The 53,886-nt window shown below is 43.6% G+C and carries 44 protein-coding genes; 21 read left to right on the top strand and 23 right to left on the bottom strand.

From position 1 onward, the window contains the following. Positions 1-283: 283 nt before the first annotated feature. The 4 genes from ACI4L0_RS06620 to ACI4L0_RS06605 all read left to right on the top strand — a co-directional run bounded on the left by ACI4L0_RS06620 (position 284) and on the right by ACI4L0_RS06605 (position 2,990). Positions 284-856 carry a hypothetical protein gene (locus tag ACI4L0_RS06620; protein WP_439799383.1) on the top strand — a complete coding sequence of 191 codons (573 nt, stop codon included), beginning with the start codon at positions 284-286 and terminating at the stop codon, positions 854-856. Further along, the gene (locus tag ACI4L0_RS06615; protein WP_439799382.1) at positions 843-1,586 is read left to right on the top strand and encodes a hypothetical protein; all 744 of its coding nucleotides are present in this window, start codon (positions 843-845) and stop codon (positions 1,584-1,586) included. Before ACI4L0_RS06620 ends, ACI4L0_RS06615 begins: the two co-directional genes overlap by 14 nt. Positions 1,587-1,818: 232 nt before the next feature. Then, entirely contained in the window at positions 1,819-2,469 is a 651-nt protein-coding gene (locus ACI4L0_RS06610) for a hypothetical protein (protein ID WP_439799381.1), read from the top strand. Beyond that, a complete protein-coding gene (locus ACI4L0_RS06605; protein ID WP_439799380.1) occupies positions 2,466-2,990 on the top strand; it encodes a hypothetical protein in 525 nt (174 codons plus the stop codon). The genes ACI4L0_RS06610 and ACI4L0_RS06605 overlap by 4 nt, the downstream gene beginning before the upstream one ends. A gap of 337 nt (positions 2,991-3,327) precedes the next feature. Here the strand turns inward: ACI4L0_RS06605 and gatB are convergent, their stop codons facing one another. From gatB to gatC, 3 genes are read right to left on the bottom strand one after another with little or no spacing between them, the layout of a single operon-like run. Next, a complete protein-coding gene (gene gatB / locus ACI4L0_RS06600) occupies positions 3,328-4,869 on the bottom strand; it encodes an Asp-tRNA(Asn)/Glu-tRNA(Gln) amidotransferase subunit GatB (protein WP_439799379.1) in 1,542 nt (513 codons plus the stop codon). Between the two features lies 1 nt (position 4,870). Next, positions 4,871-6,376 (bottom strand): Asp-tRNA(Asn)/Glu-tRNA(Gln) amidotransferase subunit GatA, encoded by a 1,506-nt coding sequence (gene gatA, locus ACI4L0_RS06595; RefSeq protein WP_439799378.1) that lies wholly within the window; start codon positions 6,374-6,376, stop codon positions 4,871-4,873. A 1-nt stretch (position 6,377) separates the two neighbouring features. Then, positions 6,378-6,692 carry an Asp-tRNA(Asn)/Glu-tRNA(Gln) amidotransferase subunit GatC gene (gene gatC / locus ACI4L0_RS06590; protein WP_439799377.1) on the bottom strand — a complete coding sequence of 105 codons (315 nt, stop codon included), beginning with the start codon at positions 6,690-6,692 and terminating at the stop codon, positions 6,378-6,380. Positions 6,693-6,858: 166 nt separating this feature from the next. Here gatC and ACI4L0_RS06585 point away from each other — a divergent pair, with 166 nt between their 5' ends. The 3 genes from ACI4L0_RS06585 (at position 6,859) to ACI4L0_RS06575 (ending at position 9,818) form a co-directional block, all read left to right on the top strand. Further along, complete coding sequence (locus ACI4L0_RS06585) at positions 6,859-7,623, top strand: J domain-containing protein (protein WP_439799376.1); 765 nt, start codon at positions 6,859-6,861, stop codon at positions 7,621-7,623. Between the two features lie 28 nt (positions 7,624-7,651). After that, a complete protein-coding gene (gene map, locus ACI4L0_RS06580) occupies positions 7,652-8,431 on the top strand; it encodes a type I methionyl aminopeptidase (RefSeq protein WP_439799375.1) in 780 nt (259 codons plus the stop codon). A gap of 184 nt (positions 8,432-8,615) precedes the next feature. Continuing rightward, the gene (locus tag ACI4L0_RS06575; RefSeq protein WP_439799374.1) at positions 8,616-9,818 is read left to right on the top strand and encodes an NADP-dependent isocitrate dehydrogenase; all 1,203 of its coding nucleotides are present in this window, start codon (positions 8,616-8,618) and stop codon (positions 9,816-9,818) included. Here ACI4L0_RS06575 and murI read toward each other — a convergent pair. The 4 genes from murI to ACI4L0_RS06555 form a co-directional block, all read right to left on the bottom strand. Further along, positions 9,815-10,654, bottom strand: coding sequence for a glutamate racemase (gene murI, locus ACI4L0_RS06570; protein ID WP_439799373.1), 840 nt, complete (start codon positions 10,652-10,654; stop codon positions 9,815-9,817). The genes ACI4L0_RS06575 and murI overlap by 4 nt on opposite strands. Before the next feature lie 95 nt (positions 10,655-10,749). Continuing rightward, the gene (locus ACI4L0_RS06565; RefSeq protein ID WP_439799372.1) at positions 10,750-12,195 is read right to left on the bottom strand and encodes a D-alanyl-D-alanine carboxypeptidase family protein; all 1,446 of its coding nucleotides are present in this window, start codon (positions 12,193-12,195) and stop codon (positions 10,750-10,752) included. Positions 12,196-12,198: 3 nt separating this feature from the next. Continuing rightward, complete coding sequence (gene aroC, locus ACI4L0_RS06560) at positions 12,199-13,260, bottom strand: chorismate synthase (RefSeq protein ID WP_439799371.1); 1,062 nt, start codon at positions 13,258-13,260, stop codon at positions 12,199-12,201. Positions 13,261-13,296: 36 nt separating this feature from the next. Beyond that, the gene (locus ACI4L0_RS06555; protein WP_439799370.1) at positions 13,297-15,480 is read right to left on the bottom strand and encodes a response regulator transcription factor; all 2,184 of its coding nucleotides are present in this window, start codon (positions 15,478-15,480) and stop codon (positions 13,297-13,299) included. Positions 15,481-15,828: 348 nt separating this feature from the next. Here ACI4L0_RS06555 and dapA point away from each other — a divergent pair, with 348 nt between their 5' ends. From dapA to arfB, 3 genes are all read left to right on the top strand, one after another. Beyond that, positions 15,829-16,734: a 4-hydroxy-tetrahydrodipicolinate synthase gene (gene dapA / locus ACI4L0_RS06550; protein ID WP_439799369.1), complete on the top strand. Its 906-nt coding sequence runs from the start codon at positions 15,829-15,831 to the stop codon at positions 16,732-16,734. A 60-nt stretch (positions 16,735-16,794) separates the two neighbouring features. Then, entirely contained in the window at positions 16,795-17,895 is a 1,101-nt protein-coding gene (asd, locus tag ACI4L0_RS06545; RefSeq protein WP_439799368.1) for an aspartate-semialdehyde dehydrogenase, read from the top strand. Between the two features lie 131 nt (positions 17,896-18,026). Continuing rightward, the gene (gene arfB / locus ACI4L0_RS06540) at positions 18,027-18,443 is read left to right on the top strand and encodes an alternative ribosome rescue aminoacyl-tRNA hydrolase ArfB (RefSeq protein WP_439799367.1); all 417 of its coding nucleotides are present in this window, start codon (positions 18,027-18,029) and stop codon (positions 18,441-18,443) included. A gap of 25 nt (positions 18,444-18,468) precedes the next feature. Here the strand turns inward: arfB and ACI4L0_RS06535 are convergent, their stop codons facing one another. The 8 genes from ACI4L0_RS06535 to ACI4L0_RS06500 form a co-directional block, all read right to left on the bottom strand. Then, positions 18,469-19,245 (bottom strand): type I phosphomannose isomerase catalytic subunit, encoded by a 777-nt coding sequence (locus ACI4L0_RS06535; RefSeq protein WP_439799366.1) that lies wholly within the window; start codon positions 19,243-19,245, stop codon positions 18,469-18,471. A gap of 7 nt (positions 19,246-19,252) precedes the next feature. Next, positions 19,253-20,242: a glycoside hydrolase family 130 protein gene (locus tag ACI4L0_RS06530; protein WP_439799365.1), complete on the bottom strand. Its 990-nt coding sequence runs from the start codon at positions 20,240-20,242 to the stop codon at positions 19,253-19,255. A 68-nt stretch (positions 20,243-20,310) separates the two neighbouring features. Further along, positions 20,311-21,486: a glycoside hydrolase family 130 protein gene (locus ACI4L0_RS06525; RefSeq protein ID WP_439799364.1), complete on the bottom strand. Its 1,176-nt coding sequence runs from the start codon at positions 21,484-21,486 to the stop codon at positions 20,311-20,313. Continuing rightward, positions 21,483-22,664 carry an AGE family epimerase/isomerase gene (locus ACI4L0_RS06520; RefSeq protein WP_439799363.1) on the bottom strand — a complete coding sequence of 394 codons (1,182 nt, stop codon included), beginning with the start codon at positions 22,662-22,664 and terminating at the stop codon, positions 21,483-21,485. Before ACI4L0_RS06520 ends, ACI4L0_RS06525 begins: the two co-directional genes overlap by 4 nt. A gap of 113 nt (positions 22,665-22,777) precedes the next feature. Further along, positions 22,778-24,913, bottom strand: coding sequence for a cellulase family glycosylhydrolase (locus ACI4L0_RS06515; RefSeq protein WP_439799362.1), 2,136 nt, complete (start codon positions 24,911-24,913; stop codon positions 22,778-22,780). A 4-nt stretch (positions 24,914-24,917) separates the two neighbouring features. Further along, entirely contained in the window at positions 24,918-26,075 is a 1,158-nt protein-coding gene (locus ACI4L0_RS06510) for a carbohydrate ABC transporter permease (RefSeq protein ID WP_439799361.1), read from the bottom strand. Positions 26,076-26,168: 93 nt separating this feature from the next. Beyond that, positions 26,169-27,053, bottom strand: coding sequence for a carbohydrate ABC transporter permease (locus ACI4L0_RS06505; RefSeq protein WP_439799360.1), 885 nt, complete (start codon positions 27,051-27,053; stop codon positions 26,169-26,171). Between the two features lie 168 nt (positions 27,054-27,221). Continuing rightward, the gene (locus ACI4L0_RS06500; RefSeq protein ID WP_439799359.1) at positions 27,222-28,517 is read right to left on the bottom strand and encodes an ABC transporter substrate-binding protein; all 1,296 of its coding nucleotides are present in this window, start codon (positions 28,515-28,517) and stop codon (positions 27,222-27,224) included. 256 nt (positions 28,518-28,773) lie between these two features. Here ACI4L0_RS06500 and ACI4L0_RS06495 point away from each other — a divergent pair, with 256 nt between their 5' ends. The 3 genes from ACI4L0_RS06495 to ACI4L0_RS06485 all read left to right on the top strand — a co-directional run bounded on the left by ACI4L0_RS06495 (position 28,774) and on the right by ACI4L0_RS06485 (position 31,802). Further along, entirely contained in the window at positions 28,774-28,977 is a 204-nt protein-coding gene (locus ACI4L0_RS06495; protein WP_439799358.1) for a hypothetical protein, read from the top strand. After that, positions 28,904-30,598 carry a hypothetical protein gene (locus ACI4L0_RS06490; protein WP_439799357.1) on the top strand — a complete coding sequence of 565 codons (1,695 nt, stop codon included), beginning with the start codon at positions 28,904-28,906 and terminating at the stop codon, positions 30,596-30,598. Before ACI4L0_RS06495 ends, ACI4L0_RS06490 begins: the two co-directional genes overlap by 74 nt. Before the next feature lie 232 nt (positions 30,599-30,830). After that, positions 30,831-31,802: a LacI family DNA-binding transcriptional regulator gene (locus tag ACI4L0_RS06485; protein ID WP_439799356.1), complete on the top strand. Its 972-nt coding sequence runs from the start codon at positions 30,831-30,833 to the stop codon at positions 31,800-31,802. A 171-nt stretch (positions 31,803-31,973) separates the two neighbouring features. Here ACI4L0_RS06485 and ACI4L0_RS06480 read toward each other — a convergent pair whose 3' ends face one another. Beyond that, on the bottom strand, positions 31,974-32,384 hold the full coding sequence (locus tag ACI4L0_RS06480) for a hypothetical protein (protein WP_439799355.1): 411 nt from the start codon (positions 32,382-32,384) through the stop codon (positions 31,974-31,976). A gap of 469 nt (positions 32,385-32,853) precedes the next feature. Here ACI4L0_RS06480 and thrA point away from each other — a divergent pair, with 469 nt between their 5' ends. From thrA to ilvN, 3 genes are all read left to right on the top strand, one after another. After that, positions 32,854-35,346 carry a bifunctional aspartate kinase/homoserine dehydrogenase I gene (gene thrA, locus ACI4L0_RS06475; protein ID WP_439799354.1) on the top strand — a complete coding sequence of 831 codons (2,493 nt, stop codon included), beginning with the start codon at positions 32,854-32,856 and terminating at the stop codon, positions 35,344-35,346. 192 nt (positions 35,347-35,538) lie between these two features. Further along, positions 35,539-37,479 carry a 3-deoxy-7-phosphoheptulonate synthase gene (aroF, locus tag ACI4L0_RS06470; protein WP_439799353.1) on the top strand — a complete coding sequence of 647 codons (1,941 nt, stop codon included), beginning with the start codon at positions 35,539-35,541 and terminating at the stop codon, positions 37,477-37,479. Positions 37,480-37,543: 64 nt separating this feature from the next. Beyond that, on the top strand, positions 37,544-38,035 hold the full coding sequence (gene ilvN / locus ACI4L0_RS06465) for an acetolactate synthase small subunit (RefSeq protein WP_439799352.1): 492 nt from the start codon (positions 37,544-37,546) through the stop codon (positions 38,033-38,035). A 12-nt stretch (positions 38,036-38,047) separates the two neighbouring features. On the opposite strand, the gene ACI4L0_RS06460 is transcribed toward ilvN, so the two are convergent. Beyond that, positions 38,048-38,503, bottom strand: a complete 456-nt coding sequence (locus ACI4L0_RS06460) for a hypothetical protein (protein WP_439799351.1) — start codon at positions 38,501-38,503, stop codon at positions 38,048-38,050. Between the two features lie 45 nt (positions 38,504-38,548). Between ACI4L0_RS06460 and ACI4L0_RS06455 the strand changes: the two genes are divergently transcribed. Then, on the top strand, positions 38,549-40,303 hold the full coding sequence (locus ACI4L0_RS06455; RefSeq protein WP_439799350.1) for a hypothetical protein: 1,755 nt from the start codon (positions 38,549-38,551) through the stop codon (positions 40,301-40,303). 107 nt (positions 40,304-40,410) lie between these two features. Here ACI4L0_RS06455 and ACI4L0_RS06450 read toward each other — a convergent pair whose 3' ends face one another. The 4 genes from ACI4L0_RS06450 to ACI4L0_RS06435 form a co-directional block, all read right to left on the bottom strand. Then, positions 40,411-40,977: an MBL fold metallo-hydrolase gene (locus ACI4L0_RS06450; RefSeq protein ID WP_439799349.1), complete on the bottom strand. Its 567-nt coding sequence runs from the start codon at positions 40,975-40,977 to the stop codon at positions 40,411-40,413. After that, complete coding sequence (locus ACI4L0_RS06445) at positions 40,974-41,639, bottom strand: pentapeptide repeat-containing protein (protein WP_439799348.1); 666 nt, start codon at positions 41,637-41,639, stop codon at positions 40,974-40,976. Before ACI4L0_RS06445 ends, ACI4L0_RS06450 begins: the two co-directional genes overlap by 4 nt. A gap of 64 nt (positions 41,640-41,703) precedes the next feature. Then, positions 41,704-43,926, bottom strand: a complete 2,223-nt coding sequence (locus ACI4L0_RS06440) for a polysaccharide deacetylase family protein (protein ID WP_439799347.1) — start codon at positions 43,924-43,926, stop codon at positions 41,704-41,706. Positions 43,927-43,944: 18 nt separating this feature from the next. Then, entirely contained in the window at positions 43,945-45,153 is a 1,209-nt protein-coding gene (locus tag ACI4L0_RS06435; protein ID WP_439799346.1) for a peptidoglycan DD-metalloendopeptidase family protein, read from the bottom strand. 47 nt (positions 45,154-45,200) lie between these two features. On the opposite strand from ACI4L0_RS06435, the gene lepB reads away from it, so the two are divergent. The 4 genes from lepB to ACI4L0_RS06415 all read left to right on the top strand — a co-directional run bounded on the left by lepB (position 45,201) and on the right by ACI4L0_RS06415 (position 51,143). Beyond that, complete coding sequence (lepB, locus tag ACI4L0_RS06430; protein WP_439799345.1) at positions 45,201-45,722, top strand: signal peptidase I; 522 nt, start codon at positions 45,201-45,203, stop codon at positions 45,720-45,722. Beyond that, positions 45,719-47,593 (top strand): penicillin-binding protein, encoded by a 1,875-nt coding sequence (locus ACI4L0_RS06425; RefSeq protein WP_439799344.1) that lies wholly within the window; start codon positions 45,719-45,721, stop codon positions 47,591-47,593. Before lepB ends, ACI4L0_RS06425 begins: the two co-directional genes overlap by 4 nt. Beyond that, positions 47,574-49,400: a motility associated factor glycosyltransferase family protein gene (locus tag ACI4L0_RS06420; RefSeq protein WP_439799343.1), complete on the top strand. Its 1,827-nt coding sequence runs from the start codon at positions 47,574-47,576 to the stop codon at positions 49,398-49,400. Before ACI4L0_RS06425 ends, ACI4L0_RS06420 begins: the two co-directional genes overlap by 20 nt. Positions 49,401-49,754: 354 nt before the next feature. Next, on the top strand, positions 49,755-51,143 hold the full coding sequence (locus tag ACI4L0_RS06415; RefSeq protein WP_439799342.1) for an HD-GYP domain-containing protein: 1,389 nt from the start codon (positions 49,755-49,757) through the stop codon (positions 51,141-51,143). A 46-nt stretch (positions 51,144-51,189) separates the two neighbouring features. Here ACI4L0_RS06415 and ACI4L0_RS06410 read toward each other — a convergent pair whose 3' ends face one another. Together ACI4L0_RS06410 and ACI4L0_RS06405 are read right to left on the bottom strand one after the other, a co-directional pair. After that, a complete protein-coding gene (locus ACI4L0_RS06410; RefSeq protein WP_439799341.1) occupies positions 51,190-51,972 on the bottom strand; it encodes an aldo/keto reductase in 783 nt (260 codons plus the stop codon). A gap of 132 nt (positions 51,973-52,104) precedes the next feature. Continuing rightward, a complete protein-coding gene (locus ACI4L0_RS06405) occupies positions 52,105-53,559 on the bottom strand; it encodes a glycine--tRNA ligase (protein WP_439799340.1) in 1,455 nt (484 codons plus the stop codon). Positions 53,560-53,886: the final 327 nt, after the last annotated feature.

Here is a 53,886-nt window from a genome sequence, read left to right as displayed (position 1 = left end):
CGTGAATTTTTTAAAACACGGCGTGTTTTTGGTGAATTCTCGGCGTGAATTTTACGTTTTTTCCCAGAATTTTGCCGCTTTCTGATTAAGCGGATATCCTGTTTCAAACAAAAAATAATTCCTGCAAATAGCGGCGGAAAATTCCTGTCAATTAGGATTTGTGGGAAAAAGGGACAGGAAAAGGGGCTGAATTTCTTTGAGAAAGCGCGGAATTTCGGAAGAATTTGTGCTATAATCAGTCAAAAGGAGGCAAAAAGAGGCGTTTCGTTAGACAAATGGCAATTTGTACCACTACGCAGGGAACAATCCTGTCAAGTATACAGACCCGGATGGGAATAGTCCTGCTAATCCATATTCAAAATATGATAGTTATGGCAGGGAATTGGCGAAAGGTCCAGATATAAATCTAAATCCACAAAATAAAGAAACTCAATATGCACAGGCGGAATCTCACATACGATATAGAGCAGACTTTGTTGTAGCTGGACATGGTAATAGAATGGCAATGTATAAATATAATGGTTATGCAAAGGATTCCAAAGACAGAGGAATTCCAACACCAATTTCTGCGAAAGCATTAGCCTCTATGATAAAATCTCATAAAAACTATAAAGATGGTATGACTGTTATCTTGTGGTCATGTGATGTAGGAAAAGCTCCAGACAATAAAGGATATAAAAATGATTGTTTTGCCCAACAACTTGCAGATGAACTAGGAGAAGGAGCTATTGTACTAGCTCCTAGTGGAGAAATAACTGTTGGAAAAGGAACAAATCCAAATAAAATAAAAAATAAAGATGGAACTAAAGGAAAAATGAATAAATTTATAGGAAGAAGCACAAATGAGGAAAGGTAAAGATATTTTTTTTATTTTATTATTTGTTTTTTCAACTTTCAATTTGTTTTCTAAAGGAAAAAGGGATGACAATGCAATGAATCAGGTTGAACAGTACTTTATTCCCAAAAAGACATTAAAAAATTTAGAAAAACAGGCTATGGAGGGGTCTGTCGAAGCTGCATTAAAAGTTTGGGAATATTATTCATTTTCTGCATTGGATTATGAAGCCATTAGTATTTGGGAAATAATTTTATGCGAAAATGAACTCTCAAACAATTCCAATGGAACATATAACTATGCAATTATGCTTCTTAGTCAGAAATCTTTTGAAAAAGAAAGAGGCTGGTATTGGATAAGAAGATGTAAGAACGCAGATTTCCTTATTGATGATTATTTAGATAATTTGTATAAAGAACTTGAATTAAAAAATGACATTGAATTACGAGAGAAATCAATAAATGGTTTTTCAAAAATGAATTATTCAGAAATAAGACAATCGGCTCATTATGGGAATAAGGACGCCGCCTACTATCTGTATACTGAAAAAATGAATGACTTCACTGAACAAAATCAAATACCAAAAAATACTTTATTGCTTAATCCAGAATATGATAGCGCTGTATATTGGCTTAGAATTGGCGCTCAGAATGGAAATGAAGAATGCATAAGAAAATATATCGATTTATTGAAAAAGAGTTCCAATAAATACGATAATATTCGCGCTTCTTTTTGGGAGAAAAAATTATGATATTCACTATACAAATCTTACTCTGTATAGTGGAATTTCAACCTCTTCGTAAGTCCCACAAATAGCAATTTGTGGGAAGAGGCGCAGAAATCAGCAAAATTCCGGGAGAATTCGTGCAAAAAAAGCCGGATTCTTACGAAATTTAAAAAAGTAAAGTGATGAATTTATGGTTTTCGTGCTAAAATAGGCTACAAGGAGGCAAAAAGAGGCATTTCGTTAGACAAATGGCAATTTGTATCATTATGCAGGGAATAACCCGGTACGCTATATAGACCCTGATGGGAATGAAACATATGATTCAGATATAACAGAAGAACAATACAACAAATCTCATTTCCTACAACAAGAAATGAGTTGGAAAGAAGTGCAAGCTTTCTTCAATGAAAATCCAAAAGGAGTTCTTCACAGACCTGAAGACCAATTTGGTTTTATGAAGCTAAAAAGCAAAAAAGACATCGTTGATATAAATGATGGCTCAATGCTTATGCTTGATATTCTTCTTATTGGACGAGGACTTATTTCTGTTGGGAAAGTTATATCAGGGAACATAGGAAATAGTCTTGCAAAAAATTATTTATCAAAAAATCTAAGACATCATATTTTATCGAGACATACTCTTTCTGGTTTGAGAAATCAAGCTTCAAGATGTCCCAAGGAGTATCTTGTAAATTTAACAAAAAAAACTATTTTTAATCCTAAATGGTCAGACAGAAAAGTATTAAATGCATCCATGAAAGCATTAAATGAAGCAATAAAAAATGGTGTTACTAATGGAGCATATAGTACAACTGCATATGGAGAAACTGTAGAAGTAATTATGTCAAATGGAGTTCCTCAGACAATTTATGGAAAAATCCCTTTAACATTGGAGATGTTGAAATGATAAATGAGAATTTTGATATAAAATATATGATTGGTCGTAAAGAAAAAAAGGAATTACGAAAGATTAAAAACATTGAGCAATTTGAAAAAAGAGAAGTTACGCCAGACGGATGGATTTCGATTCAGTTGGGGAATTATGAATATGGTTTTCTGACACTTGACGATTCCTTGCCAGGTTTTGAACTTCTTGACGTGTGGTTCGACGCATTCAAAAACGTATACATTGAATTGCAAAACAACACGACGGCTGAATTTGAATATTGGGAAGGAAGTGAATTTTTTGTTTTTGAAAAGAAAGATGCTGCCGTTCATATTGCATTTTATGAAAGAAAATATCCCATAATCAACGGACGGTTTGCAATGAATGAAAAACCGACAATAGAACTTTGTGCAGACACAACTGTTTCTGCAGATATTTTCTTTCATGTTTTGAAAACGCGAATCAATGAATTTTGGTCGGAGGTGGGCAACTTAAACGCCATTTTAAAAACCTATGTTGAGAAATGTAAAATCATTCAATGAGGTAAAAGTGTATTAAAAAATCATAATGGTGATTTGCTTACTCACCCCACATCTAGTGTCTTCCGCCTTCCCGCAAATTCTGTTTGTAAGTCATACAAATAGCAATTGATTGGATTTTATTATAGAAAATCTAGAATTACTGTCGTTAAAATTGGCTATTTTTATGCTTATCAATAAAAGTTATATTTTGTTTATTTAGCAAGCGGAAAAACAGCTGGAACGCAAGCGGCACGGTTGCTTACAACGAAAAAAGGGAGCCTTGGAAAACTTTTAGTTTTTGAAGGCTCCCCCTTAAATTTTATTTTAAATTTTTAGAATCAAATGCTTTCAGGCTACCCTATATTTCAGAAAGCTTCTTTTGAACAAGCGAACTTGCCTCTGCGGGGTTTGCCTTTCCCTTTGACTCTTTCATGACCTGTCCCATAAGCCAGCCCACAACATTTGTCTTTCCTGACTTGAAGTCTGCCACGGCCTTTGGATTGGCGGCAATAACCTTGTCAACAATCAATCCGATTTCCCCGGCATCGCTGACAACTTCCATGCCTTCTTCCTTTATTATTTCATCGGCAAGCTTTCCTGTTTCAAGCATGCGCGCAAAGACAACCTTTCCCTGTGCGCTGGAAATCTTGTGCGAATCAATCGCATTGACAAGCCCGGAAATGTGCGCCGGTGTTATTGAAACATCCGATATTTCCTTTTTGTCCTCGTTCAGCTTTGCAAGAAGCTCTGTAAGAATTATATTGGCGGTGCGCTTTGGATTTTTAGTTCCTGCCGCTGCCTCCTCGAACCACACGGCAAGCTCCCTGCTGGAAGTCAGAGTTTCAACATCAAAGTCAGAAAGCCCGTAGTCGCTCTTGAGCCGTGTCCGCTTTGCTTCAGGAAGCTCCCCGACCTTTGAATGTGCAATCTGCACAAGGTCTTCGCTTACAGTAAACGGCTTTATATCAGGCTCGACAACAAAGCGGTAGTCAACAAATGAATTCTTTGTGCGCTGAATCACAGTCTGACCCTTCGCCTCGTCCCAGCCCATCGTAACCTTGAAGCCGGGATTAAATTCCTGTCTGTCCTCCTGGAATTCCCTGAGCTGCCTCTGTGCTTCGTATGCACAGGCATCGCGGATCGAGCGGAACGAATTCAAATTTTTTATTTCAGAGATAGGCGTATGATAAAGTTTTCCGTCTTCCCAGACATTCAGGTTTATATTCGCATCACAGCGCATATTGCCTTCTTCAAGATTTCCGTTTGTAACTTTCACATAGCGGAGAATTTCCTGAACGGTTTCCATAAAAAGCGCTGCCTCTTCCGGACTTGTCATGTCGGGCTTTGTGACAATTTCAATCAGCGGAGTTCCCGAGCGGTTGTAGTCAATGTATGAATGTGCTCCCTGAAGGTGAAGGGATTTTCCTACGTCCTCTTCAAGGTGAATGCGCTCAACACGGACACGGCGGTATTTTCCGTTTTCCAGAATGCAGTCCTGACCGATGAAATTTTTTGTGCGGCATTTTTCCGAACCGAACTGCTGCTCCTTTGGATACTTGTGCATCGGAAGATCAACATAGCCGTCGTGGCAAAGCGGAATATCATACTGTGTAATCTGATAGCCCTTCGCAAGGTCTGGATAAAAATAATGCTTCCGGTCAAATTTTGTAAAGCGCGAAATTTCGCAGTTGAGGGCAAGTCCGGCAACAGCGCCAAGCTCCACATATCCTTTTGAAACACGCGGCATTGCTCCTGGAAGTCCAAGGCACACAGGGCAGACACGGGTGTTTGGCATTCCTCCGTAGCGGTTCTCGCAGGCACAGAATGCCTTTGTTTTTGTCAGAAGCTGTGTATGAATTTCACAGCCGATTACAATTTCGTATTTATCTATTGAAGGCATTTTACTTTTCCTCCGCAACAGGAATTCCGCATCCTGCATGATCATTTTCCCAGGCCTGCGCAATTTCAAGAATTTTCATCTCGCTGAACATCGGCCCCGCAAACTGAATTCCAACAGGCATATTTCCATTTTCAGCTGAAGTGCGGCCGGCGGGAACAGACAGCGACGGAATCCGGGCAAGATTCACAAATGTAGTGAACAGGTCGCTGAGGTACATCGCAAGCGGATCATCAACTTTCTGGCCGAGTTTGAAAGCCGGTGTCGGGCATGTCGGGCAAAGAATCAAATCAAAGTTTTCAAACAAGAATGCTATTTCACGCTGAATACGGGCGCGCACGGACATTCCCTTCTTGTATGTGTCGCCTGAAAACTGCTCGGACAAAACATAGTTTCCGATTATAATTCTACGCTTGACTTCCGGCCCGAATCCATTGCTGCGGGTATCAACATAAAGCTCATCGTAGCCCTTTCCGTTGTCAATCCTGCTGCCGTACCTGATTCCATCAAAGCGGCTTAAATTTGAAGCGGCCTCGGAAAGCGCAATCACATAATAGCTTGCAATGGATGCATCCAGAACGGGCAAATCAACCACTGTTATTTTTGCGCCTTTTTTTTCAAACCATGCGCGTGTAGATTCAAAAACGGACGCCACATCGCTGTCCATTCCCTTGGACTCAAGGAACTGCTTGGGCACCGCAATCTTCAGGCTGGAAAAATCAGCGTAAGGCTCGAGCGAAGGCTTTGCTCCGGGAAGCTCGGCGGAAGTATCATCGTAAAAATCAACGCCGCTCATAACGCTCAGGGGAATCGCAATATCCTGCGGTGTATGCCCGAGAATTCCGACCTGATCCAGAGAAGAGCCGTATGCAACAACTCCCCAGCGGCTCAAAACTCCGTAAGTCGGCTTAAGACCGTAGATTCCGCAGTAACTTGCAGGAAGACGGACAGAGCCTCCGGTTTCAGTTCCAAGCGAAAACAAAGCCTGGTTTGCAGCAACCGCAGCAGCCGGACCGCCTGAAGAGCCGCCTGAAACATAAGCCCTGTCAATCGGATTTCTTGTAGGGCCGTAAACAGAATATTCAGTTGAAGAGCCCATGGCAAATTCATCCTGGTTGCATCTTCCGATTGGAATTGCGCCGGCCTTTTTAAGCCGATCCACCACAGTCGCATTGTAGGGCGCAACATAGCCTTCAAGAATTTTGCTTGAACACGTAAGCTTTTTTCCGCGGACAGAAATATTGTCCTTTACCGCAAAAGGAATTCCAAGCAGCGGCTTTTCCTCAAAAAGCTTTTCGAGCGAGCCTGTTTTTCTCGCCTCGGAAATTTCACAGTCAGCTTCCTCCGCGGACTTTAGAACATCATCATAAATTTCAAGAAACGCATTCAGGGGAAGCTCGGAATTTCTGTCGGCTTCAAAAGTTTCCTTTGATTCCTTTATCAGGGCGGCGCTTGAAACTTCACCGCTCTTGAGGGCTTCCACGGTTTCCTTTATTGTCTTGTATTTCATTTTACGCACCTTCTCCCAAAACTTTTGGAACCTGGAAATATCCGTCCATAAAATTCGGCTCGTTTATTTTTTTGACATCATGCATCTCAAGTCCGGCGACAATCTCGTCCTCGCGCAGACATTCGGCTTTTGTTGAAGGATAGGCATCGTAAGGATTTTCGCTGTCATCATATTTGGAAAGAATATCAAAATACCCGACTATTTCATCCACCTGTTTTTTCAAAGTGGCCATGTCTGTGCTTTCCGGGGAAAGACGTGAAAGATACAAAAGTTTTTCAAGCGTTGATTCATCAACAGTTCGTTTATTTTCACTCATGCCGCAGATTATACACAATTTAAAGTGTTTTAGCAATTTAGCTTTTTTTCAGGCGCAGACGAAAAACTTCAGTTTTTCAAAGTTTCCTAAATAAAAATTGTTCCCTAAACACAAAAAAAAATGTAAACTTTCCACCGTGTGAATATTTTCCACCGCGGCAGGAAAAATGAAGGACTACTACAAGATTCTGGGCGTGCCAAAAACGGCTACTATCGCTGAAATCCGGCGCGCTTACAGAAAAAAGGCAAAGATTCTCCACCCGGATGTCACCGGAAAAGATTCAGTGGCATTTCAGGAGCTTGCCGCCGCATACGAAATTCTGTCCGACATCAAATCGCGCGGGCTTTTTGACGAGGCGGCTGTATTCAGGCAGAATCCTTTTCACCGCGAAAAAAAGACATCGGTCTTTGACTACCGCAAATGGCTTCAGGAGCGTTCCGATGACGAAAGCCGAGCCAAGCTGATTTTTTTTGACTTGATGCACAGCAACGAGGACGAGGCTGTAAATGAATTCAAGCGGATGAACACAGAGCATCCGGGATTCAGGCTGGCACACTGGTTTACGCGCGAAGATTTTATGGATTACGGCTTTATTCTTGCGGAGGAGCTTGTTCTGCGCCAGGAATATTATGATGCGGTGATTCTTCTGGATCAGATTATCCAGATGGAATTTTCATACGCCCACTTCAAGCTGTTTTTCCCGGAAGTGAAAAGCCTTGCCCGCCATGTTCTCAGGAACAACATCGAAGGCACCGTGAACGACGAGCTTGCGATTGATGCATGGGAGCGCGCGCTTGAGCTTCAATTTGGAAAAAACGACGATGCTTTCTTTCTTCTGAAGATGGGAGGCGCGTACGAGCGGATTGGTGATTTTCAGACTGCCGAAATATGCAGAAAAGAGGCTGCGAGAATTTCAGCGGAAACAGAGTAAGATTATCTTTCCTTATGGGAGAAAAAAAATGATACGTTTAAAAAATGAAGAGCAGATCAACGGAATAAGAAAAAGCTGCCACCTGCTCGCCGACTTGTTCAATGAAATCATTCCAAGGGTAAAGCCCGGTGTCAGCACAAAGGAAATCGACAACTGGTGCGTGGAGTTCGCAAGAAAATTCGGAGCAACGCCGGCATGGTACGAAGAGCAGTTTCCGGGGTGCGCATGCATAAGCATAAACAACCAGGTTATCCATGGAGTTCCCTCAAAAAAAAGAATCGTAAAGGACGGCGATATTGTTTCACTTGACATAGGTCTTGTGCTGAACGGATACATTTCCGACAGCACGCACACTGTCCTTGTGGGAAACGTAAAACCCGCCCACCAGAAGCTGTGCCGCGTAACAAGGGAATGTCTTTCAGCCGGAATCGATGCATGCCGTGTGGGAAACAGAATCAGCGACATTGCAAACGCGGTCTATGACATTGCATACAACCAGAACAAATACGGCGTTGTATACGAGTACTGCGGCCACGGTGTAGGCCTTGAGGTGCACGAAGATCCGAACGTGTGCAACTGCCCTTCAACCGGTCCGAATCCGCGCATTCAGGCTGGAATGGTGCTTGCGATTGAGCCGATGATAAACGAAGGCACGGCTGATGTGGAAATAGAGAACGGAAGCGAGTGGACTGTTGTTACCGCTGACGGCTCATGGAGCTGCCATGAAGAGCACACAGTGGCGGTGTTCAGGGATCACACAGAAATTCTTACAGACCTGGATTACAACGGGAATTCATGTTTGAAATAAAAACTGTCCGCGCGGCAGTTTTTAAGTTTGCGTTGCAGACTTTTATATCAACCGCATATTCCGGTGAAAACTTGCGTTGCGAGTCCATTTCACTGTGGATGTGCTAAAAAAGCCAAGTCGGAAGGTGTTCTGGCAACAAAGTTTCCAGCCAGCTTCGTCATTGACTTTTTAGAGGAGTATCTTTATGGAAAAGATTAAAATGAAAAATCCAATCGCAGAACTTGACGGTGATGAGATGACCCGTGTCCTGTGGAAAGTCATTAAGGAAAAGCTCCTTGAACCGTATGTTGAGCTTAATGTTGAATACTTCGATCTTGGTTTGAAAAACCGCGACGACACAGACGACAAGGTAACCTATGAGGCCGCCGCCGCAATCAAGCGCCTTGGAGTCGGTGTAAAATGCGCAACAATAACAAGCAACGCAGCTAGAATGGAAGAGTACAAGCTCAAGCAGCTTACTCCTTCTCCAAACGGAATTCTCAGGGGCGAGCTTGACGGAACAGTTTTCCGCGCTCCGATTTTTGTAAGCAATATACAGTGCGCTGTTTCGTCATGGAAAAAGCCGATTGTGCTTGGAAGACACGCATACGGAGATGTCTACAAAAACTGCGAAATAAAAACTCCCGGCGCCGGAAAGGCTGAGCTTGTTTTCACAGGCGATGACGGAAAGGAAATAAGAAAAACAATCCAGGTGATGAAAGGCCCGGGAATAATCCAGGGAATTCACAACACAGATGATTCAATCAGAAATTTCGCGCGGTGCTGCTTTATGTATGCCCTTGATAAAAAAATCAGTGTCTGGTTCGGCGCAAAGGACACTATAAGCAAAACCTACGACGGAAATTTCAAGGCGATTTTCAACGAAGTGTTCGAGGCGGAATTTAAGGATAAGTTCCAGGAAGCCGGCATAGAATATTTTTACACACTCATCGATGATGCCGTGGCTCGCATAATGAAAAGCGAAGGCGGAATTCTATGGGCATGCAAAAACTATGATGGAGATGTAATGAGCGACATGATTGCCTCAGCCTGCGGAAGCCTTGCGATGATGACTTCTGTACTGGTTTCTCCGAACGGCGAATTCGAATACGAAGCAAGCCATGGAACAGTCCAGAAGCACTACTACAAGTACCTGAAGGGCGAAAAAACTTCCACAAATCCTGTTGCGCTGATTTTTGCCTGGACAGGTGCACTTGCAAAGCGCGCGGAACTGGACAAAACTCCGGAGCTTCTGGAATTTGCGCGCAAGCTTGAAAAGGCGACTCTTGATGTAATTGAAGAAGGCACAATGACAGGCGACCTTGCCCGTCTTGCAAACCCTCCTGCTAAAAAAATTGTAAACAGCTGGGAATACATCGACGAAATCGCAGCAAAGCTGAACGCCTAAAATTCCAAAAGGCCTCCAAAGGGAATATTGAAATTGCGGCAAAGCGTTTCATATTCCTTCTGGCAGGCCTTGCTCCCTATGCTCGTTACAAAAAAACTCATGTCCGGTGGAAGCGGCAGCAGCGGCTCAGAATTTCCTGTGCCGGACGAAGCGGAAAGCACATTCAGCGCATGGTTTGAAACACCATCGCGGCTGTCAACTACAAAAACTTTTTTTTCAGAGGAAGCAGAAAAGCATCTCTGTATATCCTCCGACATGTGAGTAAAGTGAGTGCAGCCAAGAATTATTGTATCACAGCCGCACGAGCAGAAAAACTCAACAGCGGGCTTTACAGCAGATTCGCGCTCCTCCCTGGAAGCATAAAACAGATCCTGCTCAATAAAACGGATAAGCTCGGGATCTCCGCGGTTGAACACAGTGCACCCCGAGGCAAACTCTGAAATCAGCCGCCGGCAGTATGGATGATTGACAGTTGCGTTTGTCGCCAGAAGCCCTATCCTTTTATTTTCCGTGACCTTTGCGGCAAGCTTTACAGCAGGAACAGTTCCAACAAGCGGAAGCCCCGGAAAATTTTTTCTGAGCTGATCCAGCGCAGTTACACTCATTGTATTGCAGGCAATAACCACAAGCCTTGGATTCCACAGATCCAGTATTTTCTGAATTGCCTTGGAAGCACAGAACGTCACCTCTTCGGAAGTTTTTTCTCCGTAGGGAAAATGAAAAGTGTCGCCAAGATAAACACAGCGTGAATCCGGGGATTTTTTCTTCAGCGAAAGCATGTAAGGAATTCCGCCTGTGCCGCTGTCCAAAAATGCAAAGTCAATTCTGTCTTTCATAGAAAACCATTATTTTAAAATTATCTCGAAAAGCTTCCGTTCTTCGAAGTTTTCATTATAAATAATCAGCATGGCTAAACGCAAGCATCCGATGATTACAGAAGGGCTGCGATTTTGAATGCAATGGAATCCCAAATTCTTATCAGAAAATTTACGCGCCCGCTGTTTCTGTCCGCAACAAGGGGAACTGAATTCAGCACAACACCATTCACTGAATAAGTCAACACTCCAAACTGGGTGCCCGCATCAATTTCACCAAAAATCGCCCTTGGCATCATCCTGGCTTCAACCTGAACCTGAGCCGCCGCTTCCTGCGGTGAATTTCCTGCGATAAAAGGCACAGAAAAATTTTCACTTGCAGCAGGAACAAGCCGGATGCTTTTCACCGACGAGCCTGAAGTCCCCACGCAAAATGAATGTTCCTGCTCTGCGATATACGGCGAAAACTTTGAAAATGCAAATTCCATGAGGCAGGTTCCGTCCTTCACCCTGTAAAAATTTCCCTGGGCAGTTCCGTTTCCGGGACCTCGCATTGTAACTGAAATATAGCGCACTCCGTTCCGCTCGGCTGTAAGCGCAATGTTGTAGCCGCTTTCATTTATAAAGCCAGTCTTGAGTCCATCGCAGCCTTCAAGATTTCCCAGAAGCTTGTTTGTGTTGTACTGAACCACCGCAAGACCATCTCCATTTTTTTGAGCGGAAGCGGCAGGAAGATTTTTTCCAAGAGGATAGCGCAGAATTTTCTTCGAATGAAATTCCCTGAGCGAATCAGGAAAACGACTTATGTAGTTTCTGCAGAAAGCTGAAAATTCCCTTGCCGTTGTAACATTCTTTTCACTGTAGCCGCTGGAATCCACAAATTCAGTTTTTTCAAGCCCCATTTTTTTTACAGCATGATTCATCCGCGCCACAAAAGAATCCATGCTTCCGCAGATATAGTTTGCAACGGCAACAGAAGCATCGTTTCCGCTGGCAACCGCAAGCCCCGTCAAAAGCTCCCTCAAAGTCACACGCTGCCCCTCGTCAAGAAACATCACAGAGGCATCCTGCGGAAGATTTCTTGCCCAGCTTTCAGGCGGAAGCGGAACCACATCATCGAGCGATGCCTCTCTGTTTTCAACCGCCTCAAACACAACATACATTTCAACAAGCTTGGTCATGGAAGCCGGAGGAATTTCAGCATCCGCGTTTTTTTCAAAGAGAATATTTCCTGTCGCAAAATCTATTACAATCGCGCTCTGGGCATTCACAGGCAAATCCGCAGGGGAAAACTGAAACGGAAGCCGGGACACAGTTTCATTGCGAGCCGGAAATTTTTTATCCAGCACATCGGCAAGAAAAATTTTCTGCTCCTCAGTCAAAGGCTCAGGCTCGCGCGGATGCAAAATAGCATAGACAGAAACCGCCTGGCCTGAAATAAAAATTACCAAAAGCGCAAGAATAGAAAAAACTGCAAGGCGGATTTTTTTTCCGGAAAATTTTCCGCATGTTTTTTTATCCGGCCCGCGGTCTTTAAAAAAATCGGCTGTGTATGTTTCCATTGGTCAAACTCTGCTGCATCTGTTTTTTAAAGTCATATCCGCCAGAACTATTGCGGTCATAGCTTCTACAACGGGAACAATCCTAGGACAAAGGCAGACATCGTGGCGGCCTTCAATTAAAATGTCGCAGGCGTTTCCATTCATGTCCACAGTCTTCTGGGAAAGATAGATGCTTGGAACAGGCTTTATCGCCGCCCTGAAAATTATATCATCGCCCCGTGAAATTCCGCCGAGAATTCCGCCTGCATTATTTGTGCTGAACTCAAAGCCGCTTTCCATGAAATCATTGTTTTCCAAGCCGGTTGAATCCGCACACTCAAAGCCGCTTCCGAATTCAATTCCCTTTACAGCTCCTATCGACATAACGGCATGGGACAAAACCGCATCAAGCTTGTCAAACACAGGCTCGCCCAGGCCGGCAGGAACTCCCCTTGCAACGCACTCAACAATGCCGCCGCAGGAATTTTTGCTCATCTTGAATTCTTCGACTTTTTTCTGCATAAGAATAGCAGCATCCTTGTCGGCCGCGCGCATCAGGTTTTTTTCTATTTCAGAAAAATCAACTTTGCTTCCCTTTATTCCGGCGGCCTCTTTTGTGTACGCAAAAATTTCAATTCCCTGTGTGCGCAGAAACATCTTGGCAAATGCCCCGGCTGCAACCCTTGCACAGGTTTCGCGCCCGCTGGCTCTTCCTCCGCCCCGGTAATCCCTTATACCGTATTTTTTGTAATAGGAAAAATCCGCGTGCCCCGGGCGAAACAAATTCTTTATATTGTCGTAGTCAGAAGAATGTTGGTTTGAATTGCGCACTAAAACAGCTATCGGAGTGCCTGTGGTTTTTCCCTCGAACACGCCGCTCAGAATTTCCGCACAGTCAGATTCCTTGCGCTCTGTTACGGCAGCTCCCTTTGCACCGGGACGTCTGCGAGCCATTTCATGCTGAAGAAATTCCTCGTCCACATCAATTCCGGCAGGACATCCGTCTATTATACAGCCCAGCCCTGCGCCGTGGCTTTCTCCGAATGTTGAAACTCTAAAAAGTTCGCCAAATGTACTTCCTGACATATCATATTCCTTATAAAAGAAAACTTCAAAACGATTTTAACGCAATTTATTTATCAACTCAACACGGCTATGGACATCAAGTTTTTTAAAAATTTTCTTGTTGTGGCTTGCAACAGTTCCAGGGCTTATGCAAAGTTCATCCGCAATTTCCTTGTCGCTTTTCCCGGAAATTATAAGCTCTGAAATCTGTCTTTCTCTCGACGAAAGTTTTTTTGCAGGATCGTCAGTTTTTTCCGCGCTGGCATCCACCAAAGCTGTATCTTCCGCCTTGCCCCGCTCTGTCCTTGTCTGGGCGTTCTTTTTGTATGAAGAAAATCTTGTCTTGTTTATAATGACGCTTCTGTCCGCGGAATTTTCAACACGGCAAAAATCAAGCGCAACAGAAAATTTAAATTTTCCGTCGCCCCCTGAAACAGAAAGAGAGCCGCGGTAAATTTCAGCCATTTGCATGATAAACGTAAAATTGCGCCTGTCATTTTTTGATTCAATGCAGCGCAGAACTTCCTGCTCATTTTTGGCATCTATTTCCGCCGAAACACTTAAAACAAAATTCTCATCGGCATCTTTCAGGCAGACCGCAACACCGCTTCCCGGCACAGAAACTTCTATTACGGAATTTAAAAATGATATAAAAAACAATTCTGCAATGCGCATGTCGGCCAGAATCAGCGTGCCGGGATTTACAAGCACCGAATGTGACAGCGCGACCTCTCTGGACGAAAAACAAATTTTTGAAGCCTGAATGCAGCTCAAAAAAAATTCCGTGAGCAGAATCGGATGCTCTTCCAGACAGCTTCGGTCATTGTACGTTGTAAAGCCCGCGATTATGTCGCTTATTTTGGCGGAATTTATTTTTACAATTTCTATATACGAAACAGCCCTTGGAGCAAAAATCTGCCTTGAAAGAATATCCACCATGCTCAAAATCTGCATGGAATCAAACATAATGCCCTTGAAAAGCCCATTCATCAAATTGTTCTGGACAGCAAGCTGTGAATTCTGCGCGCGGATTTTTTCCAGCTCGGACTTTGACTCCTGAATTTCCAGGCATATTTTCTGCGCTATAAAAAAAAGCACCGGCATTGTGGAAATCAGAAAAAAACAGAATGACAGCATGAGCGAATCCTCTGCCAGAAAATCAAAAAACGCATTGGAGGATTTTATCCTGAAAGCCCGGGAAATCTGCATCATCGAAAAAAACAAAGTCTGCGGAATCCAAAGCAGCATAATTATCCTTGTGTTCTTTTCCACCGCCCCAAGGCAAAAAGCCACGGAAAGAACAAAGAAAATCTTTGATACAATAGAAAGAATCGTATACGAATAAAGCATCATGGATTCTTCCTGAACAGTAAAAAGAAGCGCATAGGAAACAACAACAAGCTGAATTGCAATCGGAGAAATTTTTCTATATGCAGAGCCGGAACATTTTTTCAACGCACAGCACGCCGAAAAAAATAAAAACAGAAAAACCGAAGTTTCAAAGCAATACTCAAGCCTATTGAAAATAAAAAACGGCACTGAAAATTCCCTCAGGAAAAACAGACCTCCGCCCCTCGCCTGAATCTGGAACAAAAAGTAGAACAAAGACGAAACAGACAAAAAAAACACCATGAGCCGCCGCATCGAAAGCGCATATATAAAAAGTATTACAAATATACAAAAGCTCACGCCCAGAACAGTGTACAGCTTTATAAAGTAAATCCGGCACAAATGAAAAAAAACAAGATCCCTGAAAAGCTTTACTGTTATAAAATTTCCGCTGCGGTTCATTATCCTGATACGAATATTGCAGTCGGAAGAACACAGCGAATCCCCGAAAACAGGAAAAGAATGAAAAACATCCATTTTGCTTTCAGTGCCATTGGTGCAGCTGTATCCTATCTTTCCTAAAAAATGATACTGCCCGTCCCGCTTTTCATAGAATTCAGCTGAATCTATGCGGTCTTTTCCAAACGACACAATACAGTGATGAATTTCAGAAACCTCAGGGCGTATATCAAGCCACAATGCGCCCTTGTAAGAGCCTGAATTTCCAGTGCCATACACATTCTCAAAAAGGCTGTCATCAATATCGGCAAGAGTTTTTTCACCCGTGGAATCAACGTAATACTTTATATTAACAGGGATTTCATTCTTTGATATTTTTTCTTTTGCAGCGGCCGGATAAAAAAACAGCAGCAGAACAGCAGACAAGAAGAGTGAACGGCTCTTAATTTTCATAACTGAATTATAACCTAAGTTATTCAAAAATCAAATAAAAATTACCATTATTTAGGTATAAAACTACCATTTTTATGGTATATTAGCGAATTTTTCAGGTGTTTATGATTCAAATCAATAAAGCTGAAGAGATTATATATATCGGAAACCCCGGAAAACGTCTGTTTTTAGAGGTTTCCTATTGTTTTTTCATAATTTAGAAAAAACACAGACCGTTCTGCCAATATTACAGGGCGGTCTTTTTTTTTGCCCGGAAAACACTCTGCCGTGCCGGGCAGAAACTTTCACTGCGTTGCTTTTTTTCTATAAAAGTGCAATAATCAACTGAAAAAATTATTTGGAGGTCCTATGATTAAGTTACGCGGTACTTTTACAGCAATGATAACACCCATGAACACTGACAGTTCAATAGATTACGAGGGCTTCAGGAAACATATAAAAAACCAGCTTGAAGGCGGAATAAACGGTCTTGTTCCTCTGTGCACAACAAGCGAGACACCTACTCTCGACGAGGCTGAGGAAGAAAAGATGATTGAAATCATCATGTCCGAAAAAAAAGCCTGGGAGCAGGAAAAAGGCGTAGCAGTGCCTGTTATTATGGGAGCTGGAAGCAATAATACACAGGATGCTGTCAGATATACAGAAAGAGCAAAAGCCGCCGGAGCCGATGCCGCGCTTGTTGTTACACCATATTACAACAAACCGTCAAAGGAAGGCATTTTCCGGCACTTTGAGGCAGTTTCAAAAGTCGGCATTCCGATTGTTGTTTACAATATACAGGGAAGAACTGGAGTGAATATTCCCACAGATGTTCTTGCACGCATAGCGGATCTTCCGAACATTGTAGCCGTAAAGGAAGCGAGCGGAAATATTTCGCAGATGATGGATGTTATTGCAAAAATAAAATCAAAGCATCCTGATTTTTCAGTTCTTTCAGGCGACGATGGTCTTACCCTGCCTCTTATGGCTGCCGGCGGTGACGGTGTTATTTCTGTTGTTTCAAATCTTGCACCTTCGCTTATGACAGAAATGGTCACAGAGTGCCTGAACGGCGACTTTGAAAAGGCAAGGAAAATCCACTACAGGCTGCTTCCTTTCTTTAAGGCGGCTTTTGCGGATGGAAATCCAACTTCAATAAAGTACGCGATGAATTTCAAGAAACTTCCAGCAGGCTCTGTAAGGCTTCCGCTGGTTGAAGTTTCAGATGAAGCGAAGAAAATAATAGAAGCTGCACTGAAGGAATGTGGCCTTTAGGAAACCTCGGAAGCTTCAATTTCAAGAGGTTCCCCTACGAATAAAAACAGAGGTATTTTTATGGAAAGAATTAAAGTTGGCGTGCTTGGTGCAACGGGAATGGTCGGTCAAAGATATATAAAGCTGCTTGAAAACCATCCATGGTTTGAAGTTTCATACGTTGCAGCCTCTCCGCGCTCGGCAGGAAAAAAATACAAGGATGCCGTAGCAAACAGATGGCTTATCGGCGCAGAAATTCCAGAAGGAGTTGCTGACCTTACAGTCCAGGATGCAAACGATGCAAAATGCGCGCTCGGAAAATGCAGCTTTGTATTCAGCGCACTGGAAATGGACAAGGATGCTATAAAGTCGCTTGAAGCGGAATATGCTTCGGAAGGTATTCCTGTTGTTTCAAACGCAAGCGCAAACCGCTGGACAGAAGATGTTCCGATGCTTGTTCCGGAAATCAACTACAGCCACCTTGATGTAATAGAGGAACAGAAAAAGCACCACGGCTGGGAAAAAGGCTTTATCGCTGTAAAGCCAAACTGCTCGCTGCAAACATACATGATGCCTCTCCATGCGCTGATTCAGGCCGGCTATCCTGTAAAGAGAATGATTGTTACAACTCTTCAGGCAACAAGCGGCGCAGGCTACCCTGGAGTTTCTTCGTTTGACATGATTGACAACATTGTTCCGTACATCGGCGGCGAGGAAGAAAAAACAGAAAAGGAATGTCTCAAAATCCTTGGAACGGTAAAAGACGGCAAGATAGAAAACGCAAAGCTTCCGGTTGTTTCTTCAACATGCACCCGTGTTCCTGTTGTAGACGGACACACAGCCTGCGTTTCACTTGAATTCGATCTGCCTGAAGACAAAAAGCCTTCTCTTGAGGAAATTGAAAAGGTCTGGACTTCATACAAGTCTGTGCCTCAGGAGCTGAATCTTCCAAATGCGCCGGAGCATCCTATTGTTGTGCGCCATGAAGAAAACCGTCCGCAGCCACGCCGTGACCGCGAAACTGAAAAGGGAATGGCCTGTGTAATCGGACGACTGAGAAAATGCAACGTGTTTGACGTAAAATTTATAGCTTTAAGCCACAATACCAAGCGCGGAGCTGCTCTCGGAGGAATTCTGAATGCAGAGCTTTTAAAGGCAAAGGGATTTTTTGATTCGCTCTAAAAAAGCGCAGAGAATAAAACTGCAAGCTATATGCTGAAGAAAACGGCAGACGGTCATAGTAAAACATGGCTGTCTGCTGTTCTTTTTACAGCGCACAACGCCCGGAAGGACAAAGCAGGGCACAGGTAAAAATGGACAGAGAAGCACTTCATAATTCAATTCTCAGCAATGCCTCTATTTCTTTTTCACGCTCAGGCGGAAAAGGCGGACAAAACGTAAACAAGGTAAACACAAAAGTCCGCCTTTCAATTCCTGTTTCAAAAATTTCAGGGCTTTCAGAAAAAGAATATGAGCTTCTGGCAAAAAACTGCAAGCCGTTTATAAATAAAAATTTCGAGCTTTTCACAGACTGCGAGGAAACAAGATTTCAGGGGCAGAACAGAAAAAATGCATTTGAAAGACTTGAAGCAAAAATAATTGCGGCGGTAAAAATCACAAAAAAACGCATAAAGACAAAGCCAACAGCAGCCTCAAAGGAAAAACGCCTGAAATCTAAAAAAATCAGATCCTTGCTCAAGCATCAGAGACTGGCTGTTGACTTGCCTTAGAAAGATTCAGTTTTTGCTCTTCCCCTTATCTGGAAAGAATTTTCATAAACCTGCCTTTTCCGCTGACTGAAATTTCTTCCCCGGGAAAAACGGCAACTATGTCTTCAGGCTCTACTGCCAGGCTGCTTCCAGAAGATGAAATCTGAACACCGTTTCCTTCAAGCAGAAAAAGCAAGGTTGTTTCAGAAGCCCTGAAAGAATTTCCATCAAAAAATTCAAGTGAAAAATATTCACATTCAAATTTTCCGGGAAATGCACCCGGCTCAGAAAGTGCGCAATTTTTCAGCGATGCAAGGCTTTTCTGAACATGAAGCTCCCGCGGACGTCCCCAGTCATACATTCTGTAAGTGATATTGCACGACTGCTGAACTTCCAGCACACGGATTCCTTTTCCGATAGCGTGAACAGTACCGCTCGGAATAAAAATAAAATCGCCTTTGCGCACATTTATAAACGACAGGTCATTTTGGAAAGTGCCTTCGTTTATTGAATTTTCAATATGCGCTTTTGAAATATCCTTTTTTACTCCATAGGCAAGTCTGGAATCCGGCTCGGCGTCAAGGACATACCAGCACTCTGTTTTTCCGCAGGCATCACCGCCTTCAAGCTGACGGGCAGTTTCATCATCGGGGTGAACCTGAACAGAAAGCGTTTCGTTCGCCTGAATTACTTTTACAATAAGCGGATAATTTTTTCCGAGGGCCTCCAAAAATTCCTTCTGGCAGCCGTCGGAATGAGTTGAGGCTATCCACCGTTCATAGCCCCAGATTTTATCGCACTGAATAGGCTTGAGTTTTATCATCAGAGCCTCACTTTATTATATCGTATTTTTTGATATACGAAACAACCTCGTCCACGGTTGTAAAGCAGAGGGCTGTGTTTGTGTCCGCCGCGCCGTAGTAAATGGCGACTCTGTTTGTAGCCGCATCCACAAGAGCCGCGCAGGGGAATACAACGTTTGCAACAAAGCCACGCTCTTCATATTCTGTTTCCGGCGTAAGGATGAAATTTCCGCAGCGGTGAAGAACTTTGGAAGGATCATTCAGGTCAAGAATTGCCGCGCCCATTGAATACACAAAGCCCGAGCATGTTCCTGTAACGCCGTGATAGAACAAAAGCCAGCCTTCCTCAGTTTCTATCGGAGCACAGCCAGCGCCGATTTTTACAGACTGCCACCATTCACTTGATTTTCCCATAATCCACTTGTGGTTTCCCCAGTGCAAAAGGTCATCGCTCTCAGAAAGGAAAATGTCGCCGAACGGAGTATGTCCGCTGTCAGACGGCCGTGTCATTATAAGATATTTGCCGCCGATTTTTTTCGGAAAAAGCACTCCGTTTCTGTTGAATGGCAAAAAACCGTTTCCTTTGGAAGTAAAGGTTTTAAAATCTGTGGTTGTCGCAATTCCTATTGAAGCTCCGTGGAAATCTGTGCACCAGATAATATGGTAAACATTGCCGATTTTCACAAGCCGCGGATCATAGGCATAATTCGGGCTTACATCATTTCCGTTTTCATCGCTGATTTTTATTTTTCCAGAACTGAATTTCCAGTTGAGCGCATCATCGCTGAATCCATAGTACAAATAAGGAATTCCGTTGCAGGTTTCCGCGCGGAACACACCGACAAAACCGCCGTCTTTCCAAGTGGCAACTGCGCTGTTGAAAATGCGAGTTACATTCGGAAGAGGATTTCTTCCAATAACAGGATTTTTTGAATAGCGCCACACAGGAACATCGCAGCCTTCGGGTCTGTCTTCCCAAGGCATATTCGGAATTGATTCACCTATAACTTTAATCATTTTTTTCTCCCATAAAAATTTCAATTTTTCTAAAGAAGCTCTAAGCGTACAAACTTTCAGAAGCTTCCTTATGATTTATTCATATACTGAAGATTTTTTTTGATAAAACTGTATCTCTGCTTTACACAGTCCGCTGAACGGCCGGGGTCTGACGGTGTGTTGAAAACATAATCAGACAGCTTTTCCAGCGTTGTAACTGCAACATGAAGCCTTGTGTCGCTTGAAGCATAGTAAACGTAAACATTGCCGGAAGGTGTAACAGCGGCTCCGTTTGTGAACACAACATTCGACACATCGCCTACACGCTCGCTGCCCAGCGGTCCTAGGAAAAGCCCGGAAGGCTCTGCGATTACCTTTGCAGGATTTTCCAAATCAGTTGCAAAGCAGTAAAGCACATACCTAAGTCCGGCGGCGGTATTTCTGACTCCATGCGCTATGTGAATCCAGCCGCGGTCTGTTTTTATAGGAACTGCTCCGGCGCCGTTTTTCACTTCTGTAATAGTGTGATATTTTCTCTGGCTTGAAATTATCTCTTCGTCAATCACGGCATTTTCTATGCTGTCCGACAGTCCGAATCCGATTCCGCCGCCGCTTCCAGTGTCAATAAAATCGTCCATCGGCCGGGTATAAAACGCATATTTTCCATTTACAAATTCAGGCAGAAGAACAACATTTCTCTGCTGCGGTGAATGGAGCGTTTTTAAATTTGAAAGCCTTTCCCAGACCTTCAAATCCTTTGTGCGGACAATTCCTGCACAGGCAACAGCCGCGCTCAAATCCTTGGAAGATTTATCTTTGCTTTCCGAACAGAAAATTCCGTATATCCAGCCGTCTTCATGCTGGGTAAGGCGCATATCGTAGACATTTGTTTCGTCCGGGTAAGAATCCGGAAGCTGCACAGGATAATCCCAAAAGCGGAATCCGTCAACACCGGAAGTGCTTTCAGCAACCGCAAAAAATGATTTTCTGTCAGCGCCTTCCACACGCGCAACAAGATAAAATTTTCCATTTATATAAAGCGCGCCGGAATTCATCACAGCGTTTATTCCGAGCCGCTCCATAAAGAACGGGTTGGTAGCCGGATTCATGTCATATTTCCAAAAGAGCGGAACATGATTTCTTGTGAGAACCGGATTTTTGTAGCGGTCAAAAATGCCGTTGTAAAAATCGCTCTTTTCGTTTTTCAGCGCAATAAGAGATTCATACTTTTCAGATTGAATTTTCAGATTCTGTTCAAAATTCATTTTATCACCTTAATCCTTGATATTATTTCAAAGCACATACGTCCATTGTGGTACGGACATTTCCACGGCTCAACTATGGGCTGCCTTGTAGAAGGCTTACGCTCAGAGTCAACGCACCAGAACCACTCGGAGCCGTCGCGCTTGTCAACTATGTAATTTTTGATATAAGTCCATACAGCCTGCGCCGCATCAAGAAATTTTTTGTCGCCTGTTTTCTGATATGCGTTCATAAATCCGACCACGGATTCCGCCTGAACCCACCAGACACGTGTTTCATTGTTTTTTCCACATTCACACTCATTCAGGACAGAATTATCCCTGTATGCGGTTTCAAGAATTCTGTATGGAATAGTTTTTGTTATCGGAGAAATTTTTTCGGAAAGAACTTCATTTCCAAGAATTTCAAGTGTCCTGTCTACAAGCCATGAAGTTTCTATGTCGTGTCCATAGGAATACAAGTCAATCAGCGAGTTGAAATTTTTATCAAAGAAAACTTCCTGCCGCTGCTTGGATGGATTCCATATTTTTTCTAAAAACTGATTCAGAATAAAAACAAGCTTCTGCCTGACATCAGCATTTTTGGTTACGCGGAAAAGCTCTGTGTAGCCTTCAAGCACATGAAGCAGAGTGTTCATTGTACGCTCGGCGGTAACTCCATTTTCACTGAGCTTGTCATTTTCATTCGGAGAGAAATCCGCAGTAAAGGATTCAAGGTAGCCTTCCTCATCACGGCAGCGTTTTTCTATTGTTTCATAAAGAGAAAACGCCACATCCAAAGCAGTGCGGTCATGGGTAATATCATAATAGCTGGACAGCGCATAAATCGCAAATGCCTGATTGTAAGTATGCTTTGTCGAATCAAGGACATTTCCCTGCGCATCAACAGACCAGAACACACCGCCGTTTTTCTTGTCAAAGAATTTTTCACAGAGAAATTTATAGGCGTGCCTTGCATACTCAACCAGACTCTTGTCATTCAAAAGCTTATAGGCATTTGAAAAGAACCACAGAATCCGGCTGTTGAGAATACATCCCTTTTCTGAATCCCGGTGAAGATTCAAGTCAAAATCAACAAGCCCATAAAAACCGCCCCGGCTATCATCCTTCATTTTTTTCCAGAAAGGAATGATATGATAAATAAGTTCACTCTCAACCTCAGCAAACATTTCTTCAAGCACTTTCCTGCTCCTATAAGAATTTTCACAAAACATTATGGCGAACAGCAAACAGCCACATTCAGGCTGTTCACCGCTCCCTAAAAATTCAGACAAACCTTGAGCTTGCGGTTCTGCTAATCCTTTTTGTAAAGAACAATATCATCAATGTACACAGGGCCGCTGTATTTTACATAGCCCAATGTCGGGCACACTGTTACAAACGTGTATGCCGGGTTCTGAAAGAATTCAAGCGAAACCGAAACCTTGTAATACTGCTTTCCGTCATCAAGCGTTACAACAGGAAGATTTTCCAGAAGACAGTTGTTTTCCTTAAGACCGGTTTTTACCCAGCCTGGATCAAATGCAACATAGGGCTGAACGCCGGGAAGTTTTTCCTCTTCGTTTTTCTTTGAAGCGTGGGCAACAGCCTTGTCTTTTTCATAGTAAAATGTAAAATCCATTTTTGAGGCATCGGCAACTTCCTTCATGTCTCCGAATTTGACCTTCAGCTCTTCCCACGAATTTTCTCCTGAGCAAGAGCTGTCAACTTCGACCATGCCGCCGTTCAGCTTTGTGTGCCGGATGCTTTTTATTTCAGCCATATACGCGCCCATGGAAGATGCATTTTCAATTCCGTCTGCAAAGTCATAATGCTTTATTACGCTGTATGTAACCTTGTTTGAAATTGTGATTTGATTTGATTCTGTTTCAAGCGAAGAGCCGTCGCTCAGGGAAAACACAACCTTTACTGAAAGCACAGTTCCGTCAGGGAAAACCTTTGCGTTTGCAAGCGTGTCGAATTTTATTCTATAAGAATCCGATGCCGCATTGTAATTCAGCGTGCGCGGAGAAGCAGCAGGAGCATCATTGATGTACAGCTCAGCGCGCTTGACTTTCAACGATGAATCCGAGCCGCCCATGAATTTTGCGGAAATCTCAAAAACACCCTTGGCATCCTGTGCGCATGCAGGATTCAAAAGATAAACACGCGGCTCTGAAAGATAACGAGGACTTCCGCTGCCTGAAAAAAGAGAAGCGTAGTCTGCAAGAAGAGCCGAAACAGGCGAACCGTCATTTCTGATTCTGAATCCGTCATAGTCATCGTAAATCCCATCGCCTCCTTCCGCCAGCTCATAGGTATTGGAAGAAGTAAGAATCCAGAACATGGAACCTGCAAGCCCTTCGTTGTATGCGGTTGAATTCCATACATCATAGGCTGCCATCCTGTTCAGCTTTCCGGCAGAAGAAGTTCCGTACTCCTCAAGCACTACAGGCTTTTTTGCGGCGCGGCCAGACTCAGCATGTTTTTTTATATATTCATCTCCCCAGTTCATCTGCGCGCTTTCCGCAATTCCCCATGTTTCTGGATACAAATGGAATGTTCCGTAATCAACTGTCTTTATGCGCAGAAGAGAATCAAAGTCAGTTCCCTCATGCCCGTTGTAGCAAAATTCCCCTTCGCCGGCATAGGGAACAAAACCCTGTCGCTTCATAAAGCCTTCGTCGCCTACTGCGCAAAGCTGATTAGGAGCAAGCTTCTTTACAAATGCGCTCATTTCCGTAACCCAGGCTTTGACGGTTCTTCCGCTTTTATCCTTTGGATTGCGAGGCTCATTCATAAGCTCCCATGTCATTATAGTTGGATCTTCGTTGTAAGGAATTCCCGTGTATGAATTTTTTCTTGTAACAAGGAATTCAATAAATTCTTTATAAGTTTTTTTGCAGCCGGAATCTGTATAAAAATCCTCTGGATTTTTAAGACCGAACCATTCCTGCCAAGTTGATGCATTCATAATTCCGCCGAATGCATCCCAGTAATTATTCATGGCAATTACAAGCCGGATATTTCTTTTTGCAGCCTCTGCGACTGTAAAATCAAGCCGCTCAAAAACATCGCGCGGATAGCCGAACTGCTCGGGTGTCTTTTTATTTTCAGCCTTGTATTTTTCCGGCACTCCAAAAACTCCGGGCGTATCCATTCCATGCGAATTATGGTCAGTGTTAGGGCCGAACTGAAATCCCCAGCAGCGCAGAACGGTCACGCCCATTTTCTGGGCATCATCAAGAACATCGGTCACCATTTTGTCCGTGGAATAATGCATATAATAATTATTCGTGCCGGCAAATCGGAATTCGTTTCCGTTCAGCATAAATTTCCCGCCCTGCACTGTCACAAATTCGCCGCTGGAAGAAGCCGAACATGAAGCAAGGAACATAAACAAAGCACAGGCAAAAGCCGCTGGTATTTTTTTTACAGTATTCACACGCATTTTGCTACTCCTTTACAGAACCGGTAACCATTCCACCGTAGATGTAACGCTGCAATGAAATGAAAGCTATGAGTGTCGGAATAACTGCAATGACTACACCGGCACAGATTACAGGCCAGTTAGTTCCAAAAGGCCCCTTGAATTTATAAAGCGATGTTGAAATAACCTGGAGCGATTTTTTGGGCATATACAAAAGCGGATTGTAAAAATCATTGTAGAGATTCACGCACTTCAAAATAAGAATAGTCACTGTCGCAGGCTGAAGCAGCGGAAAGATTATCCTTACAAAAACCTGAAAATATCCCGCGCCGTCGATAATCGCAGACTCGTCAAGCGACTTTGAAATATTGTTCAGGAACTGAAGATAAATCATAATAGCAATAATGTCCGTGCCCATGGAAAGAATAATCACGGACAGATGAGTGTTGTACATTCCCAGCTTCTGAATTATCTGGAAAGTTGCAACCTGGGTTGTTATTGTAGGAATAAGCGAAATCCACAGGAACATCTGGCGCACAATCTTCTTCATCTTAAAGTTGAAGCGGCTCAGAACAAACGCTGTCATAGAGCCGGTCACAACAGTTCCTGCCCCGGAAAACAAAATCAGCAAAAATGTGTTCCAGAATCCAAGAAGCATATTTCCCTTTATAAACGCTGTCTTGTAATTTTCAAACAGAAATCCTTCCCTTATCTTTGCCCTGATGACGGTGCAGTTTTCCCCTGAAACAACAGCTCCTGAAGCCTTTAAAGATTCACAGTCGTCTTTTGAAACAGGAATAAAAACTTCCTCGCTCCCGGCAGAAAGCTCCGCCCTCGCAATTTCCCTTCCGGAAGAATCGGACACTGCGATAAAACAGTTTTCCGCGCCGTCCTCTATTTTGTCATAAAGAAACAAAAATCCGCTGAAATTTCTGGAAGAAAGAATTCCGCTTTTCAGCTCAATCCTGCTTCCGCTCCCCAAAGTTTCCGCGCCCTTCCATATTTCGTTGTTCGACTCGAACTTAGGAAGATCAAACGGACGGCTTCTGTTGAATTCCTCTCCTGTCTTGAACGAACCGAGAAAAACAACAAGAATCGGAAGAACAACAGTCAGCGCGGAAAAACACAAAAGAATATATTTGAGCCATTTTACTATCTGGCGTTCGTGTATTTTTGAATTCATAGCTATACCTCGCAAAAAACATGGGCAAAGTCATCTCTGGAAATTTTAAGTTTACAGAGATTTCACGCTCCGATTTTTTTAGAAAACTTCAATCTATTCGTTTCCTTCATCCACACCGAAAATTTTATTCTGGATAAATGAAATCAAAAGAACCATAATTGTAAGAACGATTGCCATGGCGGAGGCAAGTCCGATTTTGTTGAATTTGAATGCGGTGTCCATTGTCTTTATGACAAAAGTTGAAGAGCCGTTTCCGCCGCCTGTCATGATGTACGGAATTTCAAATACGCTGACCGCGCCCTTCACTGCAAGAATCGCATTTATCTGAAGAACAGGAGCGATTCCCGGAAGAATTATATATCTGAATTTCTGCCATGAATTCGCACCGTCCAGAGAAGCCGCCTCAAAAGTAACCTGCGGAAGCGACTCTATCGCCGCCACGAACATAACAATATTGAAGCCCATGTACCTCCATATAGAAGTGAAGGACAGGGAATAATTTACAAGCTTAGGATTTGTAAGCCACAGCGGAGTATCTTTCACACCCATGAAATTCAGGAACGAATTCAAAGTTCCTGTGTCCTTGAAAAAATACGTAAAGATAAAACCGATGGCTACGCTGTTTATAAGATTCGGAAAAAACAGAACTCCCTTAAAGAAATTGACTCCCTTTATTCTTGTGCAAAGAATAACAGCGAACAAAAGCGCAAGGGCAAGCTGAACAAATGAGCCTACAAGATAATAAATGCTTACTGCAAAAACCTTGAAATACTCAGGCCGTGAAAAAACTTCTATGTAGTTTTTTATTCCTATGAACTGCTTCTGACCAAGGCCATCCCACTTTAAAAAACTGTAGCCGAACATATTGATAATCGGAAGAAATCCGAAAACAACTACAAGCAAAAGCGGAACTAACAGAAATGTGAAAATCACAATTTTCTGCTGTTTTTTTATCGAAAGTTGTATTTGGTTTTTCATTGTAGCTCCCATTTTCACCTGGCGGCGTTTGCCGTGCAGTGCCGCCAGATGCTATTTGCGCAAAAAAAATTGCGGAATCCAGTCCGGCGGAATCCGCATAGACTGGAAACCCCTAAAGTTTTAGGGCTGTCCCGGAAACCTGTTATTGAAAAGCTTCCGGGGCTTCCTTTATTTTACATATTCGGCTCTTGTCTTTGCCCAGCGTTTATTCCAGTCAGCCATGATGTCGTCAAATGTTTCCTTTGTTGTTCCCATTGCGGCATCGATGATTCTCTTTTTCTCAGGATCGCTCCAGAAGCCGATTTCAGACTCCTTGTCAATCTTGTCATAAACGCCTTCGTACTGCGGCTCAGCAGGAGCAGACTCTATGTACTCAACTCCCATTTCGCCAAACGAATCCAAAACAGCAGGATAAGGCTCACCCTTCTTTACAGGAATAGACTCTGTGTACTGCACCCAGTCTGTTTCGTCTGAAATAAATTTTATCCACGCATAAGCTGTCGCCTTGTTTTTGCTGTACTTGTTTATACACAGCGGCATATCAAGCTGGGCTTCCGCGTACTTCTTTCCTTTGATTTCAAACGGGAACGGCATATAACCGATTGTTTCAGGACGGGCGGCAAGGTCTTTCACCTGCTGAATTGCCCATGAACCGAGAACCATGCAGCCGATTTTTCCGTCGGCAAGATCCTGCTTTGACTGCTCCCATTCAGAGGCAAGAAGATCCTTTTCGCAGAGTCCGCGCTTTACAATTTCGTACATCATCTTGTAAAGCTCATAATGGCCGTCGCCGGGAACAAACGGAGCATCCTCGTGTATGATTCTGCGCTTGTACTCAGGCTCTCCTGATGCGCTCAGAAGTCCGCCTTCCCACTGGTTCAAAGTCCAGCCGGCAGGATAATTCATGAACACTGGAACAGCATCAGTCTTGTCCTTGATAGCCTGCATTGCGGCATAGAATTCCTCTGTTGTTCTTGGAACTCCCACACCGGCTTTTTCAAACACAGACTTGTTGTAGACAATTCCTGCGCTCACAGTTGCAACCATAGGATATGTGTAGACAACTTCCTTGTAGGAAATCGCATTTGAAGTTCTTGTGAAGTTCATCACCTTGTCAAAATCCGTAAGCGCACCGAGCGGCTCAAAATATTTTTCAAAGTCAATCGACTGAATGTTCGGGCGGCACAAAACATCGCCGTATTCCTGTGTGCCCATGCGGGTTCTTATTGTTCCCTCATAATCTGTAATGGCTTCGAATTCAACTGAAGTTCCAGGATACTTCTTTTCAAAAGCCTCCTTGTACTCCTGAAGCTTTGTGTCCACAATATCAGTTCTGTTTGTAAGAACAACGATGCTTCCCTCTACTTTGCCTTTAATGGAACTTTCGCCCACTTTTTCTTTTGAACAGCCCGCCACAAGAATAGACAGCGCAGCCATTGAACACAGCAATGTACTCTTTTTCATTTTTCCTCCTTACGAAAAATCACAGCTTGCATTAAGGAGCAGCCCCTGAAAATTCACCAAATAAGTTTCCAGAGGCTGCCGAGTTTCAAAATCTTAGAGAAAACGGTTTCTTTTTATAATTTATTATAGCATTGAAAACATGATTGTCAATAAATTTTTTCTTTATTTTTTCCGCCTTTTTTCTGCTTGAAAAATTGAAAATCTCCCCTCCGGAAATAAAAAAAAGAAAAAAATTTACTATTTTTTTTGAATTTTTATGGAAGAAAATACCAAAAATGAAAATTTTTTTTATAAAAAAAACTTGACAGCAAAAGAATTCCGTGCCTATTATAAACACAGAAAAGAGAAAACGGTTTCTTACTTTTTGATTATTTTAAGAGGTTTTTATGAAATTAAGAAAAACACCTTTGGCCGTTTCTGCTTCAGCACTCTTGCTGGGGGGGGCATTATTCGCATCTGACGCTCCTGTAAAGCAGAACGCATGGTTTGACCTTAAGATGCACAACACCGTAGGCTACAACCTTGAAGAAAAAATCTACGGAATGGAATCAACAATCGACCAGGCTCAGATCTGGTGGGATTTGTTCACACAGGAAAACCGCGGATACGAATCTGAAACAGACAACTTCTCCGTATACTTCAGAGTTGAAGACTTGCGCTATGTGTTCAAATTCTATGATGAAAAGAAAACTTACCTTGACAGCTACAGCGGCGGCGATGACGGAAATTCCGACACAACAGACAGCAAGAAGCAGTCAACAGGATGGGAAGAGCGCCCGGGAACTGCAAACGACAAAGCAAACAACTACTTTGACTATTCACGCATTGTCGCAGGAGTAAAATACAAGAATTACTTCATGGAATTCTACAACTACGACTATGAGGATGCCGCCACTGTAGGATTCAACCACTCAAGCCTTAAGTCAATCTTTGATGATTTCCGCAGCGACAAGGCATTTGACTCCGACAAGGACAATGCGCTTGGCTTCCTGTACTACAACGGAATCCAGGACACAAGAAACTTCCTGGACAAGGACACAGGAGATCTCGGTCTTACAGGAGTTGTTTCGGCAGGAGCTGAATTCGACACATTCAAGGTGCGTCTTTCAACAGGAGCTGCCGGCTCATGGGTTGAAACAAAAGACAATGTTGACGGCCCAGGAGGATCCGGAGATCCTTACAATTCAGATGCAAACATCAAGAGAGGAAAAACATACCAGAAGTACAACGAAGGAAACGCAGGAGCAGTCCAGCTTGACCTTACTCTCACACCTACAGAGCAGCTTGAAATCAACCTGAGCGGAATGACAACATTCAACTTCAAGGATGCTAAAAAGGACGGAAATGTAAATATCGACTTTGAAGCTCTCAGCACAGCAAAGGACATCCGCGCTTTCGGAGGAGATATTTCCTACAAAATCCCGGCAGGAAAAGGCGTTATCGTGCCTTATGCAGGAGCTGACTTCAACTACAGCGAAGGAAGAACAAGAGAATACTACGACGACGGCGTGCAGACAACCGACAAGTCAGAAACACAGTTTGAAGTCGGCGGCGGACTCGCATGGTACCCGAGAGGCGCAGATGCAAAGGCCGGCCACGAATCGCTTGACTTCTGGGGAAGACAGTTCCCGATCGGATGCTCAGTCGGTGTAAACACAGACAACAACGGAATTGCAAGCCTTGTAGTTTCAGCATTTGAAACTCCTGACGAAAACGCGCTTATTCCAAACCTCGGCGGATTCCTTGAATTCGAATGGGTGAACTTTGCGGAGCAGGACGGCGGAGATTCCCGCTTCTTTGCAGCAGCACAGCTTGAATACATGATCAGAACAGAAACAAAGGGCGGACTTGCAGTTGGAATCAAGCCTTATGTTCTCGGACGCTGTATCCAGAGATGCAGCTCAAATCTCCAGAGAACCGGCCGCTACACTGTTGACTCAAGGCTCGGAATCGTAATCTATCCTTCTGAAAAGTTCAATGTTGATTTCCGCTATGAGCGCCAGGATCAGCTTTACACATACAACGGAGATGATGACAAGGACAAGGGATGCATTACAGGCACCTTCGCCTTCAGACTTTAGTATTTAAGTTTTATTTTAGCCTCCTAATTTAATAAAACTTAAGCATACACTTTGCTCTCCTGAAGTTTTCAGGGGAGCATTTTTTTTCACCGCCGCCCGAAGTGCTTGACCACAGACAGCCTTGGCTGTAATATTAAGAAACACAAGGGAAAACGGTAGTGTAAAATTTTCCCATAAGAGAGCCTTGAAAAGAGATTTTTCAAAGCCGCCTCTAGCCAATACGAAAAAAAATATGACAATAGAAAAAATAGCAGAATTAACCGGAGTTGCAAAAAGCACAGTTTCAAAAGCCCTGAACGGGCAGAAGGGTGTCAGCGAAGAAAAAAGAATTGAAATAATGAAGCTGGTAACTGAATACAACTATATTCCAAATGCGGCGGCTCGCGCGCTTTCACACAACAAGTCTGAGACAATAGGAATTCTGATTTCCTCGGACTACGAATACACGCTTTCCACCTCCTACTGGATAGAAATAATTTCGGCTGTTTCCTGCGAGGCTGAAAAAAACGGCTACAATCTTCTTGTAATCACGCAGGACAAGGAAGAGCCGCTCAAAGCCCTTGAAAACGCCATACTCAAAAAATCAATCGACGGGCTTGTTGTTCCGGCTGAATACGTCTGCCCGGAGCTTGTCCGTCTGCTGAACACTTCAGGAATTCCATTTGTGCTTCAGGGAAGATCTTCCCTCTGCAACCATTACTGCGTTGATGTCCGCAACATGGAAGGCGCGCACCTGCTGACTTCCCGGCTGATAGAAAACGGCGGTAAAAACATCGCATGCATTTCGGGGCCGGAAAAATTTCTTTACAACAAGGAACGTGTAGAAGGATTCAAGGCGGCGCTAAAGGAGCACGGACTGAAAAATCCGCTTATTCTGCACAGCGAATACACGGAAAACGAAACTGTAAAAAATGTCGGGCAGTTCCTGGAAAAGAATCCGCAGGTGGACTCAATCTTTATCACAGCGGGCGGAGATTTTCTCTTCTTTATATTCGACACACTCCGCAAGCACGGATTCAGCCTGGACAAAACAGGAATTGCGGTTTTTGATGACTACAAGCCGATGCATTTTTTTGTGACACCGGTTGCAGCCGCAAGACAGCCGATAAAACAGATGGGAGCGCAGAACACAAGAATTCTGCTCCAGCTTATAAACAACGAAGCTCCTCCAAAAATTTCCCTTTTCGACATTTCAATAGCGTAACAACAGGGAAATCGCCCACGGGCACCCGGGCTGTCTGATAAGCCTGAAGCATCGTGTCATTCCAGACTTACACTGTCTGTAACCTCGCCATGCGGTATTTGCCCCTCTGTCATGCTGAACTCGTTTCAGCATCTGTGTTGGGCAGGGCTCACGGGTGCAATACAGAAAAACTTACTGACGCGTAAACTCCAATCCGCCCAAAAGTGCAAATTTTCCATCTTTAACAATATAATCGCCGTTTATTTCCTCTTTTGTATCATCATCAGCATCAAGAAGTTCTCCTGTGTCATCGTCCATAAATTTTTTTACTGACAGAGCAATCGTACCGTCTTTTGAAGGATCACCTGTGTATGTTCCTGTCATAACAGTGCCTTCAAATTCACCAGCATTGCCCCTAACAACAAAAGTATTGTCATCATAGAATGTAAGCAAGTATGTACATTGCATTCCCCCGCTTGTGTACGCTGCCTTATAAACAGCAACAGTTGAATCATCATCATCGTCATCGCTCTTGCAACCTGCAAATGCGAGCGCCATCATAATTGCGGCAAATACAGCCATAATTTTTGCGAGCTTTTTCATAAGTTCACCTCTCAAATAAATTAATTGAACTGCCATAAATTTTCAGTCAGTTCATATACTCCATTTTACCCCCCCGAAATTTGTCAAGTTTTTTTTTGTGAAGAAACTTTGGACAAGTTTTTCACGCTGGGAGCTATATATATTCTAGAGCAGCAAACTGTATGAATGAAAATGCCTTAAGATCTTTATATATGCATTGTGAATCTTAAAGGATTTAAAGCAACGAAAAACTATAATTTTTAAACAGAAAACCGGGGTCAGTATGACAAAGCTTGAAGAATTAGAAAAAGATTGTGAAGTTTTCTATAATCCATTAGAGGGTGTGTCCTGCCTGTATCTTGCTTTCATTTATTTTACTAATGATAAATCTTTTTATTGCCGCGCGCTAAGCTCCTGAAAATTCCCATTGATTGAATTTTCATTTTATTGGTGGTAGTATAATGAAATATTTTTTAATCAGAGGATGTTTATGCTTACATTAAAGTTTGGCGGAACAAGCATGGGTTCTGCCCGCCGTATTCTTGACAGCGTGGAAATTATGACTGGCCGCGCAAAAACAGACCGTATCAGTGTTGTTGTGAGCGCTGTGGCCGGAGTGTCAAACAAGCTTCAGGCCGCTATTGACGGCTGTGCTGCAGGAGGAACTGCCGGGGCGTTTGTAAGCGAACTGAGGGGAATTCATCATGACATCTGCGCTGAAATAAAGTCCGCCCTTCCGGATTTTGACACAGAAAGTGTAAAGTCAAAAATAGAAATCCTGCTTGTGGAGCTTGAAAAGCTTCTTGCCGGTTTGACTGTATTCGGCGAGTGTCCCGACACAGTTCACTGCCGCATCATGGGAATGGGAGAGCTTATGTGCGCTCCTATTGTCGAGGCGGTTCTCCTTGCAAAAAAGCAGAGCGTTATTCTTCTTGACTCGCGCAAATTCATCTATACAACAGGAGATCAGAAGGAAGGCGAGCCTGACTATGCCCACTGCGCAGATGCCTTTGCGGACTACAGGGACGGCTCTTCTCCGCTGGCGCAGATTCTGCTTTTCCCGGGATTTATCTGCTCATGGATTTCAGGAACGGGGGCAAGACCTGTAATGGGGCTTCTTGGACGAAACGGCTCGGATTTCAGCGCGGCGATCGTAGGCGCATGCCTTGGCTCTTCAAAGGTTGAATTCTGGACTGATGTGGACGGAATTTACACAGCAGATCCGCGTGTTGTAAAAGATGCGGTTCTTGTGGACGACATGAGCTACGAAGAGGCAATGGAGCTTTCATTCTTCGGAAGCAAAGTTCTTCATCCAAAAACGCTCGCTCCTCTTGCGGCAAAGGGAATTGAAGCATGGAGCCTGAATTCCCACAACCCTTCTGCAAGGGGAACAAGAATCGGAAAAGGCCCGTTTGAAACCACTGCGATGAACGGCCCTGTGCGCGGAATTTCATGCCTCAAGGACTGCGCGATGATTTCCGTGAGCGGCTCGGGAATGAAGGGGCGCAAGGGAATGGCGGCAAGAATTTTTTCAGCGGTGAGCAACGCCGGAATTTCAATTCTTTTAATCACACAGTCTTCCTCTGAATATACAATTTCATTTTGCGTGCGCAAGGCATTTGCAAACGAAGTCCAGGATATTCTGAAAGCTGAATTTTCACTTGAGATTTCAACAAGAATTATAAATCCTATAAAAGTACAGGCCGACTGCGCCATTGTTTCAATTATCGGCGACGGCATGAAGGAAAAGCGCGGAGTTGCAGGAACATTCTTTGATTCGCTTGCAAGCCGCGACATCAACATTCTTGCAATCGCACAGGGTTCAAGCGAGCGTTCAATTTCGGCTGTAATAAAAGCGGAAGACGGAGATATGGCAGTGCGTGTTGCCCACCAGTTCTTCTTCAACACAGTGCAGTCAATACAGGTCTTTGCATTCGGCGCAGGAACAATAGGCGGAACTATGCTTGACCAGATCGGGGAGCAGCAGAAATCGCTTCTTGAGCAGGGAATTGACATCCGCGTTATGGCGATTGCAAACATCGACGGAATGATTTTCAACGCTGAAGGAATTTCCCTGGGCGACTGGAGAGAGCAGGTCAAAAAGAACGGAACCAAGACAAATCTTGACGACATAATCAGCTTTGTCAAGGAAACAAAACCGATAAATCCGATTTTTGTGGACTGCACCGCAAGCTATGATCTTCCGGAGCGTTACCTTGACATTTTCAAGGCAGGCATGAGCATTGCAACCCCGAACAAGAGGGCGAATTCAATGGACATGGAATTCTACAAAAAGCTGCGTGACACTGCAAACGAAATGCATGTGCGCTTTCTGTATGAAACAAATGTCGGCGCGGGGCTTCCAATTATCGATACTCTCCAGAACCTTTTCAAGTCAGGCGACAGGCTCACAGGATTCAATGGAATTATGTCCGGCAGCCTGAGCTACATTTTCGGCAAGCTTGACGAAGGCAAAAAATTCAGCGAGGCGGTTCTTGAAGCCAAGCAGCTGCGCTACACTGAGCCGGATCCGCGCGATGACCTCAAGGGAACAGACGTTGCAAGAAAGGCTCTTATCATTGCCCGTGAAAGCGGAATGAACATCGAGCTTGAGCAAATAGAAATGCGCTCGATTTTCCCACAGGGATTTTCTCTTGAAGGCTCTGTTGAAGAATTCCTTGAAAGACTTCCGCAGCTTGATTCATACTTTGAAGAAAAAATGGCGGCGCTCAGAAAGGAAAACAAAGTTCTCAGAATGGGCGCAAGCATCAAGGACGGCAAGGTTTCAGTGGGAATGCTCGAAGTCGGCCCAGAGGATCCTCTGTACGGTGTACGCGGCGGCGAAAATGCGTTCGTATTCCACACAGCGCGCTACACGCCTATTCCGCTGACTGTGCGCGGATACGGAGCCGGAGCCGGAGTTACAGCCGCAGGTGTCTTTGGAGATATTCTCAGAACCGTAAGCTGGAACAGCCACAGCTGATATTTTCCACAGGCTGCGCAAAAATGGCGGCCGTGGAACACAAATTTCAAAAATTCAATAGGATAAAAGTCGCGCTGTTTCAGTGGTGGCTTTTATCTTATTCCCTTCCCTGCTGGCTCTGGCAGCCTTTCCGCAAAACGAACATTCATAAGGAATTGAAAGATTCAGCCGTTTGTGCTAGATTTTTCTGAAATGGTTATCGTATTAAAGAAAAATTCATCTGAAGAGCAAAAAGAATATATCTGTAGTTTTCTAAAGGAAAGAAATTTCAAGATTAATGAAATTGTCGGAGAGGAAGACACTGTAATTGCCGCCGTAGGAAAAGTTTCCATGGACATACGCGAGCTGGAGCTTCTTCCCGGAGTTTGCAATGTTATTCCTATAAGCAAGCCTTTTAAACTGGCAAGCCGTGAATTTAAAAAGGAAAACACTGTAATTGAAATTCCAAACAACCGCGGGCAGATAATAAGAATCGGCGGACAGCGAATCGTTTCTATCGCAGGGCCGTGCGCAGTTGAAAGCCGGGAACAAATCATGGAAACCGCGGCGGCGGTAGCTTCAAGCGGAGCTGTAATGCTCAGGGGCGGCGCATACAAGCCGAGGTCATCTCCGTACAGTTTTCAGGGGCTTGGAGAAAAAGGTCTGGAATACCTGAAGGAAGCCGGAGATAAATTCGGGCTGCCTATTGTTACAGAGATAGTTTCAGAATCTCTTATTCCCGTCATGAAGGACTACGTGGATGTCTACCAGATTGGCGCGCGGAATATGCAGAATTTTGACCTGCTGCGGAAAGTCGGCGCAATAGGAAAACCGGTGATTTTAAAGAGAAGCTATACGGCGACACTCGAAGAGCTTCTGATGTCCGCGGAGTATCTTCTTTCCAGCGGAACTGACAATGTAATCCTGTGCGAGCGCGGAATAAGAACATTCGAGCATGCAACCAGGAACACCCTTGATATATCCGCAGTGCCGGTTTTGCGCTCGCTTACACATCTTCCGATTCTTGTAGACCCCAGCCATGCAGTTGGAATCCGCGAAAAAGTTCCGAGCATGGGGCTTGCCTCAATCGCATCCGGAGCAGACGGAATTATTGTTGAAGTTCATACACACCCGGAAAAAGCCCTCAGCGACGGCGCGCAGTCAATGCTTCCTGCCCAGTTTGACAAAATGATGCACGACATTGAAGCTCTTGCTCCCGTCATCGGAAAATCAGTGGCTCATATCCGCGAAGAAAATTTTTCAGTTGTAAATTCCCCTGAAAAAAAATCAACAGGCAAAATTGTCTGTGCATACAGCGGAAAAAGAGGAGCATACGCAGAGCAGGCAATTTCACGCTACTTTGACTCCCACGATATTGAGGCGCGGGCAGTTGATTCATTTGAAGAAATCTTCCAGAGCGTTGTCGACGGAAAAGCGGACTACGGAATGGTTCCCATTGAAAACAGCCTCGCAGGAAGCGTGTTCCAGAACTACGACAATTTCACAAGGTTTGAGGATGTAAGCATAGCAGGAGCCGTTACACTGAACATACGCCATGCGCTTCTCGGAGTAAAAGGCGCATCTCTTTCGGGCATAAAAAATGTTTATTCGCACCCACAGCCTTTCACCCAATGCAAAAAATTTCTTGACGGGCACAAGGAATGGAATCTCATAGATTCAGTTTCCACGGCAACAGCGGCGCAGTTTGTAAGCGAAAAAGGCCTGGCGGAAAATGCCGCCATTGCAAGTCCGCTTAACGCTCCCCTGTACAATCTTGAAATTCTTGCGGAGGACATTGAAAATGATCCAGGAAATTTCACAAGATTTGTTGTTATTCAGGCAAACCACACAGCAAAGCCGAGCGGAGCCGGGGAAGCGAATGTTCCTGCAAACATGGCAAGCTTTATCTTCAAGACAAAGAATGAGCCGGGCGCGCTCTACAATGTGCTCGGAGTTTTCAATGACTTCGGGCTGAATATGACACGCCTTGAGTCACGTCCGATTACAGGCCAGCCATGGAGATACTGGTTCTACGCAGATGCACAGATAAAAAATGCAAATGCGCCGGAATATGTAAAATCCCTGATGGAAAAACTTTCAGAAAAGGTTGAAGAAATCCGCCTTCTGGGAATTTATTCCGAGCTGGGAAAATAAAAATTTTTTAAACCAATAGACTTGCGTTGCAAGCTCTACCATTGACTTTTTACGGGAGTATAACATGAAAAAATATGTGCTTTCAGTTCTTGTAGAAAACCATGCAGGCGTATTGAGCCGTGTATCGGGACTTTTCAGCCGGCGCGGATACAATATAGATTCGCTCACAGTCTGCGAAACTTCAGATCCTGAAAAATCCCGCATGACCATTGTTGTCCGCGGCGATGAATATATTCTTGAGCAGATTGAAAAGCAGCTTTCAAAGCTTGTGGAAGTAATTTCAATCGAGCACTGCAATCCTTCCACCACCTGCCAGAGAGAAACTGCGCTGATAAAGGTAAAGGCGGCCGGAGAAAACAGAGGCGTAATCATTGAAACATGCAGCATTTACCGCGCCCATATCGTTGACGTTTCTGAAAACAGCCTGATTATAGAAGCCACCGGAAGCGAAGAAAAAATCAGCTCCCTCAAGCGGCTTCTTGAGCCTTATGGAATTCTTGAATTCCTGAAGTCCGGGCTTGTGGCAATGGACCGCGGCGAAAAAGTTATGTGCTGAGCAACCGCTCCGCTAGGGCTTCTGTTTCTGCACGGAAGCCTTGCACCATTTTTCATCAAAAAGCTGCCAGCAGTTATTCTGCGCCAGAACAGTTCCGGTTTTAAAGGACTTTATTCTGTGCGGAAAAAAAACTTCAAATTCATTTTTGTCAAACTGAAAATCCGGCAGCTCTTTTTTTTCTCCGAGCACTTTTCCAAATTCAAATTCAATATGCATAATCTCCTGCCTGCCTGAGGAACAGAATTTTATTTCAGCCGGAAAAACAAAGCGCCCTTCAGTAAAAACCGGAATCATAAAATCAAAGGACTCGAAGTTTTCAGGAAACGGAAAATCCGAAAACGCCCAGAGCGGAAAAACCGGAGAAGCAAGGTATTCAGGAGAAAACCGGGAATTAAAAACAGACAGCGATTTTTTCTGCATCCTCACAAGAAACAGAAGCGCATCTTTTCCGGGAACAAGACCAAACATGAGATTAGTGTAGCGTAAACCGAAAAAAAAGTTTAGTATGTTTATATGAAGAAATTTTTTTGTGCATATCTGATTTTCCTTCTTGCATTGCTTTTTTCATCCTGCTCTTTTAAAGAAAAAGAATCCTATATCGGCATGAGCGGAGAAAGGCTCATTGCGCTGAACCGTCCGGCTGTAAAGGCAAAAATTGAAAAGCCCCGGTCAAGTCCATATATGTTCTTTAAATTCACAGAAAACCAGAAGGCGCATTTCAGCAATGTGTGCTACAAGAAAAGCGGCGCGGGACTTTCCGTGCGGATTTCATTTTCAAGAAATTCCATTCCAAAGTCAGGGGAAAGTCCTTTTGCTTTCGGCTTTCTTTTTGACGATGATTTTTCAAGCGGAAATTTAACTTCATCAATATACACGCACAAATTGGTCACAGGAAGTTTTTCACAGTTTGAATCAGAGGATTTCAGAGTTGTGCTTTCAGTCGCAAAAAATGATTTTGTGCCGACCGGTTTTTTTGTGCACGGAAACGTCAAATTCAAAATCACTGAAATTCAGATTACAGAAGCCGCCATCGGCTGGGAAAACACAGATGTTCCGCTTTTTGCATTCGGGCCGAGCGGTGGAAAAATAAAGTGGGATTTTTCATCCGCGGATTTCAGCGATGCCAGGCGGATTTTTCCAGACCAGAATATACCGACACGGATAATGCCGAAAATCGAAATTAAAATTTCAGACCAGGAAGACATCGGAACGCTGAAAAATCAAAAGAGAATAACATTTATTTCAGGCGATGAGAAATTTTCCATAAGGCTTTCAAGAAACAAGAATTTAAAGACTATTCAGACTTCCGCCCTGAAAAATCCCGCGGAAAAAATTGTCCTGCGTGAAAACAAGAATCTTGTTGAAAGCCTGATGATGAAGGCTTCAGATCAAAGGCTTGCCCAAGACCCGGAAGGCAATGTTTTTTATCCTCTGAAAACTGATCTGGGGCTTATCTTTGAGTGGCCGCAGAAAAACTGGAGAAGAAGCGACTACGAGCTTTTTGAATGGGAACTTTTTCCCGGCGTTTTATTTTTTGATTTTGCCGACTATAAAGTCCAGAATCAGTTTTTTACAAGAATCGCATATTTTACAGAAAAGTCAGGCTACAAGGGAACTCTGGTTTCCGATGAATTTGCAGAAACCCACCATGGCTACAATGCGCATGACTACAAGGCAAAAGACCTTGCAAATTTCTTTTCACTGGCGGAGCAGACACAGTTTGCGCTGAACTACTACGAGGAAATTCTAAAGAGAATACTTCTTGAAAACAAAATCATAAAAAAAGGCAAATCCGGCTACAAGGAAGGAAGCGGCGCGGTCATTTCATTCAGCAGAGAATCACCTGAATATCTGCGCTACACATTTATGGCGCACGAAAGCTGGCACGGTGTTTATTTCACTGACGAAAATTTCAGGAACATTGTCGCAACTTGCTACAATATGTTTGACAGCAATTCTATGTCATTCCTAAAAACGTTCTGGGAAACACAGCCCACACTTGGCTATGACACAACTGATGAATATCTGATGCAAAATGAATTTATGGCATATATAATGCAGCAGTCATTTTCAAATACAAGGAACTACTTTCTTCAAATCGCAGGACGCGGCTCTGTAAACAGAATTCAGCCGGAAGATGCCCAGTACATCAGAAAAACAAACGCCCAGGCATTTGTTGACGCTTCCGAAGTGCTGAACACCTACGCCTTTGACAACTGGGGACTTTCCTGCGGCCGTGTCTTTCTTGTTCAAAGATTAGAAAACTAGCCGCGATTTTTCACAGGATTGTGTTCTAACTATACCGTAAAACTACGCAGTGAAAAAACTTCAGCTTTTGAGCTGCGTAATTCATTCTGCGGACATTGCAATGTTCTTTAAATCAAATCAATATTGAACATTTTTTCGCTTTCCACAGTGCTCGGGGAACCATGTCCGGGAAAAACTATAGTTCTGTCAGGAAGCGAAAAAATTTTGTCCTTGATTTTTTTGCAAAGAAGTTTATGGGAATACTGGCTCAAAGTGCTTCCTGTCACTCCGGAAACCAGAGTGTCGCCTGTAAAAATCATATCTTCGATTTTGTACACCATGCTGTCCGGCGAATGTCCCGGCACAGAAAAAAATTCGACATTGAAGCCCGCAATCTGCACAACACCATCGCCATTCAAAATCGAACAGTCAATTCCATAAATTCCAGCATCGGCAGCATAAACCACAGGACTGTAAATTTTTTTCAGCGTCCTAAGCCCCTGTATGTGGTGGTTGTGCTTGTGTGTAATCAAAACCGCAGAAAGATTATAGCCGCCCTTTTCTATAAGATTTATCGTTTCAATATCAATTTTTCCGGGGTCGACAATAATCGCTTCCTTGACATCCGGATTGTCATTGAGAATTGTATAGCTGTTTGTAAATCCGTCTATGCACAGATGAAAATAAATTTTCAAAGCTCCTCCTCGCCTTCAGATTCAGAAAAGCCTCCCACAAGTCCGCTCTTGTTTCTGTCAATCAATGCCTCGCGTGTATTTGAAAGCTTGAAGGAAACGTGTTCCCGCGCTGAATTGTAAAAGATTGTTTTTTTCAAATTGCAGTTTTTCATGGAAGTATTCATAAGAATCGCGCGGATAAAGCGGCTGTTATAAAAATCGGAATCGTCAAAGCTGCACTGGTACGCTGTTATTCCGTTGTAATTGTTGTGAACCAGATCGCTTCCCGTAAAGACAACATGGATAAATTTCGAGCCTGAAAAGGAAGAAAACTGAATGTCGCTGTTGAGCATATCGCAGTCTGTAAAAGTTGAAAAATCAAGCATGCATATTTTGAATTTCAGTCCGCTTGAATGAATATTTGAAAACATGGAATGTTGAAAATTACATCCATAAAACTGCTTGTTCGAAAGATCCACGCCCTTTATAGATATTCCTGAAGCGCACAGGCCCACAATTTTTTCATGCGAATCAATATATTTCAGCATAGCCTCAAGGTGCGCAGACTTATCCTCTGTGTGCTTGAAACAAAATCCCGGTTCAGGCGAAGAAATTATTTCATTGTTCCTGATTACCGAAAGCGCAGGATTCTGGCAGTCCGGGCACTGGCATTTATTTGACATAAACATACCTAACTTTACGTTATTGAAAACATTTAGTCAAATAGCAAACCGCGCCGCCAGAAAATCAGTGCAAATCCTTTACAAGAACAATCTCATATCCGTCTTCCAAAATCGCAGAAATAAGAAGATCAAGTTTTTCGTAAAGATAGTCGCGCCGGGTTCCGCCTATCGTTCCAATAGAAACAGGAATCACAATGCCGTCATAAAGATTCTCAGAAAGCAGATTCACAAGCTCGGATGCGCTGCTGTATTTTGCGCCGGATTTTTCAGCCTGCTCAAATGAAATTCTGTCGCTGAATTTTGTAAACGCCTCAACGTAATTATATCCAGCCTCTGCCCCGGCATTTTTCATAAGAGAAGTGCTGTGGTAAAAAGGCGCATGCCAGTACAGGGAAAGCTCCTTTCCTGTCGCAGTGAAAAATTCATCCTCGTTTCTTGCAAGGCCGCGCAGTACAAAATTCTTGTCCACTAAAAAAGAATTTTCAGTTAAATCAGCAGAAGTAAAAAACAGCGAGGCGCTTTCATTTCCAGAAAGAGCAATCTGGCGTGTCTTGCGAGGATACCGTCTGATAAATTCACCGTTCAGGAAAAAAGTTCCCTTCACATTGAAGTCATCAAGCGCATAAAGAATTTCCGCAAGCCCCTCGGAATTTTCCATTGCATCAAAAACAAGGGCGGCTTTTTTCAGCGGCGCACTGTACACCTCAGTTTCCTTATAGACTGAATAAGTTTTTGTCTTGCCGGAAAGCGAACGTACGTAAATTGAATTCTTGAATTTGGGATTCACCGAAGACCCTAGGAAAACCCTGAATCTTCCGTTTTTTTCCAAATGGACAGAAGTTTCAGAGGCCGGCACAAAAATCAGCCTCCAGGAATTTCTGTCGGAATCATACACAAAAGCTTCCTTGGAATTTTCTGTCCGGCTGATTATTCTTCCATTGCTCCAGAACGGCTGGCAGGCAGAAGACAGGAACAGCGGCTTTTCATCGCCATTCAGGGAAACAAGACGAACGGTTTCTTCGCCGCCCACACAGACAGCAAAATTTCCGCTCCATGCCGCAGAAACAGTTTTTTCCACGGATTTTGTCAGAAGAAGTTTCTGCATGGAAATATCGTACACAAAGAAATTTCCTGAGTCTGTATAAGCAATTTTTCTTCTGTCAGGTGAAATTTCAGGGACAATCGATTCTTCAGCCTGAAACAAAAGCTCAAGGCTGTCCTTTACAGAATAAGCATAGCTCACACGCTTCGGCGATTCAAGGGAAACTGTATCGCACCAAAGCATGGGAACGGAATTTGAGTCCCAGAACATTGTAATGCCGCAAAGACTTTCCGCCACATCAGAAAGAGGAAAAACACCGTCGGGCTTTAGACAGCGGAGATCTTCGTTTTTTACTGTGGAATAAACAGAAAGAGTGTTTTTTCCTGAAACAACTGCAAAGCGACTTCCGTCAACATTCGTCCAGAATTTATCCTTGAAGAAATCAAAAATTCCAGGCAGCCTTCCTACAATTCTTCCGCTTCCTATCAGCTGCGAATACAAGCCGCGTGTATAAAGCTCATTTTCTTCAATTAAAAAAACAATGTCATCGGAGATATACATGATGTGCATATCCTGTGTCCACTGAACACTGTCAATGCTTCCCCTGCCGATTTTTCTGTAACTTTCAGGAAGATTTATTTTGCTGAAAATTTCTTCAGGGCGTATAAAATAAACACTGCCGTTGTTTTCATAAAGCAAAAACCTGCTGTCAGGAGACCATTTTACCGGCACGGACTTGCAGCTGAACGCAACATTTTCAACAAGAACTTTTTCTTCTTTTGTTTTAAAGTCAGCTACAATAAGGCTGCCCGCTGTGTTTTTTTCTTTCTTTACATAGCAGAAATAATTTCCGTCCGGGCTTGCTGAAAGGATATTTGCACGGCTGTAGTCCTCGGGAATTCCAGATGCAAGCGAAGTCCATTTCAGAGTTTTTTCTTCAAAAGAATATTCAGCGGTTCCGTATCTGTTTCTGACCTGAAGAATTTTACATCCATTCAGGACTTCCATTTTTTCAGGAAAGCAGGTTAAAATCACAGGCTCTTTTTTTATGTCCTGCTCATCAAGCTGTGTAAAAAAGAGGGAACTGTACAAGGGCGTTCCCGGAATATCCTGGCGCACAGAAAAAATAAGAAAATCATTGTTGTTCAAATCCATGCTGCCGAATTCAACCTGAGAAAAAACAGGAAAAACAGATGCAAAAAAAACTGCAAAAATAAAACCGGATAATCTGAAATTTCTACTCATGGCAAATTCCCTCTGTGTTTATTTCAATACTGTAAGAGGATCTACAAGCTTTGAATTCTTGTAGACAGTAAAATGCAGATGCGGGCCGGTGGAATATCCAGTGTTTCCCACAAGTCCGATTTTTTCGCCCTGCCCAACAGAAGCTCCCTTCTGAACAAGAATCTTGCTCATGTGCGCATATAAAGTCTGGTAACCGTCGTAATGGTTTATAATCACATAATTTCCAAACACAGAAGAAAATCCCGTGTAAGCAATTTTTCCGCTCATCGAAGAATAAATAGGAGTTCCAATAGGACATGCCATGTCAATTCCTGTGTGCTTTGAAGCAATGCCTGTAAAAGGGTCGGCTCTGGAGCCAAAGCGCGAAGTGAGCCTGTACTTTGACTTCAGCGGATTTGAAAAAATTTCTCCCATTGCTTTTCTGAGCGAACTGCTGTCAAGCCTTGCGCCCGGAACAAAAATCTTCTGCCCTGACTGAAGAGATGCCGAAGCCAAGTCATTCACGTCCAGCAGATCCGAAACAGAAACAGAATATTTCTTTGAAATCGCATCAAGCGTTTCATTTTTTGCAACAACATGGATAAGCCCGTCAACCGATGGCACAGAAACTTTCTGGCCGGCATAAATCGAGCGCACATTTCCAATATCATTCACCGCAATCAAAGTTGAAATATTTGAAAGCCCGAACTTTGAGCTTATGCCGCTTATAGTGTCGCCGGGCTTCACAGTATAAGTCTGGAAAACAACCGGCTGCTTCAAAAGCCCTGAATTCACTTCAACGCGCACACCGTCCTCTGAAAAAATATTTCCGTCGCTGTCAAAGTATGATGTTTTTCCAAGCGCAAATTCACTCATGGCATTATCAAGAGCTTCGAATTCTTCCATTGAAACAGGATTCAAATTCACAGTTCTTGCAAAGCTGTCAAAGAAAGAAACAGTCCTGGAAACAAAAAACGGCGAAACCACGCACAAAACAAAGACAGGAATAATCCATGCATATTCAGATGCAAGCTTTATTTTTTTTCCTGTCACTCCAATCTGGGCGCGGAGATTTTTGGCAAAAGAAGCGGCATTGAACGAAGTGCGCTGTGAGCCAAGCCCGAGCACAGGTTCAGGTCTATAAACAGAATCCGCAGAAAACAATCTTCCGTGCATTGCGCCGCGCTGAAACAGGCGTGCAGTATTTTTTCTGAAACCAGAAGTTTCCAAACAGTTTATTATTTCCATGCTTCTAATATCGACAAAAAAAGGTTTTGATTTAACAATTATTGACGATGAATATAGTAATGGAAAAGAAAAAATCTGAGCCGGGAATTTTCAAATATATACTTATAGGAATTGCCGCGGGAATTATCTTGAAATTTTTTATTTTTGACATTCTGGATGTGCGCGGAATTTCAATGGAGCCTGCGATTCATGACAGGGAAACAATTATTGTCTTTAAGCTGGCATACGGAATTGTAAATCCGTTTGGAAATTCAACTCCTGTGCGCTGGAAAAATGCGAAGGTCAACGACATTGTTGTCTATTTTTACAATAATAATCTTGTTGTAAAAAGATGCGTGGCAACAGAGGGCGACTCCCTAGAATATTCGCTGGATTCGGGATATACTCTGCATGTAGGAGAAAAAAACTACCCGCTTACAGAATTCCAGTACAACCTGATAAAAACCAGCAGCCGGGTTCCCAAAGGCATGATTCTTGCGATAGGCGACAACGCTGAAAATTCGGTTGACTCAAGAATATATGGTTTTGTAGCGCAAAGAAATATTTTAGGCAAGGTGATTTTCAAATGAGCGTTTTTTTTAATAAATTCCGCATTGGATTTATTTTTTTTATATGCGCGGCAACTCTTGGATATGTCTACATAAAATTCGCAGATCTTGCCTTTTCTCCGCAGAAAAAAACAATCACTGCGCCACTAACCATTGAGCGCGGTTCAATCACAGACAGAAACGGAAAGCCTCTTGCGGTGCAGACAAATTTCTACCATTTTGTTGTAACTCCAAAGCTTGTAGCTTCCCCGGAGGAATTCGCGGAAAGAATCTGCGAGCCTCTGAACATGACAATAGAAGAAATCACAAGCAAAATCCAGAATTCAAAAAATGCAAATTTCATCTACATAAAGAAAAAAATTTCCCAGGAACAGTACGATGAGCTTATAAAAATAGTGGACGAAAACAACTATTACCATTTTACGCGCTTCGATAAAATTCCCGGAAGGCTCTACCCTGAAAATTCCCTTGCAAGCCAGCTGATAGGATACATGGGCGATGATGGAACAGGACTGAGCGGCATTGAATATTCAAAGCAGAACATTCTTTCCCCGGAGCCTTCTCCAGATGCAACAGGAACAATCCACGGAAGCAATGTTTACCTCACAATCGACTCCGGGCTTCAATACAAGCTGGAAAAAATCGCCAAGCAGTCAATGGAGGAAACCCAGGCGGAAAGCCTTATACTGGTCGCCGCAGATGCAAAAAACGGAGAAATTCTTTCATATATAAATCTTCCGTCCGCAAACCTGAATGAATACACTTCCGCTTCAACCCAGGAAATGACAGACCGAGCTTCAGTCACCGCCTACGAACCGGGAAGCGTTTTTAAAATTTTCTCAGTGGCGGCTTTTCTGGATTCAAAATCAATCACGCCTGATGACAGTTTTCTGTGCGATGGAATTTATCAGAGGCGGACTGTTTCCGGGGAAACTATAAAAATAACCTGTCTAGACCATCACGGCTGGCTTAATGCAAGAAGCGCGCTGAAATATTCATGCAATGATGCGCTGTCCCAGATGAGCGAAAAAATAACCACCGACAGTTTTTTGGAGTACATAAAGAAATTCGGATTTGGGGAACGCACAGGCGTGGAGCTTCCGTCTGAAACAAGAGGCTCTGTAAAAAATCAGAACGACAAATACTGGTCAGCAAGAAGCAAGGCAACAATGTCAATAGGACAGGAAATAAGCGTAAGCGCGCTTCAAATGGTTCAGGCGGCAACGGTTCTTGCAAACAGAGGCGTCCAGATAAAACTTACATTTATAAAAAAAATTGCAGACATAGACGGAAACATTGAATACGAGCATGAGCCGGCTTATGGCGGACGGGTTTTGCGAAGCTCCACCGCAGAATATCTTTTAAGCTGCATGGAAACAACTGCCAAAAGCGGAACTGGAACCAGGGCTTCTCTCCGCGATATTTCAATAGGCGTAAAAACAGGAACCGCGCAAATGGCCGACACCGAAAACGGCGGCTACAGCAGCACAGATTTTCTTTCAAACTGCATAGCGATTTTTCCAATCGAAAATCCACAGATTGTGCTCTACATCGTCATTGAAAAGGCAAAGGGCGAAACCTACGCTGGAAGAATTGTAGCTCCAGTAATTGCAAAAGCCGCTGACGAAATAATAGACCACCTGGGAATCAACCGCGAGGGAGCCGCAAGCCTGGAACATTCGGGCAGAATTACAATAAAGGAAAACTCTCCGCTTTTGATAGGCAAAACAGTGCCGGATTTCACAGGCCGCCCCAAAAGGGATTTGATTCCGCTTCTGGGCAGAAATGATTTAAATTTCATAATCAAGGGCGAAGGCTGGGTTTCCGCTCAGACACCAGAGCCGGGAACACCAATAACGGAGAACATGACGATTGAACTCTATCTGGAATAAAAATTCTGCTCTGTTCAGGGAACGCTTTCCGCAGCTTTGCCTTTCTCTCCGGGACGAATCTTCAGACCAAACAGAATTTGAAAATGCAAAAAACGGAAGCCTGACTGCAAAGCACCGGGGAATTTTGCTTCATTCAAAATACAATCCCGAAAAGGAAGCTTCTGTTTTTATAGACAGTTTTAATCCTGAAAAAAAAGACACGGCTGTTTTTCTAGGCTTTGGACTTGGATATGCCCCCGTGGAATTTGCGAGGCGGTTTCCTGAGAAAACTCTGGTTCTAATCGAAAACGACACCGGGCTTTTCTTTGCCGCGCTTCATTCCATAGACTGGCAGCCGGTTTTTTCGCATGAAAAACTTATCCTGCTGATAGGCGCAGAAAAAAGCCAGGCGGAATCATTTCTTTCAGGATATTCATACAGCAGAACACAGCTTTTCAGAACAAAGGCGCAGACCCTTCATAGCCAGGATTATTTTGACAGCCTTGAAGCCTTTATGATGCAAAACAAGGAAAAAGAGGACGTCAATACAAACACTCTCGAAAAATTTTCGCACCTGTGGCTGAGCAACAGCTGTAAAAATGCGCATTTTATTGAAACTCTGGACGGAGTGAATAAATTCAGCGGCGCTGCGGCTGGACTTCCATTTGTAATTCTGGCGGCCGGCCCGAGCTTAAAAAAAATTCTTCCGCACCTGCAAAAAATAAAGGAGCGCGCAATACTCGTCTGTGTGGACACCGCGCTTCATTCATGCATAGAATTCAACGTTGAGCCGGATTTTATAATTCTTGCAGATCCTCAGTATTACTGCTCTGTGCATCTTGAGTTTTTGAAGTCGCTTTCTTCTGTTCTAATCACGGAAATAGCGGTCTACCCTTCAGTATTCAGATTTCAGTGCAGGGAAAAAGTTCTTTTTTCATCGATGTTTCCCATCGGAAAATATTTTGAAAAGCGCATGGGCGAAAAAGGAAAACTTGCCTCAGGCGGAAGCGTAACCACAACAGCATGGGATTTTGCAAGGCTGTGCGGCGCAAAAGAAATTTTTATTGCGGGAATGGATTTGGGATTTCCCGGAAAAGAAACGCACATACGCGGCTCAAAATTCGAGGAAAAAATTCACGCTGAAAGCAGCAGAACAAAAAGCGCGGAATCAAAAAACCTCGCAAGCCTTTTTTCAGCCGCTCCATTCTTTGCAGAAAACTACAACGGAGAAAAAATTCTCACAGACAAGCGCATGAGCCTTTTTTCATGGTGGTTCGAAAAAAACTGCGAAACTGCCGCCAGCCAGGGAACAAAAACATTTTCGCTCACTCCTGAAAGTCTTGCCGTAAAGGGAATTGAAAAATTCAGCTTGCAGGAATTTCTTTCCAAGCCCTGTATAAAGGAAAGCAGAAATTTTTTCTTTGAAAAATCGCAGGAAAATAGAAAAAATTATGAAATTTCCGGAGCGGCTTCGTTTGAACAGGCTCAAAGCCAGTTTCTTGAAAGCCTTAAAACGCTGGAATTTCTTGCCGCACGGGGAACAGAGATTTGCTCGCAGGCAATCAATGGAAAAATTCCGCTTTCATCCGTCTGCCAGATGCTCAATAAAATCGACATGGAAATTTCAACATCGTCAGCAAAGGAAGCCGCCGCGCTTGTTTTTCCAACCCAGAGGCAGCTCGACAGCCTTTCAGAAAAAATCCCGAACAAAACCAGCGATGACAAAAAAAATTACGCTATACATTATTCAAACCTTATTTATTCAGAGCTTTTAGCCTCCATAAGTCTTTACAAGAAATTTTTCCCGAATTCCAATAAAGTTTTTTAAAACTTCACCGATAATATAAATGTACAGTGATAGGAATTTTACTACAGGCGGTTCTTTGAGAAATCTTAGAGGACATCCAGACGCCTGTGGAAAATTTCATGCATCCAAGGAAGTGCTGCTGACTTTTGAAATAATTACCAGCACTCCCCTGTTAGCAGGGATGTTACATATCTCCATTGGAAAAGGAGCCATCTAAATTTTAGGTGACTCCTTTTCATTTTTCGCGCCGGACGGCACAAGCCAATGCGAATTTTCCTTTCCAAAATTTCCCCGGAAGCCACAGCCAAAGAGTTTTCATCGTTTGCTTAACTTTTTCAGTATTATGCCGATAAATAAATGGACAGGAAGGATTTTATGGTTAAATATAAAGTTTCGGAAATAAAACCTGATACTTATTTCAACTCTGATGTAATACTGGATTCTCAGTTTCTATTGACAACGCCTCCCTGCGCAATCACAGAAGAAATTCTTTCATGCCTCCGAAAGTGGAATTTTCTTGAAGTATGCAGCAATGATGAAAAAGTTCTTTCAAAAATAGAAAAAGCCAATAATCCGCAGAAAACTGAAGACAAGAAAATTCTGCTTGAAAAAACAGAATCTGTAGACCTTTCAGAATTCACGGATGAAGAAACCGGCGTTCCGGCAGATCAGATTCCAGAAAAATTCAAGACAAGCGAAGATGTTGACCTTTCGGAATTCACGTCGGAAGCTGCCCCGGAACCAAAAAAGCCGCAGCAGAATTTTCATCAGCCTACGCCTTCTTTTCAGGCCCCGGAGCCTTTATACCAGGGACTTTCCTCTTCAATTTCCAAGGAAGAAGACAAGAGAAAAATTCTCGAGTCGCAGAATGCCTACGATAAATTCATAGAATTTATAAATTACATCTACACAAAATACGCAACCCAGAAAATAATTTCTCTGCCCGAACTGAATGGAAAAGTTCTTGAGCTGTGCAATTTTGTCAGGGAAAACAAAAAATTCCTTCTGAGAATCGCGCCGAGCTTTGAGGCAAGAAACAAGAATTTTTTGGTGAACCATAGCCTCAGGACTGCGATTTTTGCGATAATCATAGGGCTTCAAATCAAAATGCCTTATGAAAAGCTGATTGAGCTGGGCGTTGCAAGCATTCTGCACGAAATCGGGCAAATCAGGCTTCCGCCGCAGCTTTACATGAACAACAGTCCGCTTACAAACACGGAAAAGGCAAAAATGCAGACCCATACGGTCATCGGCTGCGACATTGTGAGAAATGCCGGACTTCCGCTTACAATTCAGCTCGGAGTTCTTGATCATCACGAGCGCGAAAACGGCAGCGGCTATCCAAGGCATCTTTTAAAGGGCAACATTTCTCTCTATGGAAAAATTATCGGTGTCGCATGCTCTTTTGAAGCTATAACTGCGCCCCGGAATTTCAGGGAAGCGCGGACAAGCTACGATGCGATGATTGAAATGCTGAAGAACAGCAACCAGCTTTATGACGAAGTTGTAATCAAAGCCCTGATATGCAGCCTTTCGCTTTATCCTATCGGAGCCTTTGTGTTCCTTTCAAACGGACGTGTCGGACAGGTTGTGGATGTTTCGCCGGCAAGCCCCAAGAATCCTATTGTCCAGATAGTGGGAAGCATAAATCCCGACGGCACTCCAAAGCGGATTCAAACGGACAACAATACAATAAAAATTGTGCGCGCCATGGACAAGGAAGAATCCGCGGATCTGCTAAAATCACTGGGCGACACATTGTAGCATTGCAGGAAACTTCCAGAATTCTTTCAGAAGGTAGTCTGTAATTTCAGTTGAAGAAATCCTGAATTTTTTTGACTTCGCTTTCAAATGACTCGTCAACAACCGGCGGATGGCTGTTGAAAAAAAGAATCTGCTGAAGCTCTTCCTGCGTATGCGTTCCCCAGACAGGCACAACATTTTCAAACTGATGCAAAAATCCAAACGCCAGCGGAATATTATTCACCACGCCGCCATTCAGCGGCTGAGAGGCAATGCAGCCGATTTCCTTTTCCTGGCACAGTTTAACCAGCGAGCGCACAGAATCCGGGGAAATCATGCTGAACGGAAACTGAACAACTTCATAAAGCCCACATTCCACAGTTTCCCTGGCAATATCATAGTTGTCAGTCGCAATTCCTATGTGCTTTACAACGCCCTTTTGCTTTAAAGACACAAGCTCCTGGTATATTCCGTCCATTCCATTTTCCCGTGGAACCATGAGCGGATTTTCAAGCTGAAACAAGTCAAGCGTGTCGCTTTCCAGAGCCATAAGGCTTTCTTCCAGATCATGCCGGATTTCGCGCAGACTCTGGCCGGAAGTTTTTGTCGCAAGAATGACATTGTGACGGATTCCATGCAATGCAGCTCCCAGCCGGCTTTCACAGTTCGGCTTGGAATGGGATGTGTCAAAAAAATTCATTCCTCCGGCATAAGCCTGATGCACAATAGCGCAGGCTTTTTCGTCCGCCGCATCGCCAAAAGATTCTATTTCCCGGCAGTCAAGGCTTTCCGCTCCAAATGCCGTTCTGCTAACAAGAAGATTTGTCTTTCCAAGAGCAACATATTCCATATTACCGCCTCACAAAACATTCACAGCTGACTTCCCCATAGATAAAAAGAAGCCTCTGCTGAAAACAAAGGCTTCCTGACATTCTCCAAAACTCTCTTTCCAGAGCCTGCCTTTTGTAATTTTTAAATTCACCTAGCGTTTAACGGGAACGTAGGATTTTATTTCTTTCTGAATAAACGGAATCAAGCCGTCAAGGGCAACACGCTGCTGCTCCATCGAATCACGGAAGCGGACTGTAACAGTGTTGAAATTCGGGCTTGAAGAATCAAGTGTATCGTGGTCAACAGTAACGCAAAACGGCGTTCCGATTTCATCCTGTCTTCTGTAGCGTTTTCCGATTGTTCCGCTCTGGTCATAGTCGGTCACAAAATCTTCCTTGAGGGCATGCTGAATTTCCTTTGCTTTTTCCGCAAGACCGTCTTTTTTCATAAGCGGAAGAACTGCAACAGTCACAGGAGCAAGCCTTGGATCCAGATGAAGCACAGTTCTGTAATCTTCAGCCTCGCCTTCTTTTGCAACATTCTGCTCCTCGTATGCCTCGCACAGGAACATAAGGAAATTCCTGTTAAGACCGGCGGAAGTTTCAACAACATAAGGAACATAACGCTTGTTTCCGTCATCCTGATCAATATAGTGCAAATCCTTCTTTGAATACTGCTCATGCTGGGAAAGGTCGAAGTCTGTGCGGCTGTGAATTCCTTCAATTTCCTCAAAGCCGATAGGGAATTTATACTGAATGTCATAGGCATCCTTTGCATAGTGCGCAAGCTTGTCGTGATGATGCCAGTTAAGGTGATCCTCTGCAATGCCATATTTCAGGTAGAAATTCCAGCGGTCGGTTCTCCAGCGCGCAAATGTTTCATCCTCTGTTCCCGGCTTGCAGAAATACTCCATTTCCATCTGCTCAAATTCGCAGGTTCGGAAAATAAAATTCTTGAAAATAATCTCATTGCGGAAGGATTTTCCAACCTGGGCAACGCCAAACGGAACTTTCATTCTATTAGACTGAACAATGCTCTTGAAGTCCGTGAAAATTCCCTGGCAGGTTTCAGGGCGCAGATAAACAAGGGAAGAATCTGTAGCCACCGGTCCCTGGTGTGTCTTGAACATCAGGTTGAATTCCCGGACATCTGTCCATGAATGTTTTCCGCAGGTCGGACAATTCAGCTTTTCATCTATAAAGGCCTTCATTTCCTCATGGCTCATAGTATCCACAGGCTTTGAAGGAGTTTCCCCGGTGCGCGAAAAATAATCTTCAATAAACTGGTCAGCACGGAAACGCGCCTTACATTCATTGCAGTCAATCATCGGATCCGAAAAATGGCCCACATGGCCGGAAGCCTCCCACGTTGTATGATGCTGAAAAATAGCAGAGTCAAGCCCCACAACATCATCATGAAGCTGTGTCATATAATGCCACCATTCATTCTGGATATTGCGCTTAAACTCTACGCCCAGAGGACCGTAATCCCATGCTCCCGCCATTCCTCCGTAAATTTCAGAAGCCTGATAAACAAAGCCTCTTCTTTTACAAAGGCTGATAATTTTGTCCAGAGTACAAGCATGGATGTCTTTTTCATTTGTCATAGAAAACCTCTTTTCGACACTGGTGTGTGCCGCATAAAATTAGGAAGCGCTGATTACCGCATCAGGTTTCAACCGGCACTTTCTTAGATTTCCAAATCCTAGCACATAAATCAAAGTTTGACTATACAATGGGCAGCCCGGAAAATGAGGTATTTTAAGCCGTGCCATTACAGCTTGAAAATCTTCCGGGCAAAAAAAAGCGCCCTTGCAGATTGCTCAGCAAAGGCGTTTTAATTTCAGTACAAGGACGGATTACCGTCCCTGAAACCAATTACAGGCTTGCGTGGCAGGTGCGGGCAATAACGTCGTCCTGCTGCTCTTTTGTAA

Origin of the sequence: Treponema sp. (assembly GCF_051883275.1) — a bacterium.
Taxonomy (GTDB): Bacteria; Spirochaetota; Spirochaetia; order Treponematales; family Treponemataceae; genus Treponema_D.
The sequence above is the reverse complement of the archived record's forward strand: the minus strand, read 5'-3'. Positions and strand labels throughout refer to the sequence as shown.

What these genes read in the sequence shown, in the direction of transcription:
- ACI4L0_RS06500 (WP_439799359.1), bottom strand. Translation starts at nt 28,517, where the DNA reads ATGAAAAAGAGTACATTGCTGTGTTCAATGGCTGCGCTGTCTATTCTT.
- gatA (WP_439799378.1), bottom strand. Translation starts at nt 6,376, where the DNA reads ATGAAATACAAGACAATAAAGGAAACCGTGGAAGCCCTCAAGAGCGGT.
- dapA (WP_439799369.1), top strand. Translation starts at nt 15,829, where the DNA reads ATGATTAAGTTACGCGGTACTTTTACAGCAATGATAACACCCATGAAC.
- ACI4L0_RS06435 (WP_439799346.1), bottom strand. Translation starts at nt 45,153, where the DNA reads ATGGAAATAATAAACTGTTTGGAAACTTCTGGTTTCAGAAAAAATACT.
- ACI4L0_RS06425 (WP_439799344.1), top strand. Translation starts at nt 45,719, where the DNA reads ATGAGCGTTTTTTTTAATAAATTCCGCATTGGATTTATTTTTTTTATA.
- ACI4L0_RS06445 (WP_439799348.1), bottom strand. Translation starts at nt 41,639, where the DNA reads ATGTCAAATAAATGCCAGTGCCCGGACTGCCAGAATCCTGCGCTTTCG.
- arfB (WP_439799367.1), top strand. Translation starts at nt 18,027, where the DNA reads ATGGACAGAGAAGCACTTCATAATTCAATTCTCAGCAATGCCTCTATT.
- lepB (WP_439799345.1), top strand. Translation starts at nt 45,201, where the DNA reads ATGAATATAGTAATGGAAAAGAAAAAATCTGAGCCGGGAATTTTCAAA.
- ACI4L0_RS06480 (WP_439799355.1), bottom strand. Translation starts at nt 32,384, where the DNA reads ATGAAAAAGCTCGCAAAAATTATGGCTGTATTTGCCGCAATTATGATG.
- ACI4L0_RS06535 (WP_439799366.1), bottom strand. Translation starts at nt 19,245, where the DNA reads ATGATAAAACTCAAGCCTATTCAGTGCGATAAAATCTGGGGCTATGAA.
- ACI4L0_RS06505 (WP_439799360.1), bottom strand. Translation starts at nt 27,053, where the DNA reads ATGAAAAACCAAATACAACTTTCGATAAAAAAACAGCAGAAAATTGTG.
- ACI4L0_RS06440 (WP_439799347.1), bottom strand. Translation starts at nt 43,926, where the DNA reads ATGAGTAGAAATTTCAGATTATCCGGTTTTATTTTTGCAGTTTTTTTT.
- map (WP_439799375.1), top strand. Translation starts at nt 7,652, where the DNA reads ATGATACGTTTAAAAAATGAAGAGCAGATCAACGGAATAAGAAAAAGC.
- ACI4L0_RS06530 (WP_439799365.1), bottom strand. Translation starts at nt 20,242, where the DNA reads ATGATTAAAGTTATAGGTGAATCAATTCCGAATATGCCTTGGGAAGAC.
- ACI4L0_RS06460 (WP_439799351.1), bottom strand. Translation starts at nt 38,503, where the DNA reads ATGTTTGGTCTTGTTCCCGGAAAAGATGCGCTTCTGTTTCTTGTGAGG.
- ACI4L0_RS06525 (WP_439799364.1), bottom strand. Translation starts at nt 21,486, where the DNA reads ATGAATTTTGAACAGAATCTGAAAATTCAATCTGAAAAGTATGAATCT.
- ACI4L0_RS06585 (WP_439799376.1), top strand. Translation starts at nt 6,859, where the DNA reads ATGAAGGACTACTACAAGATTCTGGGCGTGCCAAAAACGGCTACTATC.
- ACI4L0_RS06510 (WP_439799361.1), bottom strand. Translation starts at nt 26,075, where the DNA reads ATGAATTCAAAAATACACGAACGCCAGATAGTAAAATGGCTCAAATAT.
- ACI4L0_RS06415 (WP_439799342.1), top strand. Translation starts at nt 49,755, where the DNA reads ATGGTTAAATATAAAGTTTCGGAAATAAAACCTGATACTTATTTCAAC.
- ACI4L0_RS06575 (WP_439799374.1), top strand. Translation starts at nt 8,616, where the DNA reads ATGGAAAAGATTAAAATGAAAAATCCAATCGCAGAACTTGACGGTGAT.
- ACI4L0_RS06605 (WP_439799380.1), top strand. Translation starts at nt 2,466, where the DNA reads ATGATAAATGAGAATTTTGATATAAAATATATGATTGGTCGTAAAGAA.
- ACI4L0_RS06555 (WP_439799370.1), bottom strand. Translation starts at nt 15,480, where the DNA reads ATGAAAATTAAGAGCCGTTCACTCTTCTTGTCTGCTGTTCTGCTGCTG.
- gatC (WP_439799377.1), bottom strand. Translation starts at nt 6,692, where the DNA reads ATGAGTGAAAATAAACGAACTGTTGATGAATCAACGCTTGAAAAACTT.
- ACI4L0_RS06405 (WP_439799340.1), bottom strand. Translation starts at nt 53,559, where the DNA reads ATGACAAATGAAAAAGACATCCATGCTTGTACTCTGGACAAAATTATC.
- asd (WP_439799368.1), top strand. Translation starts at nt 16,795, where the DNA reads ATGGAAAGAATTAAAGTTGGCGTGCTTGGTGCAACGGGAATGGTCGGT.
- ACI4L0_RS06410 (WP_439799341.1), bottom strand. Translation starts at nt 51,972, where the DNA reads ATGGAATATGTTGCTCTTGGAAAGACAAATCTTCTTGTTAGCAGAACG.
- ACI4L0_RS06565 (WP_439799372.1), bottom strand. Translation starts at nt 12,195, where the DNA reads ATGGAAACATACACAGCCGATTTTTTTAAAGACCGCGGGCCGGATAAA.
- aroF (WP_439799353.1), top strand. Translation starts at nt 35,539, where the DNA reads ATGGTTATCGTATTAAAGAAAAATTCATCTGAAGAGCAAAAAGAATAT.
- gatB (WP_439799379.1), bottom strand. Translation starts at nt 4,869, where the DNA reads ATGCCTTCAATAGATAAATACGAAATTGTAATCGGCTGTGAAATTCAT.
- ACI4L0_RS06455 (WP_439799350.1), top strand. Translation starts at nt 38,549, where the DNA reads ATGAAGAAATTTTTTTGTGCATATCTGATTTTCCTTCTTGCATTGCTT.
- murI (WP_439799373.1), bottom strand. Translation starts at nt 10,654, where the DNA reads ATGAAAGACAGAATTGACTTTGCATTTTTGGACAGCGGCACAGGCGGA.
- ilvN (WP_439799352.1), top strand. Translation starts at nt 37,544, where the DNA reads ATGAAAAAATATGTGCTTTCAGTTCTTGTAGAAAACCATGCAGGCGTA.
- ACI4L0_RS06495 (WP_439799358.1), top strand. Translation starts at nt 28,774, where the DNA reads ATGGAAGAAAATACCAAAAATGAAAATTTTTTTTATAAAAAAAACTTG.
- ACI4L0_RS06485 (WP_439799356.1), top strand. Translation starts at nt 30,831, where the DNA reads ATGACAATAGAAAAAATAGCAGAATTAACCGGAGTTGCAAAAAGCACA.
- ACI4L0_RS06615 (WP_439799382.1), top strand. Translation starts at nt 843, where the DNA reads ATGAGGAAAGGTAAAGATATTTTTTTTATTTTATTATTTGTTTTTTCA.
- ACI4L0_RS06515 (WP_439799362.1), bottom strand. Translation starts at nt 24,913, where the DNA reads ATGCGTGTGAATACTGTAAAAAAAATACCAGCGGCTTTTGCCTGTGCT.
- thrA (WP_439799354.1), top strand. Translation starts at nt 32,854, where the DNA reads ATGCTTACATTAAAGTTTGGCGGAACAAGCATGGGTTCTGCCCGCCGT.
- ACI4L0_RS06490 (WP_439799357.1), top strand. Translation starts at nt 28,904, where the DNA reads ATGAAATTAAGAAAAACACCTTTGGCCGTTTCTGCTTCAGCACTCTTG.
- aroC (WP_439799371.1), bottom strand. Translation starts at nt 13,260, where the DNA reads ATGTCAGGAAGTACATTTGGCGAACTTTTTAGAGTTTCAACATTCGGA.